Annotated in this window: 49 protein-coding genes (1 of these 49 only partly in view); 22 read left to right on the plus strand and 27 right to left on the minus strand. The window is 64.6% G+C overall.

The annotated features are described in order from the left end of the window. The 5 genes from GR138_RS21885 to GR138_RS21905 form a co-directional block, all read left to right on the plus strand. Window positions 1-406, plus strand: partial view of an ABC transporter permease gene (locus GR138_RS21885; RefSeq protein WP_160861384.1) — the final stretch only. 569 nt of this gene lie to the left of the window's left edge; only the last 406 of its 975 coding nucleotides appear in the window; its start codon lies off the left edge, out of view; its stop codon occupies window positions 404-406. A gap of 1 nt (window position 407) precedes the next feature. Beyond that, a complete protein-coding gene (locus tag GR138_RS21890) occupies window positions 408-1,424 on the plus strand; it encodes a zinc-binding alcohol dehydrogenase family protein (protein WP_160861385.1) in 1,017 nt (338 codons plus the stop codon). Window positions 1,425-1,604: 180 nt separating this feature from the next. After that, complete coding sequence (gene phaZ, locus GR138_RS21895) at window positions 1,605-2,894, plus strand: polyhydroxyalkanoate depolymerase (RefSeq protein ID WP_160861386.1); 1,290 nt, start codon at window positions 1,605-1,607, stop codon at window positions 2,892-2,894. A 128-nt stretch (window positions 2,895-3,022) separates the two neighbouring features. Continuing rightward, window positions 3,023-3,460: a DUF2852 domain-containing protein gene (locus GR138_RS21900; protein WP_160861387.1), complete on the plus strand. Its 438-nt coding sequence runs from the start codon at window positions 3,023-3,025 to the stop codon at window positions 3,458-3,460. A gap of 178 nt (window positions 3,461-3,638) precedes the next feature. Continuing rightward, entirely contained in the window at window positions 3,639-4,400 is a 762-nt protein-coding gene (locus GR138_RS21905) for a M48 family metallopeptidase (protein ID WP_160861388.1), read from the plus strand. A 3-nt stretch (window positions 4,401-4,403) separates the two neighbouring features. On the opposite strand, the gene GR138_RS21910 is transcribed toward GR138_RS21905, so the two are convergent. Beyond that, on the minus strand, window positions 4,404-4,598 hold the full coding sequence (locus GR138_RS21910; RefSeq protein ID WP_160861389.1) for a YqaE/Pmp3 family membrane protein: 195 nt from the start codon (window positions 4,596-4,598) through the stop codon (window positions 4,404-4,406). 184 nt (window positions 4,599-4,782) lie between these two features. Between GR138_RS21910 and GR138_RS21915 the strand changes: the two genes are divergently transcribed. From GR138_RS21915 to GR138_RS21935, 5 genes are read left to right on the plus strand one after another with little or no spacing between them, the layout of a single operon-like run. Next, window positions 4,783-5,469, plus strand: coding sequence for a phosphoribosylanthranilate isomerase (locus tag GR138_RS21915; RefSeq protein WP_160861390.1), 687 nt, complete (start codon window positions 4,783-4,785; stop codon window positions 5,467-5,469). Further along, window positions 5,466-6,686 carry a tryptophan synthase subunit beta gene (trpB, locus tag GR138_RS21920; protein WP_160861391.1) on the plus strand — a complete coding sequence of 407 codons (1,221 nt, stop codon included), beginning with the start codon at window positions 5,466-5,468 and terminating at the stop codon, window positions 6,684-6,686. Before GR138_RS21915 ends, trpB begins: the two co-directional genes overlap by 4 nt. A gap of 1 nt (window position 6,687) precedes the next feature. Next, complete coding sequence (gene trpA, locus GR138_RS21925; RefSeq protein ID WP_160861392.1) at window positions 6,688-7,527, plus strand: tryptophan synthase subunit alpha; 840 nt, start codon at window positions 6,688-6,690, stop codon at window positions 7,525-7,527. Window positions 7,528-7,569: 42 nt separating this feature from the next. Next, window positions 7,570-8,478: an acetyl-CoA carboxylase, carboxyltransferase subunit beta gene (accD, locus tag GR138_RS21930; RefSeq protein WP_160861393.1), complete on the plus strand. Its 909-nt coding sequence runs from the start codon at window positions 7,570-7,572 to the stop codon at window positions 8,476-8,478. A gap of 21 nt (window positions 8,479-8,499) precedes the next feature. Continuing rightward, complete coding sequence (locus tag GR138_RS21935) at window positions 8,500-9,843, plus strand: bifunctional folylpolyglutamate synthase/dihydrofolate synthase (RefSeq protein WP_160861394.1); 1,344 nt, start codon at window positions 8,500-8,502, stop codon at window positions 9,841-9,843. Between the two features lie 78 nt (window positions 9,844-9,921). Here GR138_RS21935 and trxA read toward each other — a convergent pair whose 3' ends face one another. The 12 genes from trxA to GR138_RS21995 form a co-directional block, all read right to left on the minus strand. Then, window positions 9,922-10,242, minus strand: coding sequence for a thioredoxin (trxA, locus tag GR138_RS21940; RefSeq protein WP_160861395.1), 321 nt, complete (start codon window positions 10,240-10,242; stop codon window positions 9,922-9,924). Window positions 10,243-10,337: 95 nt separating this feature from the next. Next, window positions 10,338-13,913, minus strand: coding sequence for a double-strand break repair helicase AddA (gene addA / locus GR138_RS21945; RefSeq protein WP_160861396.1), 3,576 nt, complete (start codon window positions 13,911-13,913; stop codon window positions 10,338-10,340). Next, window positions 13,906-17,079 (minus strand): double-strand break repair protein AddB, encoded by a 3,174-nt coding sequence (gene addB, locus GR138_RS21950; RefSeq protein WP_160861397.1) that lies wholly within the window; start codon window positions 17,077-17,079, stop codon window positions 13,906-13,908. Before addB ends, addA begins: the two co-directional genes overlap by 8 nt. A gap of 181 nt (window positions 17,080-17,260) precedes the next feature. Next, window positions 17,261-17,995 (minus strand): nucleotidyltransferase family protein, encoded by a 735-nt coding sequence (locus GR138_RS21955; protein ID WP_160861398.1) that lies wholly within the window; start codon window positions 17,993-17,995, stop codon window positions 17,261-17,263. Between the two features lie 13 nt (window positions 17,996-18,008). Next, the gene (gene tsaE, locus GR138_RS21960) at window positions 18,009-19,508 is read right to left on the minus strand and encodes a tRNA (adenosine(37)-N6)-threonylcarbamoyltransferase complex ATPase subunit type 1 TsaE (protein ID WP_338091138.1); all 1,500 of its coding nucleotides are present in this window, start codon (window positions 19,506-19,508) and stop codon (window positions 18,009-18,011) included. 6 nt (window positions 19,509-19,514) lie between these two features. Continuing rightward, window positions 19,515-21,968 carry a PAS domain-containing sensor histidine kinase gene (locus GR138_RS21965; protein ID WP_202402762.1) on the minus strand — a complete coding sequence of 818 codons (2,454 nt, stop codon included), beginning with the start codon at window positions 21,966-21,968 and terminating at the stop codon, window positions 19,515-19,517. A 288-nt stretch (window positions 21,969-22,256) separates the two neighbouring features. Next, window positions 22,257-23,657: an adenosylhomocysteinase gene (gene ahcY, locus GR138_RS21970; protein ID WP_160861401.1), complete on the minus strand. Its 1,401-nt coding sequence runs from the start codon at window positions 23,655-23,657 to the stop codon at window positions 22,257-22,259. Between the two features lie 108 nt (window positions 23,658-23,765). Then, a complete protein-coding gene (locus GR138_RS21975) occupies window positions 23,766-24,038 on the minus strand; it encodes an HPr family phosphocarrier protein (protein WP_069060506.1) in 273 nt (90 codons plus the stop codon). A gap of 15 nt (window positions 24,039-24,053) precedes the next feature. Further along, on the minus strand, window positions 24,054-24,455 hold the full coding sequence (locus GR138_RS21980; RefSeq protein ID WP_160861402.1) for a PTS sugar transporter subunit IIA: 402 nt from the start codon (window positions 24,453-24,455) through the stop codon (window positions 24,054-24,056). A gap of 150 nt (window positions 24,456-24,605) precedes the next feature. Further along, complete coding sequence (locus GR138_RS21985) at window positions 24,606-25,061, minus strand: HPr kinase/phosphorylase (protein WP_160861403.1); 456 nt, start codon at window positions 25,059-25,061, stop codon at window positions 24,606-24,608. Next, window positions 25,058-26,839: a stimulus-sensing domain-containing protein gene (locus GR138_RS21990; protein ID WP_160861440.1), complete on the minus strand. Its 1,782-nt coding sequence runs from the start codon at window positions 26,837-26,839 to the stop codon at window positions 25,058-25,060. Before GR138_RS21990 ends, GR138_RS21985 begins: the two co-directional genes overlap by 4 nt. A gap of 120 nt (window positions 26,840-26,959) precedes the next feature. After that, window positions 26,960-27,688, minus strand: a complete 729-nt coding sequence (locus GR138_RS21995; protein ID WP_202402763.1) for a response regulator transcription factor — start codon at window positions 27,686-27,688, stop codon at window positions 26,960-26,962. A gap of 315 nt (window positions 27,689-28,003) precedes the next feature. Between GR138_RS21995 and GR138_RS22000 the strand changes: the two genes are divergently transcribed. The 4 genes from GR138_RS22000 to GR138_RS22015 all read left to right on the plus strand — a co-directional run bounded on the left by GR138_RS22000 (window position 28,004) and on the right by GR138_RS22015 (window position 31,399). After that, window positions 28,004-29,614, plus strand: coding sequence for a phosphoenolpyruvate carboxykinase (locus GR138_RS22000; RefSeq protein WP_160861405.1), 1,611 nt, complete (start codon window positions 28,004-28,006; stop codon window positions 29,612-29,614). A 113-nt stretch (window positions 29,615-29,727) separates the two neighbouring features. Beyond that, window positions 29,728-30,162, plus strand: coding sequence for an alternative ribosome rescue aminoacyl-tRNA hydrolase ArfB (arfB, locus tag GR138_RS22005; RefSeq protein WP_160861406.1), 435 nt, complete (start codon window positions 29,728-29,730; stop codon window positions 30,160-30,162). Between the two features lie 100 nt (window positions 30,163-30,262). Next, window positions 30,263-30,775, plus strand: coding sequence for a peptidoglycan-binding protein LysM (gene lysM, locus GR138_RS22010; protein WP_160861407.1), 513 nt, complete (start codon window positions 30,263-30,265; stop codon window positions 30,773-30,775). 6 nt (window positions 30,776-30,781) lie between these two features. After that, complete coding sequence (locus GR138_RS22015) at window positions 30,782-31,399, plus strand: alpha-ketoglutarate-dependent dioxygenase AlkB family protein (protein ID WP_160861408.1); 618 nt, start codon at window positions 30,782-30,784, stop codon at window positions 31,397-31,399. Window positions 31,400-31,403: 4 nt separating this feature from the next. Here GR138_RS22015 and coaA read toward each other — a convergent pair whose 3' ends face one another. The 8 genes from coaA to GR138_RS30850 form a co-directional block, all read right to left on the minus strand. After that, window positions 31,404-32,399, minus strand: a complete 996-nt coding sequence (gene coaA / locus GR138_RS22020) for a type I pantothenate kinase (RefSeq protein WP_160861409.1) — start codon at window positions 32,397-32,399, stop codon at window positions 31,404-31,406. Beyond that, complete coding sequence (locus tag GR138_RS22025) at window positions 32,399-32,719, minus strand: phosphoribosyl-ATP diphosphatase (protein ID WP_160861410.1); 321 nt, start codon at window positions 32,717-32,719, stop codon at window positions 32,399-32,401. Before GR138_RS22025 ends, coaA begins: the two co-directional genes overlap by 1 nt. Before the next feature lie 10 nt (window positions 32,720-32,729). Continuing rightward, window positions 32,730-33,506: an imidazole glycerol phosphate synthase subunit HisF gene (gene hisF / locus GR138_RS22030; RefSeq protein ID WP_160861411.1), complete on the minus strand. Its 777-nt coding sequence runs from the start codon at window positions 33,504-33,506 to the stop codon at window positions 32,730-32,732. Further along, window positions 33,503-34,246, minus strand: coding sequence for a 1-(5-phosphoribosyl)-5-[(5-phosphoribosylamino)methylideneamino]imidazole-4-carboxamide isomerase (hisA, locus tag GR138_RS22035; RefSeq protein WP_160861412.1), 744 nt, complete (start codon window positions 34,244-34,246; stop codon window positions 33,503-33,505). Before hisA ends, hisF begins: the two co-directional genes overlap by 4 nt. A gap of 1 nt (window position 34,247) precedes the next feature. Next, window positions 34,248-34,889 carry an imidazole glycerol phosphate synthase subunit HisH gene (gene hisH, locus GR138_RS22040; RefSeq protein WP_160861413.1) on the minus strand — a complete coding sequence of 214 codons (642 nt, stop codon included), beginning with the start codon at window positions 34,887-34,889 and terminating at the stop codon, window positions 34,248-34,250. Window position 34,890: 1 nt separating this feature from the next. Further along, complete coding sequence (locus GR138_RS22045) at window positions 34,891-35,367, minus strand: DUF2628 domain-containing protein (protein WP_160861414.1); 477 nt, start codon at window positions 35,365-35,367, stop codon at window positions 34,891-34,893. Between the two features lie 26 nt (window positions 35,368-35,393). Then, entirely contained in the window at window positions 35,394-35,987 is a 594-nt protein-coding gene (hisB, locus tag GR138_RS22050; RefSeq protein ID WP_160861415.1) for an imidazoleglycerol-phosphate dehydratase HisB, read from the minus strand. Between the two features lie 730 nt (window positions 35,988-36,717). Continuing rightward, a complete protein-coding gene (locus tag GR138_RS30850; protein WP_261005391.1) occupies window positions 36,718-36,846 on the minus strand; it encodes a hypothetical protein in 129 nt (42 codons plus the stop codon). A gap of 234 nt (window positions 36,847-37,080) precedes the next feature. Between GR138_RS30850 and hslV the strand changes: the two genes are divergently transcribed. From hslV to GR138_RS22075, 5 genes are all read left to right on the plus strand, one after another. Further along, a complete protein-coding gene (gene hslV, locus GR138_RS22055) occupies window positions 37,081-37,641 on the plus strand; it encodes an ATP-dependent protease subunit HslV (RefSeq protein ID WP_160861416.1) in 561 nt (186 codons plus the stop codon). Beyond that, complete coding sequence (locus tag GR138_RS22060; RefSeq protein ID WP_202402764.1) at window positions 37,628-38,122, plus strand: GNAT family N-acetyltransferase; 495 nt, start codon at window positions 37,628-37,630, stop codon at window positions 38,120-38,122. Before hslV ends, GR138_RS22060 begins: the two co-directional genes overlap by 14 nt. 9 nt (window positions 38,123-38,131) lie before the next feature. After that, complete coding sequence (hslU, locus tag GR138_RS22065) at window positions 38,132-39,436, plus strand: ATP-dependent protease ATPase subunit HslU (RefSeq protein WP_160861417.1); 1,305 nt, start codon at window positions 38,132-38,134, stop codon at window positions 39,434-39,436. Between the two features lie 243 nt (window positions 39,437-39,679). Continuing rightward, complete coding sequence (locus GR138_RS22070; RefSeq protein WP_160861442.1) at window positions 39,680-40,561, plus strand: DUF1402 family protein; 882 nt, start codon at window positions 39,680-39,682, stop codon at window positions 40,559-40,561. A gap of 56 nt (window positions 40,562-40,617) precedes the next feature. Then, the gene (locus tag GR138_RS22075) at window positions 40,618-42,027 is read left to right on the plus strand and encodes a cytochrome P450 (RefSeq protein ID WP_160861418.1); all 1,410 of its coding nucleotides are present in this window, start codon (window positions 40,618-40,620) and stop codon (window positions 42,025-42,027) included. On the opposite strand, the gene GR138_RS22080 is transcribed toward GR138_RS22075, so the two are convergent. Beyond that, a complete protein-coding gene (locus tag GR138_RS22080; protein ID WP_160861419.1) occupies window positions 41,972-42,523 on the minus strand; it encodes a hypothetical protein in 552 nt (183 codons plus the stop codon). The two genes, GR138_RS22075 and GR138_RS22080, sit on opposite strands and share 56 nt — an antisense overlap. A gap of 144 nt (window positions 42,524-42,667) precedes the next feature. Between GR138_RS22080 and GR138_RS22085 the strand changes: the two genes are divergently transcribed. Then, window positions 42,668-44,674: a hydantoinase/oxoprolinase N-terminal domain-containing protein gene (locus GR138_RS22085; RefSeq protein ID WP_160861420.1), complete on the plus strand. Its 2,007-nt coding sequence runs from the start codon at window positions 42,668-42,670 to the stop codon at window positions 44,672-44,674. A gap of 125 nt (window positions 44,675-44,799) precedes the next feature. Next, window positions 44,800-46,959, plus strand: coding sequence for a malate synthase G (locus GR138_RS22090; protein WP_160861421.1), 2,160 nt, complete (start codon window positions 44,800-44,802; stop codon window positions 46,957-46,959). A 248-nt stretch (window positions 46,960-47,207) separates the two neighbouring features. Here the strand turns inward: GR138_RS22090 and GR138_RS22095 are convergent, their stop codons facing one another. Further along, complete coding sequence (locus tag GR138_RS22095) at window positions 47,208-47,870, minus strand: L,D-transpeptidase (RefSeq protein ID WP_160861422.1); 663 nt, start codon at window positions 47,868-47,870, stop codon at window positions 47,208-47,210. Window positions 47,871-48,248: 378 nt separating this feature from the next. Between GR138_RS22095 and GR138_RS22100 the strand changes: the two genes are divergently transcribed. Beyond that, window positions 48,249-48,779, plus strand: a complete 531-nt coding sequence (locus tag GR138_RS22100) for an MmcB family DNA repair protein (protein WP_160861423.1) — start codon at window positions 48,249-48,251, stop codon at window positions 48,777-48,779. 17 nt (window positions 48,780-48,796) lie between these two features. Here GR138_RS22100 and GR138_RS22105 read toward each other — a convergent pair whose 3' ends face one another. The 4 genes from GR138_RS22105 to hrpB form a co-directional block, all read right to left on the minus strand. Then, the gene (locus GR138_RS22105) at window positions 48,797-49,360 is read right to left on the minus strand and encodes a hypothetical protein (RefSeq protein ID WP_160861424.1); all 564 of its coding nucleotides are present in this window, start codon (window positions 49,358-49,360) and stop codon (window positions 48,797-48,799) included. 147 nt (window positions 49,361-49,507) lie between these two features. Beyond that, complete coding sequence (locus GR138_RS22110; protein ID WP_160861425.1) at window positions 49,508-50,080, minus strand: ActR/PrrA/RegA family redox response regulator transcription factor; 573 nt, start codon at window positions 50,078-50,080, stop codon at window positions 49,508-49,510. 77 nt (window positions 50,081-50,157) lie between these two features. Then, window positions 50,158-51,459 carry an ActS/PrrB/RegB family redox-sensitive histidine kinase gene (locus GR138_RS22115; protein WP_160861426.1) on the minus strand — a complete coding sequence of 434 codons (1,302 nt, stop codon included), beginning with the start codon at window positions 51,457-51,459 and terminating at the stop codon, window positions 50,158-50,160. 76 nt (window positions 51,460-51,535) lie between these two features. Beyond that, on the minus strand, window positions 51,536-54,004 hold the full coding sequence (hrpB, locus tag GR138_RS22120) for an ATP-dependent helicase HrpB (RefSeq protein ID WP_160861427.1): 2,469 nt from the start codon (window positions 54,002-54,004) through the stop codon (window positions 51,536-51,538). Window positions 54,005-54,306: the final 302 nt, after the last annotated feature.

Genomic DNA, 54,306 nt, shown 5'->3' on the forward strand with positions numbered 1-54,306 from the left:
TCTCTCGCGCTTCGGCCGCTATCTGTTCGCGGTCGGCTCGAACAGCGAGGCGGCGCGGTTGTCCGGCGTCAATGTAAACCGCACGATCTATCTCGCCTATATCCTCTCGGCCACCTGTGCCGCCTTCGTCGGCCTGCTGCTCGCCTCTCGCATCGGCATCGGCAATGCCACGCAGGCGGAAGGCTGGGAGCTTCAGGCGATCGCTTCCTCCGTCATCGGCGGCACCAGCCTGTTCGGCGCGGTCGGCTCGGTGCACGGACCCCTGCTCGGCGCCTTCATCCTGGCGACCATCAACAATGGTGCGAACCTCCTGAACGTCAATTCGTTCTGGCAGCGCATCATCACCGGCCTGCTGATCATCGTCATCGTCTATTTCGACCAGTTGCGCCGCCGCGGAAGCCGTTGAGATGAAAGCCATCGTCTGCATCGAACCCGGCCGGCTGGAAATGACCGACCGTGAAAACCCCGGCGCGCCGCCGGACGGCTGGGTGCGCGTCGCCGTCAGCCATGTCGGCATCTGCGGCACCGATTACCACATCTTCGAAGGCAAACACCCGTTCCTCGACTATCCCCGGGTGATGGGCCACGAGGTCTCCGCCATCGTCACCGACCCGGGCGGAAGCGGACTGGCCGCCGGCACATCGGTTGTCGTAAACCCCTACATTTCCTGTGGCATCTGCATCGCCTGCCAGAAGGACAAGCCGAATTGCTGCACGGCGATCCGCGTGCTCGGCGTGCATACCGATGGCGCGCTCTGCGAGGAAATCCTCGTTCCTGCCGATAATCTTTACCCGGCTGACGGTCTTTCCCTGGAGGCGGCAGCGACCGTGGAATTTCTGGCGATCGGCGCCCATGCCGTGCGTCGCTCGCTGGCGCCGGCAGGATCCCGCGCGCTGGTCATCGGTGCCGGGCCGATCGGCCTGGGCACCGCGCTGTTCTCCCGTATCGCCGGGCACGCCGTGACGCTGATGGACACGTCCACGGAACGTCTCGCCATGGCCAGCGAGCGGTTCGGATTCGACGACGGCATCCTCGCAGGCGCGACGGCGGCCGAGATGGTGCTTGATGCAACCGGCGGCGATGGTTTCGATGTCGTGTTCGATGCGACCGGCTACGCGGCGTCGATGCAGGCTGCCTTCGCCTATGTCGCCCATGGCGGCGCGCTCGTGCTGGTCAGCGTGGTGAAGGACGACATCCGCTTCTCCGACCCGGAGTTCCACAAGCGTGAAATGATGCTGGTCGGCAGCCGCAACGCGACGCGCGTGGATTTCGAGCATGTGATGGCGGCGATCCGCGCCGGGCAGGTCCCGGTGGACAGGCTCGTCACCCACCGCACCACGCTGGAGCGCGTTCCCCTCGACCTTGCCCGCTGGGCGGCGGAAAAGGCCGGCCTCATCAAGGCCATCGTGCAGGTTGCCGCCTGAACCGGGCGGAAAACGCTGCGGAAGAGTAAATTGCGTTCATGCCCGCGAAAGGTTCGCGGGCTTAGGATGGCCATGCGGCGTGTTGCCACGCAGCGAAAACATGTTAGTCTTTTCGCATCTGCGGAAACCGGTGGTGCAGCGGGCTTGGGCCTTGCACCGGGAAATGGGATAACGCGTCCGATGTATTATCAGCTCTACGAACTCAATCATGCGATGATGGCGCCCTGGCGCGTCGTTGCCGACCAGATGCGCATCGCCTTCCGCAACCCGCTCAATCCGCTGACGCACACCACGTTCGGCCGCACCATGGCCGCAGGCTTCGAGGTTCTCGAACGCACCACCCGCCGCTACGGCAAGCCCGAATTCGGTCTCCCCACCACCGTTGTCGACGGCCAGACCATTTCGGTCCACGAAAAGGTCGTCTGGAAGCAGCCCTTCTGCAACCTCATCCATTTTGAGCGTTGTCTGCCGGCCGGCCACCGCAAGGACCCGAAAATCCTGATCGTCGCGCCGATGTCCGGCCACTATGCGACGCTCTTGCGCGGCACGGTCGAAGCGCTGCTGCCTCATGCGGAAGTGCACATCACCGACTGGGTGGATGCGCGCATGGTGCCGCTTTCCGACGGTGCCTTCGACCTCGACGACTATATCGACTACGTCATCCAGATGCTGCATGCGCTGGGGCCGGATACGCATGTGATCGCCGTCTGCCAACCGGCCGTGCCGGTGCTGGCCGCCGTTGCCGTCATGGAGGCCGACAACGACCCGCTGTCTCCGTCCACCATGACCTTGATGGGCGGGCCTATCGACACGCGCATCAACCCGACCGCGGTCAACAAGCTTGCGGAAGAAAAGCCGATCGACTGGTTCCGCGACAATGTCATCATGCCGGTGCCGTGGCCGCAGCCCGGCGTCATGCGCATGGTCTATCCGGGCTTCCTGCAGCTCTCCGGCTTCATGTCGATGAACCTCGACCGCCACGTCGTGGCCCACAAGGAGTTCTTTGCGCATCTCGTGAAGAACGATGGCGATGCAGCGGAAAAGCACCGGGATTTCTACGACGAATATCTGGCGGTCATGGACCTGACGGCGGAGTTCTATCTCCAGACGGTCGAAACGGTCTTCATGAAACACGCTCTGCCGAAGGGCGAGATGATGCACCGCGCCCGACCCGTGGATACGACGGCGATCCGCAACGTGGCGCTCCTGACCGTCGAAGGCGAGAACGACGACATTTCCGGCGTCGGCCAGACCAAGGCGGCGCAGACCATCTGCACCAACATTCCGGAGCATATGCGCATGCACTACATGCAGCCGGATGTCGGCCATTACGGCGTCTTCAACGGCTCGCGCTTCCGCAAGGAGATCGCGCCGCGCATCCTGTCCTTCATCGGCGAGCATGGTAAGGGCCAGAGGGCAAAGCCGGTGCCGCGCGTCATCAAGGGTGGCAAGGCGGGCGCCGCGTCCTGATTTTTAGGGCTGCTTTCAGGCACTTGTCGGAATTAACGACGCATCGTCTTGAACGCGATGGGCGGTCTAACCACATCGGAATCACCGGAAACCGAGGTGGTTTCCGCCGATCGTGAGGAAGATTGCACATGAACCAGTCAGCCCTGATCCGTCCCGACTGGACGCCTGCGACCATCGCCCTGATGGTGCTCGGCTTCGTGGTGTTTTGGCCGCTCGGCCTCGCCATGCTCGCCTACATCATCTTCGGCGACCGCCTAAAATCCTTCAAGAAAGACGCCAACGACAATCTCGATGGCATGTTCGCCTCCTGCCGCAGCAAGTTCGGCCGTGGTCGCGGTCCTTCCGCTTTCCGCGCCGCGACCGGCAACGTCGCCTTCGACGACTGGCGTGATGCCGAGCTCGCCCGCCTCGACGAGGAGCGCCGCAAGCTCGACGAGATGCGCGAGGAGTTCGATGCCTATAGCCGCGAGCTGCGCCGTGCCAAGGACCAGGAGGAGTTCGACCGTTTTATGCGCGAACGTCGCGCCAGCGGCCAGAGTGACGTCCCGGGCTTCCCGGCCACGTAACCGCCTCACCCCGTCATCCTCGGGCTTGCCCGAGGATCCACGCAGCACCCGCGACATGGATGGTCGGGTCGAGCCCGACCATGACGAAAGAGAGGGCGTGAATTCCCGACCGGCGCCCAGGCGCCGGTTTTTTCGTTGGGACGTTTCAGCCCGGGCCGAATCGGCTATGAAAGGCAGCATGTTTTCCTCGCTTCGCAAGCCGCGCAAGGCCCTGAAGACGCCGCCCCCGCCGGAAAGGCGCGAGGTCGATGTCAACGGCCGGCGCCTGCCGCTCACCATCCGGCGGGATTTTCGCGCAACGCGCCTGACGCTGCGCATCGAACCTGGCGGCCGGGCGCTGCGCATGACGGTGCCATCAGGCGTGCCGGAGCGCGATATCCGCGATTTCCTCGATCGTCATCAGGGCTGGCTGATGACCAAGCTGGCAAAGTTCCGCACCACTAACGAACTGGCGGACGGCGGTTATGTGATGATCCGCGGCGTGTCCCACCGCATCGAGGCGACCGGCCGGCTGCGTGGCCTCACGGAATCCGTGATCGTCGATGACGAGGCGGTGCTGCGCGTCGGCGGCATGGAAGAGAGCATCCCGCGCCGCATCAGCGATTTCCTGAAGAAGGAGGCGCGGCTGGAGCTGGACAGGCTGGTTGCCGTGCACGCCGGCCGCATTGGCAGGAAAGTGAAGTCGCTGACGCTGCGCGATACCCGCAGCCGCTGGGGCTCCTGCTCGGCCGATGGCGCGCTCAGCTTTTCCTGGCGCATCGCCATGGCGCCACCCGGTGTCATCGATTATCTCGCGGCCCATGAAGTGGCGCATCTGCGCGAGATGAACCACAGCCCGGCCTTCTGGGCGCTGTGCGAACAGCTCTGCCCGACGACGGAAGAGTCGAAACGCTGGCTGAAGCGTAATGGCAGCCTGCTGCACGCCCTGGATTTCGGCTGATACCTAGCGGCGGTCACCCAGCGCATCACGGATTTTCCTGTCCGTATTATACTGCCCCAGCGCATAGACGGCCCAGATGGCGGCAGGCAGCCAGCCGATCAGCGTGATCTGCAAGATGAGGCAAATAATGCCGGCAATCGGCCGCCCGATGGTGAAAAACACGAGAAAGGGCAGGAGGATGGCAATGATGAGCCGCATGGAGGTCTCCGGTCCAAAGCAATTCCAGGAAAAGTGTGAAGCGGTTTTCCGTCGGAATTGCGCAATACAATAATCTCCATTCCATATGGGCGCATTCCGCTGTCATGCAAGGGTGCCGGTTCCGGACGATTCGTCGCCGTCTTTCGGCTCGACTCTTCGGGAAAATCGTGCGACTTCCCTGCCCATGACACGCGACAAGCCACTCGACATCAAGATCTGCGGGCTGAAGACCGAGGAAGCCGTCGACAAGGCCGTTTCACTCGGCGCCACGCATATCGGCTTCATCTTCTTTCCGAAAAGCCCGCGCAACATCGAGCCCACGGATGCCGGGCGTCTGGCGGATCGCGTGCGCGGCCGGGTGAAGATCGTCGCCGTCACGGTGAATGCCGACAATGACGAGCTCGACGAGATCGTCGACCAGCTTTCCCCCGACATTCTCCAGCTGCATGGCAGCGAAAGCCCGGAACGCGTGCTGAACGTCAAGGCGGTCTATGGCCTGCCTGTCATGAAGGCCTTTTCGGTGCGCGAGGCGGACGACCTCAAGAAGATCGAGCCCTATATCGGCATTGCCGACCGGTTCCTGTTCGATGCCAAGCCGCCGGCCGGCTCCGAACTTCCGGGTGGCAATGGCGTGTCCTTTGACTGGACGCTCATGCATTTGCTTGACGACGGCGTCGATTACATGCTTTCCGGTGGGCTGAACAAGGATAATCTCGCCGAGGCCATCCGGCTGACCGGCGCACCGGGCATCGATACCAGTTCCGGCGTCGAAAGCGCGCCGGGCGTCAAGGATCTCGGCCTGATCGAAGCGTTTTTTGAAGCGGCACGAAAAGCGGAACACGAGACCGCCGTCGCAGGGAGAGGCAAGTGAACCAGTCACCCAACCTGAATTCGTACCGCGAAGGTCCGGACGAGGACGGCCGTTTCGGCATTTTCGGGGGGCGCTTCGTTGCCGAAACCCTGATGCCGCTGATCCTCGAGCTTCAGGACGAGTGGGACAAGGCGAAGACCGATCCTGCCTTCCAGGCGGAACTGAAGGATCTCGGCGCCCATTATATCGGCCGGCCGAGCCCGCTCTATTATGCCGAACGCCTGACGCAGCATCTCGGCGGCGCAAAGATCTATTTCAAGCGCGAGGAGCTGAACCACACCGGTTCGCACAAGATCAACAACTGCATTGGCCAGATCCTGCTCGCCAAGCGCATGGGCAAGACGCGCATCATCGCCGAAACCGGTGCGGGTCAGCATGGCGTGGCGTCCGCCACCGTCGCCGCACGCTTCGGTTTCCCCTGCGTCGTCTATATGGGCGCGACGGATGTCGAGCGGCAGGCGCCGAACGTCTTTCGCATGAAGCTGCTTGGCGCCGAGGTGAAGCCGGTGACGGCGGGCAGCGGCACGCTGAAGGATGCCATGAACGAGGCGCTGCGTGACTGGGTCACCAATGTCGACGATACCTATTACCTGATCGGCACGGCCGCAGGCCCCCATCCCTATCCGGAGATGGTGCGCGACTTCCAGGCCGTCATCGGCGCGGAAGCCCGCGAGCAGCTTCTGGCCGCCGAAGGCCGCCTGCCGGACATGGTGATCGCGGCCGTCGGCGGCGGTTCGAACGCCATCGGCATCTTCCATCCCTTCCTCGACGACAAGAACGTCCAGATCGTCGGCGTCGAAGCCGGCGGCAAGGGCCTCGACGGCGACCTGCACTGTGCCTCGCTGACCGCCGGCTCGCCGGGCGTATTGCATGGCAACCGCACCTACCTGCTGCAGGACGCGGACGGCCAGATCAAGGAAGGCCATTCGATTTCCGCCGGCCTCGACTATCCCGGCATCGGCCCGGAACACGCCTGGCTGCACCAGATCGGCCGCGCTGAATATGTGCCGATCATGGACGATGAGGCGCTGGAAGCCTTCCAGCTGCTGACGAAACTTGAGGGCATCATCCCGGCGCTGGAGCCGAGCCACGCGATTGCCGAAGTCATCAAGCGCGCGCCCAAGATGGGCAAGGACCAGATCATCCTGATGAACCTCTCCGGCCGCGGCGACAAGGATATCTTCACCGTCGGCAAGATCCTCGGCATGGAGCTCTAAGATGACCGCACGCATGGACAAACGTTTTGCGGATATCGCCGCCGAAGGCCGCCCGGCTCTCGTCACCTATTTCATGGCCGGCGATCCGGATTATGCGAGTTCCCTGGAGATCATGAAGGCGCTACCCAAGGCAGGCTCCGACGTCATCGAGCTCGGCATGCCCTTTTCCGACCCGATGGCCGACGGTCCGGCGATCCAGCTGGCCGGCCAGCGTGCGCTCGCCGGTGGCCAGACGCTTGCCAAGACGATCCAGATGGCCCGCGACTTCCGCAGGCACGACGATGCAACGCCGATCGTGCTGATGGGCTATTACAACCCGATCTACATCTACGGCGTCGACCGTTTCCTCGATGAGGCGCTCGAAGCCGGCATCGATGGCCTGATCGTCGTCGACCTGCCGCCGGAAATGGATGACGAGCTGTGCATTCCGGCATTGGCCAAGGGCATCAACTTCATCCGCCTGGCAACGCCGACCACCGACGAGAAGCGCCTGCCGACCGTGCTGAAGAACACGTCCGGCTTCGTCTATTACGTCTCGATGAACGGCATCACCGGCTCGGCCCTGCCGGATCCGTCGCTGATCGGCGGCGCTGTCGGCCGCATCAAGGCGCACACGACGCTGCCGGTCTGCGTCGGCTTCGGCGTCAAGACGGCGGAACATGCCCGCGCGATCGGCGCGTCGGCGGACGGCGTCGTCGTCGGCACGGCCATCGTCAACCAGATCGCCTCCAGCCTGACGGCGGACGGCAAGGCCAGTGCCGCCACCGTTGCCGGCGTCGAGACGCTGGTCATGAGCCTCGCATCGGGCGTGCGTGCGTCGCGCCTTGCGGCGGCGGAGTAAAGTTCCCACATGGGAACCACCATTATAACGGGAGTCTAGACCGTGAACTGGATCACGAATTACGTTCGGCCGAAGATCAACTCGATGCTTGGCCGCCCTGACCGGGATGTTCCGGAAAACCTCTGGATCAAGTGCCCGGAAACCGGCGAGATGGTGTTTCACCGCGATCTCGAGGAAAACAAGTGGGTCATCCCCGCTTCCGGCTACCACATGAAGATGCCGGCCAAGGCGCGCCTCAAGGATCTCTTCGATGACGGCGTCTACGAGGCCCTGCAGCAGCCGAAGGTGGCGCAGGACCCGTTGAAGTTCCGCGATTCGAAGAAGTACACGGATCGCCTGAAGGACAGCCGCACCAAGACCGACCTGGAAGACACGATTGTCGCCGGCGTCGGCAAGTCGCGCGGCGTCAAGCTCGTCGCGGTCGTGCATGAGTTCAACTTCATGGGCGGCTCGCTCGGCATTGCCGCTGGCGAGGCGATCATCAAGGCCTTCGAGCGGGCGATTGCCGAAAAATGCCCGCTTATCATGTTCCCCGCCTCGGGCGGCGCGCGCATGCAGGAAGGCATCCTGTCGCTGATGCAGCTGCCGCGCACCACGGTGGCCGTGGAAATGCTGAAGGAAGCTGGTCTGCCTTACATCGTCGTGCTCACCAACCCGACGACCGGCGGTGTCACGGCCTCCTACGCCATGCTGGGTGACATCCACCTTGCTGAGCCGGGTGCCGAAATCTGCTTCGCCGGCAAGCGCGTCATCGAGCAGACGATCCGCGAAAAGCTGCCCGAAGGCTTCCAGACGTCGGAATACCTGCTGGAACACGGCATGATCGACCTGGTCGTCAAGCGCCACGATATTCCCGATACGCTGGCCCGCCTTCTGAAGATCCTGATGAAGAAGCCGGCGGCGGCATCCCCTGTCGTGACGAACGGCGCTGTCGCCATCGCGGCGCAGTAAGAACCTCATCGCGAGGGCGGCATGACGATGGTAACGGCCAGCGAAGCGGCAGCGGAGATCGAGAAGCTTCTCGGTCTCCATCCCAAGGGATTCGATCTTTCGCTGGACCGCATCACGCGGCTTCTCACAGCCTTGGGCGACCCCCATTTGAAACTGCCGCCGGTCATCCATGTGGCGGGCACCAATGGCAAGGGCTCGGTCACGGCCTTTTGCCGTTCGATCCTCGAGGCCCAGGGCCTCAGTGTCCACGTCCATACCTCGCCCCATCTCGTCAACTGGCACGAGCGCTACCGGCTTGGTGTTGCGGGCGGTCGCGGCCAGTTTGTCGAGGACGCTGTTCTCGCCGATGCCGTGCGCCGCGTGGCGGACGCCAATGGCGGGGAAAAAATCACCGTTTTCGAAATCCTCACCGCCGTCACCTTCGTCCTGTTTTCCGAACATCCCGCGGATGTGGCGATCATCGAGGTCGGTCTGGGCGGGCGTTTTGATGCGACGAATGTCATGCCGCATCCGGCGGTCAGCGTCATCATGCCGATCTCGCTCGACCATCAGGCCTATCTGGGCGACCGCGTCGAACTGATCGCCGCGGAAAAGGCTGGCATCATGAAACGCGGCACGCCGGTCGTCATCGGCTACCAGTCGGAAGAGGCCGCCCGCGACGTGCTGATCGAGACCGCCGAACGGCTCGGCTGCCCCTATGCCGCCTACGGCCAGGATTTCATGGCTCATGAGGAATACGGCCGGCTCGTCTATCAGGACGAGTTCGGTCTGGCCGATCTGCCCTTGCCGCGCCTGCCGGGCCGCCACCAATATGGCAACGCAGCTGCTGCGATCCGCACCGTCAAGGCAGCCGGTTTCACCATCTCCGACCATGCCTTGGAAATGGGCCTCGTCCGCGTCGAATGGCCGGGCCGCCTGCAACGGTTGACGGACGGCGCGCTCCTGCGGCTTGCGCCGCGCGGCAGCGAGATTTGGGTCGATGGCGGGCACAATCCCGGCGCCGGCCAGGTCATCGCCGAGACCATGGCGAATTTCGAGGAACGCGAGGCGCGCCCGCTTTTCCTCATCACCGGCATGATCAATACGAAGGATCCGATCGGCTATTTCGAGCCGTTCGGCGGCCTTGCCGAACGGGTGTTCACGGTGCCGATCCGCGGCTCGGATGCCGGGCTCGATCCGGTGGCGCTTGCCGAGGATGCGGCGCGTGCCGGCCTTGAAGCAGCCCCCCTTCTGACGGTCGCCGATGCGCTGGCCGAAATCGGCAACATCACGGCGGAGGATTCCGTGCCGCCGCGCATCCTGATCGGCGGCTCGCTCTACCTTGTCGGCGATGTGCTCGCCGACAACGGCACGCCGCCCACCTGAAGAAATCCCGGCAACGCTCCGGCAACAAAAAAGCCCGGCGGAAAGCCGGGCTTTTTTGTCAAAACAGGCGTCAGCCGATCAGGCCGCGCTGGAAATCCACGAGGAGAGCGCCGTCTTCGGGGCTGCACCGACCTTGATGTCGGCCACTTCACCGCCCTTGAACATGGCGAGCGTCGGGATCGAGCGTACGCCGAACTGGGCGGCCAGTTCCGGGTTCTCGTCGATGTTGAGCTTGGCGACCTTCACCTTGCCGGCGAGTTCGGTGGCGATTTCTTCGAGCGCCGGGGCGATCATCTTGCACGGACCGCACCATTCAGCCCAGAAATCGACAACGACCGGCTCTGCGGAATTCAGAACTTCGGCCTGGAAATTGGACTGATCGACTTTAACGGTAGCCATGAGGCTCTCCTTGAACGGTGATTGTTGGTGAAGATGTGATGCTTCCGGCCCACGGTTTCAACCCCGGCCGATGATGGATCGTTCCGCCCGGTATCTCACTTTGCCGTGAGTTCGGCAAGGCTCGCCTCCATGACCCCGGCCTCCAGCCAATAGGTTTTCGCCGCTTCGGTATAGATCAGCCCGCAGCGGATTTCCCGGCCGGGATAGAGCGGTCCAAGGATTGCCCTATAGATCGCCAACTGCGCGCGATGTTCGAAGGGAATGGCCTCCGCCGAGGCCGGCGGCACCCGGTTCGTCTTGAAATCGACGATCTCCACCGCCGTTTCGCTGACGGCCATGCGGTCGATGCGGCCCGACACCGCATAGTCGCGGCTGCCCAGCGCCAATGTGCCCATGATCGACACTTCCGCCCGCGCCGCAGGGGAAAAGATCGTCGCAAGGCTCGCGTCGCCGATCACCGCCAGCGCTGCCGTCACAAGCGAGGCCTGTGCTGCCGCCGGCCAGTTGGCAGCGGCCCGTTCGAGATAGCGCCGCGCCGCCGCCGGCCGTTCGTTTGGGTCGAAGGACGGCAGGACCTGCAGGAACCGGTGCAGGATGCGCCCGCGTTCCAGCGCAATCCCGGCATCCGGACCGCTGCCGCCCCGCCGGCCAAACAGCGCCGAGGGCACCAGCAGATCCGCAGTATCCGTCTCGATCACCGCCGCTGCCCCGGATGGGCTCAGCGGTCGCGGCAGGGCTTTCTGCACCGGCAAGGGTTTGCCGAGCGCCTCGGGCAGGGCAATCCTGGTCTTCTCCTCAATGGAGGCCGCGATGACGTCGCCGACAGCCGCCGCGCCGGCCTCGCGCCAGGCGAGACCCTGCCAACTCTCGCCCGAAGTCGAAAACGTCGTTTCGACCGCCCGGTCGCTATCGGACTGCAGTGCCGCGGCGATCATCGGGTGCCAGGTGTCCTTGTTCTCCTGCCGCCCGCGGTAACCGCAGACCACCAGCCGGTCCGCCGCGCGCGTCATCGCAACATAGAGCAGCCGGCGGTATTCCTCTTCCGCGCCGGCCTTTATGCGCTCGGCATCGGCCGCGGTCAGCGCATTGCCGAAATCCTTCAGCGGCAGCCAGGCCGGCAGGCCACCGGCAAGGTTTTCCGCCGAAAGGAAGCGCAAGGTCGGCATGTGGCTGTGGCTGAAGGCCTTTGCCCCGCCATCGACGAGGAAAACGACCGGCGCCTCCAGTCCCTTGGCGGCATGCACGGTCATGATACGGATTTCGCCGCGCGCCTTGTCCTGCTCGCGCTTGACCGTCGGCGCCTCCAGTTCCAGCGTGGAAACAAAGGCTTGCAGACCCGGGAGGCCGTTCTCCTCCTGCTCCAGCGCGAAGGTGAGGAATTCGTCGATGATCTCGCCGGCTTCCGTGCCGAGCCGGGCAAGAAACGCCCGCCGCCCGCCGCCGGCACCGAGAATGCGGGCGTAAAAATCATGCACCGACTGGCCACGCGCGTCCCGGATAAGGTTTTCCAGCCGGCGAACGATCGGAAAGAGCAGGACATCGGCTTCGCCCACGGCGCGCAACCGCGCCCACAGGCCTTCCGTTTCGCCGCGTCGCGCCGCGAGCTCAAATAGCGCGTCCTCACCGAGCCCAAACAGCGGGCTTTTCAAGAGCGCCGCCAGCGAAAGATCGTCCTCCGGCAGCACGGCGAAGCGGCCGAGCGCCATCAGGTCCTGCACGGCGATATGTTTCGTCAGCACCAGCCGGTCGGCGCCGGCGACGGGCAGGTTGTGCCGCTGCTTCAGGGTGCGGGTGAGCGCATTGACGAAGGCGTCACGCTTGCGCACCAGCACGATGACGTCGCCGGCAGCCATCAGCCGCGCATTGCCCTTTTCCGTTACGGTCTCGCGGCCGATCCAGCCCGCCAGCGTGTCGGCGATGCGCCGCGCCAGCACGTTGATCGGCGCCTCTTCGGCCACGGCGTCGAAGGGTGCGGTCCAGTCTTCCTCGTCCAGGCCGGGCGGGGCGGCGATCACCTCCCAGATATCGACGGCCCCCGGTTCGAGCCCGCGATTGGAGGCATGCACGATCTCTCCACCATCCGGCGACAGTCCGCGTGCATTGCCAACGTCGAGAAAGACCCGGTCGACGGCCGACAGCACATCCCGCGTCGAACGGAAGGAAAGCAGCAGGCGAATCGGGCTGAAGGCGGTGTCCGCCGCCCGCGTGCGTCGCGAAACCTCGCGGCCCTCCTCGGCAAACCGCTCCGGCCGCGCGCCCTGGAAGGAATAGATCGACTGTTTCTCGTCGCCCACGGCGAAGATCGTGCGCCCTGCGATGCGCGCCGTTTCGCCGGCAAAGAAATCGTCGGTCAGGGCCTTCACGATCTGCCATTGCCGCGGGCTGGTGTCCTGCGCTTCGTCGACGAGGATATGGTCGATGCCCTGGTCGAGCTTGTAGTGCACCCAGGCGCTGACGCGCTCGCGGGTCAACAGCGCCGCCGTGCGGTCGATGAGGTCGTCGAAGTCGAGCAGGCTGCGCGCCCGCTTCAAATCCTCATAGTCGCCGATCAGCCGTTCGGCGATGACAAGGGCGGCCAGCGTCGCCTCAACCATGCGAAAGCGCCGCAACCGGTCGTCGCAGGCCGTGATATGCGCCTGCGCGGCCAGCAGCGCCTCTTCCAGATAGGGGGCGCTGTCACGCACCTTCTTGGAGAAGAATGAACGATCGAGGCTGCGCGGTGTGCCGGTGCCGGTGAAGAACAGATCGTAGAGCGCCGCTCGCCGTGCTTCGGCATCCGTCAGCTTTGTCAGGCCGCGCAAACCGGCAGCGGACGCTTTTACCGTTTCGCTGCCGAGGTTTTCAGCGGCGACGAGGTAGGATTCGAGCGTGACACCCTGCAGGCCATCGAGCGGCCAGAACGACGCCAGAATATCCTCCGCCGTCTCGTGCGGGTCCAGCCCGCTTTCCCGGCGCAGCACAGTCTCGATGCCACCGGCTTTCTCGGCAGTTTCGAGAAACTCGCGGATCGGCCCGCGGCGCGCGACGATGTCGGAGATCAGCCGTTCGAGCCCGGTATCGTCGGCAATGTCGAGCACGGTGGCGAAGGCGTCGGTCAGCGCCTCGTCGTCCTCGCTCGTCGTCGCCGTCAGCAGCGTGCGGCGGGCATCGGCCAGAAGCACCGCCGCCGCCCGGTCGTCGAGCACGGAAAAATGACCGGCCACATTGGCTTCCAGCGGAAACTGGTGCAGCAGCGCCTCGCAGAAGGCGTGGATGGTCTGGATCTTCAGGCCGCCCGGCGTTTCGAGCGCCCGGGCAAAGAGGCGGCGCGCCTCGGCGAGCTTGATAGCATCCGGCCGCCTGCCCTCGACGGCGGCGACACGCTCGGACAAGTCCGCGTCGGAGAGTGTCGCCCAATCGGCAAGCCGCTCGAAAACGCGGTTCGACATTTCGGAAGCCGCCGCCTTCGTATAGGTCAGGCAGAGGATGGCCGAGGGCCGGCAGCCGGCGAGCAGCAGCCGGATGACGCGCTGGGTCAGGACGTGTGTCTTGCCCGAGCCGGCATTGGCCGAGACCCAGGCCGAGCGGTCGGGATCCGACGCCGTCGCCTGTTTCTGCGATGTCCAGCTCAGCCAGGTGGCGGGATCGGCCGAGGCGGGCCGATCGTCCTTGGGAACACCGTCCTCAAGCATCCTCGGTCTCCCCGCCGTTTTCCGCCGACGACCATTCCGCGACCCGCGCCAGATGGTCGTATTCACCGCCATAGTCGCGTTCCTGCTCGGGAATGAGCCGGGAGGCGAAGCCGTAGCGTCCCTCGATCAGCCCGGTGAGCAGCTTTTCCAGCTCCGTCAGGGAATCCTCGGCGAGGTCGGCCGCCGATTTCGGTATCGTGCCGGCGGACTTGGCATGTTCGTTGTTGACCTGCTCGGCCTTGAACCGCTCGCCGGGCTTGAGCCGCACATAGAGAAGGTTTGCCGGCTCACGGATGCCCGGCCCGCGGAAGGCACCGCGCTTCAGCGCCGCTGCCTCCAGTGCCAGCTGCGGATCGAGCAGCGCCCGCGCCACCTTGAGCGAGGGCGTGCTGCCGGTCTTGTAGTCGAGAATATCGGCGCTGCCATCCGGCAGGATGTCAATCCGGTCGGCGATGCCGGTCAGCCGTATTCCGGCGACGCCGAGATCCAGTGAGGCCGGAACTTCCGTCAGGCTTTCGCGCACGCCGCCGGCCCGTTCGAGATGCCATGTCACGAAGGCGCGGGCGACGGCGGCAAAACGTGGGCGCCAGACCGCGTCGATGTGCGGCGGCAGCGCCACGGCATCGAATTCCTCGTTCAGGATGCGGGTGACGAGGGTGTGGGGCTCGCCCGTCGCCTCTTCCCGCACGAAACGATCGACGATGCGGTGGTAGAGCGAGCCGCGCTCGGCCGGCCCCGGATCGAGGTTGAACGGCGCGATCGGATCGAGGCGCAGGATATGCCGGGCATAAATCGCGTATGGGTCGCGCCGCAGACGGCCGATCTGGCTGAAGGAGTATTTTCTCGGCTGCAGCTCGGCGGGTGGTCGCGGTGCCGGGCGTGTGGCATTCGCCACATTGGGTCCCTTGTCGATCTGGTTTGCCCAGTCGATGACGTCCTTGCCGCGCAGGCGCAGATCGGCCGCCAGAACCGGCCCGCCGACGGCGATGAGCCGTTGCAGCCAGCGCGAGGCGACGGTCGGTGCCGTACCGTTGCGCAGCGCCCGGGTCAGGATCAGCTTGGGGGTCGCGGCCGCCATCTGCAAGTCATGGCCGAGCTGGCCGATCCGCCGTTCCGGCGGCTCCAGGCCGATTTCAACCTTCATGACGCGCGACAGGAAGGCATCGTTCGTCGCCTGCCCCGGCCAGGTGCCCTCGTTCAGGCCGCCGATCACCACGGTATCGACGCTCTGGAGGCGCGATTCGAGCGCGCCGAAAATGAAGACGCGCGGATGGCGCATGGAGCGCGGCTTGACGCTTTCGCTCGCCGCCAGCGCCTCGATGATGTCGCACCATTGCGGCCCGTCCGCCTCGATCTGCCCGTCGGTTTCCATCACGCTTTTCAACAGGTTGGCAAGGGCATCGCCCGCCTCGCCGGACCAGAGCGCGGCAAGGTCGCCACGCTCGTCCACCGCCACGGCTTCCAGCGCGCGGCCGGTGCGCTCCGACCAGTCGGAAACGGTGAGTTTCGAGGAGAAGCGCCGCCCGGTGCGGCTCTGCTGCACAAGCACGCCGGCCAGCGGCTCGACGGCGTCTGCGACGCGCCGCGCAAGGTCGCGGGCAAGCGGGATCGCCTGCTCCGGCAGCGCCGTGCGCCAGACGGGCGGATGGCGGTCGTCGGCCTGGCGCTCCAGAGCGGCATCAAGCAGGGGTTCGAGCGTGGAAATGTCGATCTCGGCCGTGCCCCCGCGCAACGCCGTCAGCTCCAGCGCGGTGACCGCGACACCGAGATCCCCGGCAGGCAGGCCGAAACGCGCGAGCGGATGTTTCAGAAGGGCGACGAGCGGCACCGGATCGCCGGGGCGCAGCGCCGCCTCCACCAGCAGCCGCAGAAGCGTGCCCTGCGGTGTCGACAGGAGCGGCGTGCCGGCCGAATCGTCCGCCTCGATGCCGAAGCGTGCAAGTTCCGCCGCCACGCGCCGGCCGAGCTTGCGGTCGGGCGTGATCAGCGCGGCCTGGGCATCCTCGCCGTCCTCCAGCGCAAGACGCAGCGCAATGGCGATCGCCAGCGCCTCTTCCCGCTCATTGGCGGCCTCGACGAGCGAGACGTCACGAAAGGCGTCCGCCAGCTGATCGGCGTCGAGCGTGCCGCGAACATCGCCCCAGCTCGCCGTCGCCTGCGTCGGCAGGAAGGCGCTGGAGAGGATTTGTGCGCGGTACTCCAGCGCTTCAGGGGGCGTGCCGAGCGGCTCGACATCGCCGCGGGTGCAGCCCATGCGGGCGAGCAGGCGGTGGAGACCGTATTGCGGATGGCTGCGGGCGGCCGCATCCGGTTTCTGCGCGCCCGCGCCCTGATGGCCGACAAGCAGCCATTCGGCATCGGACATGAAACGGTCGAGCCCCGGCAGGATGACGACGCCGTTCGGCAGTTTTGCCACGGCGGCGATGAGGCTCGCCGTCGCGGGAATGGAGCCGGTCGAGCCGGCGATGATGACGGGGCCTGCGGGCGGCGCGTGTCTGTAGCGCTCGGTTTCGGCATGCAGCGTCGCATTGCGCCGGAGCGATGGCGAGGAGCGGTTGAGTTCGGTCAGCCGCGCCGGCCAGTATTCGCTGGCGATCTTCAAAAACGCGGCGGTAAGCTGCCACCAGAGCGCATGGTTGGACACGTCGAGATTGTCGAGCGCCAGCCAGTCGAGCTCTTCCGTCTCCATCGCGTCGATGATGTCGGCGAGGTTGCGGGCAAGCCAGACGGCATCCGCCGGGCTTGCCGGCGCCACCAGCGGGCTTTCGGCATGCACGGCGGTGACGGCGGCCGGCAGGCGGTTGCGCCAGGCGAGCACGAGGCGGGCGAGTTCGAGGAGCCGCGTCGGCCCGGAAAGCGGTTCCGCCATGTCGAGCAGCGCGGGCGTCACCTCGTCGAAGAAGCCGCTGTCGTCGTCGGTCTCGCCCAGCGCCCGGATGACCGGCAGGATTGCTGAGCGCCCGCCGAGAAGATCGACGAATTCCGAGCGCAGCACGCGGGCCGAACGCCGCGTTGGCACATAGACCGTTACGTCGGCCAGTGCCAGCGGATCGGCCGGATCATAGGTGAAGCCGGGCACCAGCTGCCCGTCGATCAGGGTCGAGGCCACCGTCTTCAAAAAGGGCAGGCTCGCCGGAATGGAATAGATACGGCCGCGTCCTGTCATGGCAGGTCTCCGGGGAGGGTAATCGCATGGCGAGGCGCCCCCTTATCGGCCTGCCGGCACCGTCTCCCCGCGGGGGAGAAGGACAAAACCGCAGCCGTCTCGTGTCGCCTTCTCCCCCGGGGGGAGAAGGTGGCCCGCACGGCCGGATGAGGGGGAAGCCCCTCATGCCTTTCGGCGAATGTCACGCCGCCGCCTCGCGGAAAGCGCCGATCACGGCCTCCGCGGCACCGATCGCGTCGGGCGTGCCGACGGTGATCCAGTGACCGTCCAGCGTGATGCCGTACAGTCGGCCTTTTTCGATCGCCCGGTCGAAATAGATGTTGAGGTTGAAGGCATCGTCGGGCGCGTCGTCCAGCAGCGCCGGCATCATGGCGATGGCGCCGGCATAGACGTACGGCGTGCCGTCACCGTCCTTGTAGCGCTTCAGCCGCCCCGCCGCGTCCATGGAAAAATCCTTCTTGCCGTTGTGACCGGTGGTCTCTTCCAGCGTCACGCAGAGCATGAGCATGTCCATGCTCGCGGGATCGAAGGTCTCCGCCAGCCGGGTGAGATTGCTCGGCCGTCCCGGCGTCTCGCCGATCCAGAACAGGTCGGCATTCATCACGAGCACAGGATCCCGGCCAAGCAGCTTCAGGCCCTTTGCGAGCCCACCGCCCGAATTCATCAGGCCATCGGTTTCGTCGGAGAGAATGATCTGCGGCTCGGTGCGGTTTGCGAGATGTGCCGTCATCTGGTCGGCGAAATGGTGCACATTGACGACGGCGCGCTTCACGCCGGCTTCGGCCAGCGCGTCGAGCCCATAGTCGATCATCGCCTTCCCGGCGATCGGCACCAGCGGTTTCGGCATGGTGTCGGTGATGGGGCGCAGGCGCGTTCCAAGGCCGGCGGCCAGCACCATGGCGTCTTCGATTGTCATCGCATACTCGCGCTTATGATTCGGTCGCGAGGATTCCAGCCTTTTCGCACCAGTCGCGCAAGGGGGCGAGGTCGGGATGACCAAGCGCGCGCGTGAGATTGCGGAAGGTGCGCGGCATGTGGCGCATATAGGCCGGCTTGCCGTCGCGCTGCATCAGCCGCACCCAGAGGCCGATGAGCTTGCAGTTGCGCTGTGCGGCCATGACATGCCAGTCGCGCAGGAAGCGCGTCCTGTCGAAGCCGGCGTCTTTTTCGCGTAGCGCAAGGTAGTGCTCAAGCACCTCGTCCGCCACACCGTCCGGCATGTCGACACGGGCATCCTGCACCAGCGAGGCGACGTCATAGGCGGAGGGACCGATCATCGCATCCTGGAAATCGATGATGCCGACCCGGTCGGTGCCGGTCGCCTCCGGACGCCAGATGATGTTCGGCGAATGGAAGTCGCGCAGCAGCAGATTGTGTTCGGCGTCGGCAAGGCTTTCGATCAGCCCATCCCAGATCGCGATATAGTCGCGCCGCTCCTCATCGCTTGCAGGCCGGCCGCGTTTCCACGGCAGATACCAGTCGGTGAGCAGGCTCACCTCGATCTGCATGGCGTCGCGGTCGAAATCCGGCACATGATGGACGATACCGTCGGCCACCGGCAGATCGCGTTCGAAGGCTTGCCCGTGCATGCGCGCAAGGCAGGCGGCGCTTTCGCGGTAGCGTTCGGCGATTGGCACGCCATCGGCGTCGAGCACACCCTCGGTGCCGAGGTCCTCGATCAGCAGGATGCCCTGCGCGATGTCGATGTCGTAGATCGCCGGCGCGCGAAGACCGCGGGAGACGAGATATCTGCCGATCGCGATGAACGGCTGCACGTCTTCGGCGATATGCGCGATCTGCTGATAATATTTGCCCTTGGCAAGGATCGGCCCCGGTGTGTGTCGCGGCGCATCCATCAGGACGAGGCGTTTTTCACCCGCGTAGATATGCTCATAGGCGCGAACGGACGCATCGCCCGTCAGGTGGCGCCGTGTGGCGTTGTCATAGCCGGCCTTGTCGAGGAAGGCACGGATCGCCAGCGAGCGTCGAATCCGGCTAAGTGCCGCCGCCGGCCCGTCGATCGCGACGCGACGACCATCCCCCTCATGCACGAAGCGCAGCGTGATCCCGTCCGTCGGCAACGCGCCAAAACCCTTTTCCGGCCATTCGACAAGGCAGATGCCGTCGGCGAGCGCTTCGTCGAAGCCGAGTTCGTCGATCTCGGCGGCGTCGGCGATGCGGTAGAGGTCGAAATGGGCGACCGGGATGCGCAGATCGTAGCTCTGCACCAGCGTGAAGGTCGGGCTCGGCACTTCCAGCAGGGCATCGTCCGCGATGGCGCGGATCACGGCCCGGGCGAAGGTCGACTTGCCGGCACCGAGATCGCCATGCAGCGCAACATAGTCGCCGCGCTTCAGCGCCAGCGCCATATCCTCGCCGAAGCGGATGGTTGCGGCGTCGTCGGCGAGAAAGATCTCGAGCGACATGATGACTTCCTATTCCGCCGCCGCAAACGACGTCATCGTCGCGGAAGGCAGGCGCACGGCGACATCCGTGCCGCGACCCTCGTGGCTGTCGATCGTGACAGTGCCGTGATGCAGGCTGACGAAGCTTTCGACGATGGAAAGGCCAAGCCCCGCGCCGCCGTGGCGGCCGTGGCTCTCGAAGCGATCGAACACCGTCTTCAGCACATCCTGCGGAATGCCCGGCCCGCGATCGGACACGGTGAAGACGAGATCGCTGCCCTCGCGCCAGCATTTGAGCCCGATGGCGCTGCCTTCCGGCGCAAAGTTCGCGGCATTGCTGAGCAGCTTGATGAGGATCTGCTTCAGGCGCTGCTGGTCGGCGACGATGGTGCCGAGATTGTCGGGCGCTACGATCTCCAGCGTCACCTGGGCGTCATGCAGGCGGTCGGCGAACTGCATCGACACGTCGTCGAGCAGGTCCGTCAGGTTGATCTCGCTATAGTCGAGTTCCATGATGCCGGCGTCGACGGTGGCGAGGTCGAGAATGTCGTTGACGATGGTCAGCAGCACGGCCGAGGAGGTCGCGATGTGGTCGACATATTCCGATTGCCGGTCGTTCAGCTCGCCCATGGTCGGCGTCTTCAGAAGGTCCGCAAAGCCGATGATGTTGGTCAGCGGCGAGCGCAGCTCATAGGAGACGTGCTGGACGAAGTCGTTCTTCAACGCGTCCGCCTTGCGCAACGCCTCGTTCTTTTCCGTCAGGGCGCGGCTGACGCGCACGCTGTCGGTGACGTTGACGAAGGTCAGCATCGTCTGGGCGTTGGAAAGCGGAATGACGGCGAAATCGAGGATCAGGCCGGTGCGCAGCTCCAGCACGCCCTGACAGGACGGGCGTTCGTCGTCGAAGCTGGTGATGATATGCGCAAAGCGCTTCCAGCCGTCCGGCTTGTCGTAGGAGACCGCACAGGCCTGTTCGATGGCGCGGATATGCGTGCCGGATTTCACCTCGGCCTCGCTGATGCCCCAGAGCGCGCGGAAGGCCGGGTTGGACAGCCGGATGCGCCCGTCCGGGCTGAACACCGCGACCCCTTCGGCGAGATGATCGATCGTCTCGTCCTGCACCTGCACCAGCGTGTTGTAGCGGGTTTCGAGATCGACCTTTTCGGTCAGGTTTTCGAACACCCAAGTGGCGCCGCCCTGCGGGCGCGCGGTCGCGAAGACGCGCAGCGTCTGGCCGTTGGGCAGATGCCAGAGGTCGGTCTGGGTCTCGATCGCGCGGTAGACGGAAAGGGCCGCGTCCTTCCACTGTTTCCAGTTCAGCTGCTCGGGCAGCTTGCCGCCGGCGCGCAGCTTGTCGAGCAGCTCGCCATTGCCCGGCTTGCTTTCGAGGAAAGCCGTCTCGATCTCCCACATGCGCTGGAAGGCCTGGTTGTAGAATTGCAGGCGCTGTTCACCGTCGAAGATCGCCACCGGCGTCGCCAGATGGTCGAGCGTCTCGGCATGGCTCTTCAGCGTGCGCACGAGTTCCTCACGCACGGCCTCGATATCGGAAATGTTGACGGCGATGCCGGCCGAACCCGTCGCACTCTTCGCATCGACGACGTCGAAGAAGCTGCGGTTGCCGTGCACGACGGTCGAGACCTTGTCGCGGAACGGCGCATCATAGGTGCTGGCGGCGCGGATTTTTTCGCGCGCGATGGTCGGCAGCAGTTCGCGTCCCTCGTGGACGGCGCTGGCCGCGTCCTTCGCCTCAACGGCCTCGGCATAGGCCTCGTTGACCCAGGCAAGCGATCCATCGCCGGCGCGCTGCCAGACGGGCAGGTCGATCTGGTCGAGCAGGCCCTGCAACGTGGTGAGCGCCTGAACCAGCCGGTCGCGCTCGAGCTTCAGCTCGGCAGCTTCCGCACGAAGGTTGTTGAGGGCGACGAAGCGCACGAAGGCCTGTCCGCCGGAGACGCGGCCCTGTGCCTCGACCACCTCGTCCCGCGTGGTCTCGATGATGAGGTCGAAACTCTGCGCCTGCGAGCGCAGCCGCTCCACGGCGCGCTCGATATCGGCGGCCGAATTGGGCTTCAGCCAGCGGCCGAAGGCCAGGAAATCACGGTCGGCCTGCGGCGCGCCGGTTTCTGCCGGCAACTGGCCGAGGAATTCCGGCTTGTCGGAAAGGCCGTCCCACACGACGATGCGCCGGTCCTTGTCGCCGATCAGCGCCTGAAGGCGCGAGACGTTGTGGCGGGCGTCGGCAAGGCTGGCCTTCAGCGCGCGGCTTTCCGTTTCCATGCGACCGCGCTGGCGGATCATCCAGATGGCGGAAACCATCGCCGCCGACATCACGCCGAGCAGCATGGAAATGGTGACGATTTCGGCGGTGGCAAGATAGGGGCCAGCGGCATGGGCCGGGCTGGCAACAGACGCCAGCGCCGAGCCGGCCGTCAGTATCGAAACGAGACGGCGCCTGCCGCTCGTAAACCATCCGTTAACCATAAATTTTTGTTGCGCAAGCGAATGCGCCGTATCCCGCTCCTGCATGGCGAAAGCCTGCCTGGAACGGCCTCGTTTCAATTCCGACATCATCCCCGGTATGTCTCCGTCCGTTTGCCGCCTGATCGACAAGACATCCCATCCGGCGCGTAAGGTCCGCATCTCAACGCCGAATCAACTGCTTAACGATACTTGTTTACCGAATCGTCGGGAAGGGACGGGCCCAAAAAAGAGGCGGCACGCCTTGTCAAGCGCACCGCCTCTAGATGTTGTGGATAATCCGGGTAAGGATCAGTACCTGTAGTGCTCAGCCTTGAACGGACCCGTCGTCGTCACGCCGATATAGCCGGCCTGTTCGTCGGAAAGTTCGGTCAGCTTGGCGCCGAGCTTGGCGAGGTGCAGGCGCGCGACCTTCTCGTCGAGCTGCTTGGGCAGGACATAGACCTCGTTCTTGTAGGCATCACCCTTGGTGAAGAGTTCGATCTGCGCCAGAACCTGGTTCGAGAACGAGGCGGACATCACGAAGGACGGGTGGCCGGTGGCGTTGCCGAGGTTGAGCAGGCGGCCTTCCGACAGCAGGATCATGCGGTTGCCCTTCGGGAACTCGATCATGTCGACCTGCGGCTTGATGTTGGTCCACTTGAAATTGCGCAGCGACGCGACCTGGATCTCGTTGTCGAAGTGGCCGATATTGCCGACGATCGCCATGTCCTTCATCTCGCGCATATGGTCGACGCGGATGACGTCCTTGTTGCCGGTCGTCGTGATGAAGATGTCGGCCGACGAGACGACGTCTTCGAGCTGCACGACTTCAAAACCGTCCATGGCGGCCTGGAGGGCGCAGATCGGATCGATTTCCGTGACTTTTACGCGGGCGCCGGCACCTTTGAGCGATGCGGCCGAACCCTTGCCGACGTCACCGTAACCGCAGACGACGGCGACCTTGCCGGCCATCATCACGTCGGTGCCGCGACGGATGCCGTCGACCAGCGATTCCTTGCAGCCGTACTTGTTGTCGAATTTCGACTTGGTGACCGAATCGTTGACATTGATCGCCGGGAAGGGCAGCAGGCCCTTCTGCTGCAGCTGGTAGAGACGGTTGACGCCGGTCGTCGTCTCTTCGGTGACACCCTGGATGGCGTCGCGCTGCTTGGTGAACCAGCCGGGCGTTGCGGCGAGGCGCTTCTTGATCTGTGCGAAGAGGATTTCCTCTTCTTCCGAACCGGGGTTCGACAGCACGTTCTCGCCGGCTTCGGCGCGGGCGCCGAGCAGGATGTACATGGTGGCGTCGCCGCCATCGTCGAGGATCATGTTGGAGAGGCCGCCATCGGCCCACTGGAAGATCTTGTCGGTGTAGTCCCAGTATTCCGTCAGCGTCTCGCCCTTCACGGCATAGACCGGGATGCCGGCGGCGGCGATCGCGGCGGCTGCGTGGTCCTGCGTGGAGAAGATGTTGCACGAGGCCCAGCGCACGTCGGCGCCGAGTGCGACCAGCGTCTCGATGAGGACGGCGGTCTGGATGGTCATGTGCAGCGAGCCGGTGATGCGTGCGCCCTTGAGCGGCTTGGATGCGCCGAACTCTTCGCGGCAGGCCATCAGGCCCGGCATTTCGGTTTCGGCGATCTGAATTTCCTTGCGGCCGAAATCGGCAAGCGCGATATCGGCGACGTGGTAGTCCTTCGTGGTGGTCATGGAGGTCTCCAGCCTTCTGGCTTTTGGTGATGGCGCTTCCTATCAGGAAACGCCAGCTGGAGCAACCGGATATAAAGAAGTCTTTATATCCTTATATCAATGGTTGGTTTACATTTCTTCGCCGAAACGATCGGCAATCAGTGCGTCCAGCGCATCGAGCACCTGCTGCGCCTGGGCGCCCGTCGCGGTGACGAAGACGCTGCATCCGGGGCTCGCGGCCAGCATCATCAGGCCCATGATCGAGGTGCCGCCCACTGTCATGCCGTCCTTGGAAACGGTCACTTCCGCGTCGTAGCCATCCACCGTCTGGACGAATTTTGCCGAGGCGCGGGCATGAAGACCGCGTTTGTTGATGATGAGAAGCTCTTTCGAGACGGTCATGGACGGCGGGGAACCCTATTTGCCGCTGAGCACGCGGCTGGCCACGTTGATATATTTGCGGCCTGCCTCGGAGGCATCGATCAGCGCCTTTTCCATGTTGTTCTCGCCGCGGATGCCGGCGAGCTTGATCAGCATGGGCAGGTTGACGCCGGCGATCACCTCGATGCCGTTGCCGGTCATGACGGAAATCGCAAGGTTCGAAGGCGTGCCGCCGAACATGTCGGTGAGGATGATGACGCCATGGCCCTGATCGGCTTTCTGGACGGCTTCCAGGATGTCCTGGCGGCGCTGGTCCATGTCGTCCTCGGGGCCGATGCAGACGGTCTCGATCGCCTTTTGCGGACCGACCACATGTTCAAGGGCGTGCCGGAATTCCTCCGCCAGCTTGCCATGGGTGACAAGCACCAGTCCGATCATCAGCAGTCGCTCCAGTTTCCCAACTCAAAACGAACGGCGAATACCGCAATGCAGCAATTCCGTCCACCGTTGGGGTGGCCATCATGTCAATGAAAAGGCCAAGTGCAAGCCCAAAATGGCCGATTTCGTGTTTTCCCGGGGCTTTTGACGTCAACTTTTCAGGATTTCCGGGTGGAGTATGGTCAATGTCGAAAAGGCCGAGCAACCCGGAAAGAGCGGCAGCCGGGTCAAGGGCAGAAAGAGCGACGGCAGGACCTCGATGGTTTCGCCTTCCGGCGGCAGGCGCTCGGCAAAAGGCGGCTCGATCGGCCGGATCGCCCGCTCCAACACGGCGCTGTCGATCGTCTCCATCTTGACGATGCCGGCGCCACGCAGTTCGGCGAGCCCGGCGATGCTGGCTGGTGCGCGGGAGACCAGGTGGCCATCCACGGGCGACAGCAGAACCTGATCGTCGCTGACCAGCGCGGCAGACAGGCCACGGGCGCGCGCCTCGACAATGCAATGCAGCGCGATGGCGCTTTTGCCCGCTCCGGACGGGCCGACGAACAGATACCCCCTTGTGCCGATCACGATCGCCGTCCCGTGCACATTGGAGCCCGTGGTCATTTCTGCGTGCCTGTCGGGAGCGAGAGGGTGAAGCGGGCGCCCATCACGTTGCCGGTCGCCTTGTCGGTGATGTTTTCGGCCTTCAGCGTGCCGCCATGGGCTTCGGCGATCTGCCGCGAGATGGAGAGGCCAAGGCCGGAGTTCTGGCCAAAATCTTCGGTCGCTGGGCGGTCCGTGTAGAAGCGCTCGAAGATGCGGTCGACGTCCTCGGCCTGGATGCCCGGGCCATTGTCCTCGATCTGGATGATGCAGCGGTCGTTGCGGCCGCGCGACAGCCGCGCGACGATGCGCCCGCCCGGATCCGGCACGAAGGAGCGCGCATTCTCGATGAGGTTGGTGACGATCTGGCCGATGCGCAGCTCGTAGCCGCTGATCTCGAACTTGGCCTTCGGATTGTCCTTGCGGTCGACCACGAAATCGAGCGTGACCGGCTTCTTGCGCGTGTTGACCTGGCGCGAAATGTCGATGAGGTCGCCGAGCAGCTTTTCGAGGTCGACGGTGCGCGCATCGCTGCGGGCGAGTTCCGCATCGAGCCGCGAGGCATCGGAAATGTCGCTGATCAGGCGGTCGAGGCGACGCACGTCGTGCTGGATGATGTCGAGAAGCCGCTTCTTCGATTCGTCCGTGCGGGCGAGCGGCAGGGTCTCGACGGCGCTGCGCAGCGAGGTCAGCGGGTTCTTCAGCTCGTGGCTGACATCGGCGGCAAAGCTCTCGATCGCGTCGATACGGTCGTACAGCGCCGTGGTCATCTGGCGCAGCGCAATGGAAAGGTTGCCGATTTCGTCCTGGCGTACGGAAAAGTCCGGGATTTCCTCACGCTCCTTGGCGCCGCGCCGCACGCGGATCGCTGCCGCCGCAAGCCGGCGCAGCGGGTTGGCAATGGTGCTGGACAGCAGCAGCGACAGCGCGATGTTGACGAGGCCGGCAACGCCCGCGACGCGCATGATGGCAAGCCGCTCGGCATGCACGATCTTGTCGATATCGCCCGCCTGGGTGGAGAGTAGCAGCACGCCGAGCACCGCGCGAAAACGCTGGACGGGCACGGCGACCGAGACGATCAGCTCGCCCTTGTCGTTGACGCGCACCACCGCACCGCGCACCCCGGTCAGGGCGTTCATCACTTCCGGATAGATCGAGCCGTCACCGCCGGGCGCTTCCTTGTATTGCGGCAGGTTGCTCGGCTGGAGAATGCGGTTGAACCAGACATTCATGCGCTCGATGAGGCTGGTGCTCTCCGGCTCCACCGGTGGCAGGTCGAAGCGCAGCACCTGGCCCTGCGTGTAGAGATGACGCGAATCGAGCAGCAGGTTGGCGTCGGTGTCGTAGATGCGGGCACGGGTCCGGGTCGGCGAGATCAGCCGTCGCAGAACGGGCGCGACACGCTCCGGATTGATCGGGAATTCCAGATCCTCGTCGTTCGGCAGCGGCGTGATGCTCTGGCCGGCCTGCAGTTCCAGTAGCTTTTCCGGGTCGATGGTGATCGAGTTGGTATCGACCGAGGCGGAGGCGGAAATCGCGCCGGCAATGATCTCGCCCTGGGTCAGCAGGCTTTCGACGCGCGCGTCGATCAGGCCCTCGCGGAACTGGTTGAGGTAGAGGATACCCGCGACGAGCACGACCAGCGCCACGAGGTTGAAGAACAGGATGCGGCGCGTAAGGCTGGAAAAGACGGCATTGCCGAAGATGCGGCGGGCGAGCGTGAAGGGATGGGTCCAGCGGCGGCGGAACGAGCGTGGTGCGGGCCGGCCCTCGGTTTCTCCTCCATCCCTGTCGAGCACGTTCTGCGGCACGCGGTCCTATCCTTGAATGCGGGCGGCAGCGTCACGCCGCCGGGACTGCGGCATGCCATCGCCGCCGCAGTCGATGCAAGCGAAATCGCTTCGGATGCGCAGCTTTGCTCAGGCGCTCTCGCGGAAGCGGTAGCCGACGCCATAGAGCGTTTCGATCATGTCGAAGTCGTCATCGACCATCTTGAACTTCTTGCGAAGCCGCTTGATGTGGCTGTCGATGGTGCGGTCGTCGACATAGACCTGTTCGTCATAGGCCGCATCCATCAGCGAATCGCGGCTCTTCACCACGCCCGGGCGCTGGGCCAACGAATGCAGGATGAGGAATTCCGTGACGGTCAGCGTCACCGGCTCGCCCTTCCAGGTGCAGGTGTGGCGCTCCTGGTCCATGACGAGCTGGCCACGCTCCAGCGAGCGGGCGGCGACTTCGCCGGCCTTCGGTGTACCGGCGACACCGGCCGTTGCGGCCGCCTCGCGGCTCGAGGCACGGCGCAGGATGGCCTTGACGCGCTCGACCAGCAGGCGCTGGGAGAACGGTTTTGTGATGAAGTCGTCGGCACCCATCTTCAGGCCGAACAGCTCGTCGATCTCTTCGTCCTTCGAGGTGAGGAAGATCACGGGGATGTCCGACTTCTGGCGCAGCCGGCGCAGAAGCTCCATGCCGTCCATGCGTGGCATCTTGATATCGAAGATCGCCAGTTGCGGGGGGCGGGCAAGCAGACCATCGAGCGCCGAGGCGCCGTCCGTATAGGTTTCGACCTTGTAGCCTTCCGCCTCAAGGGCGATCGATACGGATGTGAGGATATTCCGGTCGTCGTCTACGAGTGCGATCGTCTGCATCCTGCTAATCTCCATAGTCATCGGCGCCTTTCCCGACCTCGGATCGAGTTCCTGTCCTGGATGTGATGCGCCTCCTTGGGGATAAAGGTGGAACAAATTGTGGCAAAGATAAAGGATGGCGTTTTGCGGGCCGGTGGCGAGTCCCTTTTTAAATCGATTATTCAAACGATTAAAAAAGTAACACAATTCTTTAAATCGATTAAATAATTGATATTATTGCCTAATTTCGAATACCCTCTTGTTTTTGTGACAGTGCCAGATTAGTTTCCCCGAAAATCCACACCAGTCTTGTCGCCCACGGAGGAAAACTGGACCATGCAGGAACTTGGCGTTCGCAACCCCGCTCAGGGGCTTACCGCGATGGGTATCCACACCAACGGCACGGTCCGGTACAACTTTGCAGCAGAGGCTCTTTACGAAGAAGCGCTCGGTCGCGGCGAAGCTGTCAAGACGGCGCATGGCGCGCTGCGCGCCCTGACCGGCCAGCACACCGGCCGCTCCCCGAAGGACAAGTTCGTCGTGCGCGACGAAAACACCGATGGCGCCATCTGGTGGGACAACAACAAGGCCGTGTCGCGTGCGCATTTCGATGTGCTGCATGCCGACATGCTGGCCCACGCTTCCGACCGTGATCTTTTCGTGCAGGACCTCATCGGCGGTGCCGATGCCGAATATGCGCTGCCGACCCGCGTCGTCACGGAACTCGCCTGGCACTCGCTGTTCATCCGCAACCTGCTCATCCGCCCGGACGAGAAGACCCTTGCGACCTTCGCGCCGAAACTCACCATCATCGACCTGCCGACCTTCAAGGCCGATCCGGAGCGCCATGGTGCGCGCACGGAAACCATGATCGCCTGCGACCTGACCCGCGGCATCGTGCTGATTGCCGGCACCTTCTATGCCGGCGAAATGAAGAAGTCGGTCTTCACCGTTCTGAACTGGCTGCTGCCGTCGGAAAAGGTCATGCCGATGCACTGCTCGGCCAATGTCGGCCCGGCGGGCGATGCGGCCGTGTTCTTCGGCCTCTCCGGCACCGGCAAGACGACGCTGTCGGCCGATCCGAACCGCACGCTGATCGGCGACGATGAGCACGGCTGGGGCGAAAACGGCATCTTCAACTTCGAAGGCGGCTGCTACGCCAAGACCATCCGCCTGTCGGCCGAAGCCGAGCCGGAAATCTATGCCACGACGCAGCGTTTCGGCACCGTGCTGGAAAACGTCGTGCTGGATGCGAACGGCGTTCCGGACTTCAATGACGGTTCGCTGACGGAAAACACCCGTTGCGCCTATCCGCTCGACTTCATTCCGAATGCCAGCGAGACCGGCAATGCGCCGCATCCGAAGACGATCATCATGCTGACCGCCGATGCCTTCGGCGTGATGCCGCCGATCGCCAAGCTGACGCCCGACCAGGCCATGTACCACTTCCTTTCCGGCTACACCGCCAAGGTCGCCGGCACGGAGCGTGGCGTGACCGAGCCGGAAGCGACCTTCTCGACCTGCTTCGGCGCCCCCTTCATGCCGCGCCATCCGACGGTCTACGGCAACCTGCTCAAGGAACTGATCGCCGAGCACGGCGTCGACTGCTGGCTGGTCAACACCGGCTGGACCGGTGGCGCTTACGGTGAAGGCCGCCGCATGCCGATCAAGGCGACCCGTACGCTGCTCGCTGCGGCACTCGACGGTTCGCTGAAGGATGCGCTCTTCCGCCGCGACGACAATTTCGGCTTCCAGGTGCCGGTTTCGGTGCCGGATGTCGACACCAAGATCCTCGACCCGCGCTCGACCTGGGCCAACGGTGCCGCTTACGACAAGCAGGCCGAAAAGCTGGTCGACATGTTCATCACCAACTTCGAGAAGTTCGAGGGTCAGGTGGATGGCAGCGTGCGCGACGCGGCACCGGGCCTCAAGGCTGCTGCCGAGTAAGATTTTGCCAATGATTCACGTGAAACCCGGCTCGAAAGGCCGGGTTTTTCGTCTCGGCAAGCGGCTTCCCGTTTCCCCGTCTGCCCGTTACAACGGCCTGGAAAGGAACCTCCATGGCCAGCGACCCTCTTTACATCAAGGATACCATCACCATCGCGGGGTGGGAGCTTACGGAGCAATTCGTGCTGGCCGGCGGGCCGGGGGGGCAGAACGTCAACAAGGTGTCGACCGCGGTCCAGCTTTTCTTCGACCTGCGCAACTCTCCGTCGCTGAACGAGCGGGTCAAGGCGAATGCCGAAAAGCTCGCCGGACGCAAGGTCTCCAAGGACGGCGTGCTGATGATCGAGGCGAACCGCTTCCGCAGCCAGGAGCGCAACCGCGAGGATGCGCGCGAGCGGTTGAAGGAACTGATCCTCAAGGCCGCTGAACCGCCACCGCCGCCGCGCAGGAAGACCAAGCCGACGAAAGGCTCTGTGGAACGCCGGCTCAAGGAGAAATCGGGCCGATCGGACGTGAAACGCATGCGGGCGAAGCCCGGCGGCGAATGATTGCCGCAACTTGACCGTTTATAAGTGTAAGTGAAACGAAACCTTCCCTTCGAAGGAAGGGTCTGCTTAAGTCCAAGAAAACAAAACACGGGAGGTAACCATGGGTCTGTTCAGCTTCATCAAGAGTGCCGGCAAGAAGCTCGGCATCGGCGACGACGAAGCGCCGGCCGCCGACGCGGTCAAGAAGGAGCTCGATTCCTTCGATCTCGGCACGCAGAAGGTCGAGGTCTCCGTCGAAGGTGACAAATGTGTGCTGAAGGGCGTCGTGGCCGACCAGACGGCCTTTGAGAAGGCGGTCATCGCCGTCGGCAACACGCTGGGCATTTCGAAGGTCGAAGCGGCCGATCTCAAGGTCGCCGCACCCGATTCCGGCCTGAAGCTCGACAAGATCGACCTGACGGAACTGCTGAAAACCTCGACACCGGCCCATGAGCCGAAGCTGCACACGGTCAAGAAGGGCGACAATCTCTGGAAGATCGCCGAGACCTATTTCGGCAAGGGCAAGGGCGCCAAACACACCGTGATCTTCGACGCCAACCGGCCGATGCTGTCCCACCCGGACAAGATCTATCCCGGCCAGGTGCTGCGCATTCCGGACCTGTCGGAAGCGTGAGCGGCCATGGCTGAGCGCGGCCTCGCCCCGGGGCTGCGCTATTTCCCCGACCATTTCGACCGCGCGGCGCAGGAAGCGCTTGTCGCCGCTATCCGGCAGGTCGTGGCCGAGGCGCCGCTTTTCGTGCCGCGCATGCCGAAGACCGGCAAGCCGATGTCGGTGCGCATGACCAATTGCGGGCCGCTCGGCTGGGTGACGGACAAGGACAACGGCTACCGCTACCAGCCGACCCATCCCGAGACCGGCCGCCCCTGGCCGGCCATTCCCGATGCGCTGCTGGCCTTATGGAAGACGGTTGCCGGCTTCGAAAAACCGCCGGAAGCCTGCCTTGTCAATTTCTATGAGCCCGAGGCGAAGATGGGGCTGCATCAGGACCGCGACGAAACGGAGTTCGGCGCACCGGTCGTATCCGTGTCGCTCGGCGATCAGTGCCTGTTTCGTGTTGGCGGCGTGTCCCGCAACGATCCCACCCGTTCCTTCCGGCTATCGAGCGGTGATGTCTTTGTCTTCGGCGGCGAAAGTCGGCTGATCTTTCATGGGGTTGACCGGATCTATCCGGGAACTTCGACGCTCCTGAAAAATCCCGGGCGCATCAATCTCACGCTGCGCCGGGTCAACCCATAGCCGACTACAGTTTACGCAAAGCCACCGTCTCGATCAAGTGGTTCTGCCCCTTCTGCAGGATCAGGTCGGCGCGCGGGCGGGTCGGCAGGATGTTCTGGTGCAGGTTTTTCAGGTTGATATTGCTCCAGAGGCCTTCGGCAATCGCCAGTGCCGCCGTCTCGCTGATCGTCGCATAACGGTGGAAATAGGAATCGGGATCCTTGAAGGCGGTGTCGCGCAGCCGCATGAAGCGCTCGACATACCAGTTGTGGATCAGCGCCTCTTCCGCGTCGATATAGATCGAGAAGTCGAAGAAGTCTGACACCATCGGCACGACCTTGCCGTCGGCCGGCAGGTTGCGCGACTGGAGAACATTGATTCCCTCGAAGATCAGGATGTCCGGCCGGTCGATGGTGCGATAGGAATTCGGCAGCACGTCATAGGTCAGGTGCGAATACATCGGCGCCTTGACGTCCGCCTTGCCGGCCTTGATCGCCGAGAGGAAGCGCAGGAGCGCGCCGATATCGTAGCTCTCCGGAAAACCCTTGCGGTCCATCAGGTTTTCACGGCTCAGCACGGCGTTGGGGTAGAGGAAGCCGTCGGTCGTCACGAGATCGACCTTGGGGCTGGAAGGCCAGCGGGCCAGCAATTCGGCGAGGATACGCGCGGTGGTCGACTTGCCGACGGCGACCGAGCCGGCGATGCCGATGACATAGGGCGTCTTCGCCTCGTCGGACAGGCTGAGGAACTGCTTGCGCTGGCGAAACAGCATCTGCGAGGATTCGACATGGGCCGACAGCAGGCGCGACAGCGACAGATAGATGCGTCTGACTTCGTCGAGGTCGATCGGGTCGTTGAGCGAGCGCAGCCGCTGGACCTCGTCGGCGGTCAGCGTCAGCGGCGTATCGGCCCGGAAATGCGCCCATTCCTCTGCCGAGAAGAAGCGGTAGGGAGAATAGTCGCGGTTGCCGAAGTCGTCCGGAATATCCGCCTGGTCCTTGTCGAGCGCTGCCTGGATCATCAACTCTGCCGGCTGGCCTTCTCTGCTAGGCCGGACTGGCCCGTACGCCGGGCCAGTTCCGCCATGACATCTTGTAACGGTACGCCACCGATTTTCAATACGACCATCAGATGATAGAGCAAATCGGCCGTTTCGCTCGTCAGAGCGGCCTTTTCGCCTTCGATCGCCGCAATAACGGTCTCGACAGCCTCTTCGCCAAGCTTTTTTGCCGCTTTCTGCTGTCCGGCCGCGACGAGCTTGGCCGTCCAGCTTTCCGACGGATCGGCCTTGGCGCGGGCATCGACGATCTGTTCCAGATCGGCAAGGGTGAAGGTGCTCATGCGTCCCTCCTCAGTCGAGCCGCATGGCAATGCCATGCTCGGCCATATAGCGCTTGGCTTCGCCGACCGTATAGGTGCCGAAGTGGAAGATCGAGGCGGCGAGCACCGCCGTCGCGTGCCCATCGCGCACACCCTCGACCAGGTGGTCGAGATTGCCGACACCGCCCGAGGCGATGACCGGCACCGAGACGCGGTCGGCGATCGTGCGGGTCAGTGCGATGTCGTAGCCGCCCTTCTGGCCGTCGCGGTCCATCGAGGTGAGCAGCAACTCGCCGGCACCGCGCTCCACCATCTTTTCGGCGAAGGTAACGGCGTCGATGCCGGTCGGCTTGCGGCCGCCATGGGTGAAGATTTCCCAGCGGTCCTCTTCGCCTTCCGCCGAGACCTTCTTCGAATCGATCGACACGACGATGCACTGGTTGCCGAACTTGTCGGCGGCTTCCGCGACGAAATCCGGGTTCGAGACGGCGGCCGAATTGATCGACACCTTGTCGGCGCCGGCCAGCAGCAGCTTGCGGATATCGGCAACGGTGCGCACGCCGCCGCCGACCGTCAACGGCATGAAGCAATGGTCTGCCGTGCGCGCCACGACGTCGAAGATCGTTTCGCGGTTGTCGGAGGAGGCGGTGATGTCGAGGAAGCAGAGTTCGTCGGCACCGGCGGCATCATAGACTTTCGCCGATTCGACGGGATCACCCGCATCGACGAGATTGAGAAAGCTGACGCCCTTGACGACGCGGCCGTCCTTGACGTCGAGGCAGGGGATGACGCGAGCTTTTAGGGTCATGCGGCTTCTCCCCGCGCTGCGCGGATCACGGCGAGCGCTTCCGCGGGATCGATCCGGCCATCATAGAGCGCGCGGCCGGAGATCGCGCCCGCCAGCTTGCGGGCCTCCGGGGCGACGAGGTGGCGGATGTCGTCCATCGAGGCAAGACCGCCCGAGGCGATGACGGGAATGGAGACCGCATCGGCGAGGTCCAGCGTGGACTCCCAGTTGATGCCGGTCAGGATTCCGTCGCGGTCGATATCCGTATAGATGATCGCGGCGACACCGGCGCCCTCGAACTTTTTCGCAAGCTCGATCACGCCGAGTTCGGAGGCTTCCGCCCAGCCCTCGACGGCAACCTTGCCGCCCTTGGCATCGATGCCGACGGCGACCTTGCCGGGAAACGTTTTGCAGGCCTCGATGACGAGCGCCGGGTCGCGCACCGCGATCGTGCCGAGAATGACGCGCGAGAGACCGCGCGACAGCCAGCGTTCGATATGCTCCAGCGTGCGGATGCCGCCGCCGAGCTGCACCGGGTTCTTCGTCGCCTTCAGGATGGCATCGACGGCCGCGCCGTTGACGCTCTCGCCGGCGAAGGCGCCGTTGAGATCGACGACATGCAGCCACTCAAAGCCCTGGTCCTCGAAGGCTTTCGCCTGCGCGGCCGGATCGGGATTGTAGACGGTGGCCTGATCCATGTCGCCGAGCTTGAGGCGCACGCACTGGCCGTCTTTCAGGTCGATGGCGGGAAAGAGGATCATGTCAGGGTTTCCAGCGCAGGAAATTGGTGATGAGGGCGAGGCCGAGCGTCTGGCTCTTTTCCGGATGGAACTGCGCGCCGGCCTTGTTGCCGCTGGCGACGAAGGCGGTCATCGCGCCGCCGTAATCGACGGTCGCGACCACATCGTCCGGCTTTTCGGCGGCAAGGTGGTAGGAGTGCACGAAATAGGCGTGCAAGGTCTCCGGAATGTCCGCGAAGAGCGGGTGCGTGTATCGGCGGTTGAGCGTGTTCCAGCCGATCTGCGGGATCTTCAACTCCGGATCGTCGGGCGTCATTCTGACGACATCGCCCTTGATCCAGCCGAGGCCCTCGGTGGTGGTCTTTTCCAGCCCGCGCGACGACATGAGCTGCATGCCGACGCAGACGCCGAGGAAGGGGCGGGCCTTGGCTTCGACGGCATCGCGCAGCGCCTCGACCATGCCGGGCACGGCATCGAGGCCACGGCGACAATCGGCATAGGCGCCCACGCCGGGCAGCACGATGCGGTCTGCGCTGGCGACGCGCTCGGCCTTGTCTGTCAGGTCGATTTCGGCGGCAATGCCGGCCTCGCGGGCGGCGCGTTCGAACGCCTTGGTGGCCGAGCGCAGGTTGCCCGAGCCGTAGTCGATGATGGCGACACGCATGTCAGCGTCCTTCCTGGAAACCGACGAGGCCGAGCATGGGAGCGTGCCGGCGTGCGGAGGTTTCGGATGCCGGCAGGACGGGGCGGGCGCTTTCCGGCGCCGGCGCGTCGCCGGTCTGGTTTTCCATGTAGTAAATCTCTTCCGCCGTTGCACGGTCGTCAGCCGATATCAGCGCATCGACCGTCCAGCCTTTGCGTTCCAGCGAGGAGACGACCATCGACGGGCCTTCGAGCGCGACGATGAGGCCGGTGGCAAGCGAGACGCCGAAGCCGGCAAGGCCGAAGACCGGATGTTCGCCGATCACCGAGCCGAGCGACTGCACGGCGAAGGCAAGCACGGCGGCAAGCCAGGCGCGATGCCAGAGCAGCCAGACGACGGGAAGGATGAAGGCGAGCCAGGAAAAACGGTCGCGGATGATCCGGGCCTTTTCGTCCTGGGATTTTGCGCCCGGCGGTATCAGAACGAGGAATGTGGCCATGAACAGGCCTCCAGCTGTGCCCTTGCTCAGGCCAGCGAACCCTTCGTCGAGGGAACGCGGCCCGCCTGGCGGGGGTCAATCTCGGTCGCGGTGCGCAGCACGCGCGCGACAGCCTTGAAGCAGGTCTCCGAGATATGATGGTTGTTGGCGCCGTAGATGTTCTGGATATGCAGCGTGATGCCGGCATGCTGGGCGAGCGCGTTGAAGAATTCGCGCACCAGTTCGGTGTCGAAGGTGCCGATCTTCGGGGCCGAGAAATCGACGTTCCAGACGAGGAAGGGGCGGCCGGAGACATCCACGGCAGCGCGCGTCATCGTCTCGTCCATGGCGAGATCCAGCGAGGCATACCGCGTGATGCCGCGACGGTCGCCAAGCGCCTTGGCGATGGCCTGGCCGATGGCGATGCCGGTGTCTTCTACCGTGTGGTGATCGTCGACATGCAGGTCGCCCTCGGTCTTGATCTGCATGTCGATCAGCGAATGGCGCGACAGCTGGTCGAGCATATGATCGAAGAAGCCAACGCCCGTCGAAATGCTCGACGCGCCGGTGCCGTCGATGTCGACGGTGACCGAAACGGAGGTCTCGTTCGTCTTGCGCGAAACGCTGGCTGTGCGGGTCATTGCAGTCTCCGGTAATGTATCGCCGCTCCTTAACAGGGCTCTTTATAAAAGACCAGTCTTTCGAGGGTTTTCAGCGCAGGCGGATGCGGCCCGCACGGGCGCCGCCGGGGTGAAAGCATGGTCCGGAAAGCCGCGCGAAAGCGTTGCCTCTGGAAAGGGGTATAGGGTGGCTTCGCTTTCGCGCGGCCCAGGCGTTCTTCGGAGGCGGTCTAATCCTCCTTCAGGCATGGCAAGGCTTCGCTGCGCATCGTCTTCGCATCGCCTTGTCCGAAAACCGCTTTCGCAGGTTTCGGGGGCATGCGCGGCGATGCTTGCATGGCGGACCCAAGCCGACCCCGTGACCCGGGGAAGGGGGAAGCCTCGCCCGCCGGGGACGTCACGCCCCGGCGCTCCACGCCTCTCTCGCCCCTGCCGTACGTTTCGGCAGGATACGAAAGCGCCTCCTCCCGCCCGCATCGACACGTTACGCGATCCGTCCGGCGGCGGAAGGACGGTCAGGATACGGCAGGTTTGGGGGGTGGGGAAAATCGAGGACGGAAAAAAGCGAAAACAGGTCGGGATCGACGCCGATTGTTTTAGAAAACCCTCGCCATGCTCTCCTCGTCATCCTCGGGCTCGACCCGAGGATGCAACTGTTGCGGTGAGGAGGCATGGATCCTCGGGCAAGCCCGAGGATGACGGAGGGAAGGGGTTGCGGGACTTTGTTCAGCAATCCCGCGGTCGCCGCCTCTTATTTCTTCTTCGTCGCGCTCTCGCTGTTCTTTACCTGCGACCCCAGTGTCGGCGGCGCCTTGGCGGCCACCTTGTCCTTCTTGGGTTTGCGCGTTTCCTTGTTGCTTCGAACCTGACCTTTAGCCATTGCCGTCTCCCTCGGGTTGATGGGAGACAATAACCCGCTTATCGCGCGGCGAAAGCAAGGTTTATTTTTGCAGCGGATAGGGTTGCCGTTTCGGTGCGGGGCGTGTGCCGGCGCCGGGCGAGGTCGTGCCCGCTTGACGTTTGCAATTGTCGAAACGCCGCTTACATAGGAGACAACGAGGCCGCCTCGCTGGCGGTGCCATGCCCGGGATGCCGGGCTTTCGAAGGTACGCTTATGAGTGAACACAATCCCTACGCTTCCATGCACGCCACGACGATCATCACCGTTCGCAAGGACGGCAAGGTGGTGATGGCGGGCGACGGCCAGGTAAGCCTTGGCCAGACGGTCATGAAGGGCAATGCGCGCAAGGTGCGCCGGCTTGCCAAGGGCGACGTCATTGCCGGATTTGCCGGCGCGACCGCCGATGCCTTCACTCTGCTCGAACGGCTGGAAGCCAAGCTCGAGCAATATCCCGACCAGCTGATGCGCGCCGCCGTCGAGCTTGCCAAGGACTGGCGCACCGACCGCTACCTGCGCCGGCTCGAGGCGATGATGCTGGTGGCCGACAAGTCCGTCACGCTGGCGCTGACCGGCAATGGCGACGTGCTGGAGCCGGAACACGGCACCATGGCGATCGGCTCGGGCGGCAACTACGCCTATGCGGCGGCCCGCGCACTGATGGACACCGACAAGTCTGCCGAAGACATCGCCCGTCGCGCCATGCAGATCGCCGGCGATATCTGCGTCTACACCAACCACAATGTCGTGGTGGAGACGCTGGATGCCGATCGCTGAGGCCTATGCCTTCCGGCCGGTGACGGCGGCCGACCTGCCGATGCTGGAACGCTGGCTGAATGCGCCGCATGTCCGGCGCTGGTGGGGCGAGCCGGCGGACGAGGTCGCCGGCATCGCGGCGGATTTCGACGAGCCGGGCATGGAGTCCTTCGTCGTGCTGCATGACGGCGTGCCCTTCGCCTATCTGCAGGCCTACCGCATCGCTTCGGACGACCTGTCCTTCGGCGAGAGGCCGGAGCGCACCGTCGGCATCGACCAGTTCATCGGCCCGGCCGACATGGTCGGTATCGGCCACGGGCCGGCGATGATCGAGGCCTTCGTGCAAAAAGTCTTCGCCAAGGATATCGAACGGGTCGTGCTCGATCCGCATCCCGACAATGCGCATGCCATCCGGGCCTATGAAAAGGCCGGATTCCATGCTTTCGATCAACGCATGACTGAGGACGGCCCGGCGCTGATGATGGCCCGGGACCGTTGCTAGAGGAAACCCATGACCAATTTTTCCCCCCGCGAGATCGTCTCCGAACTCGACCGCTACATTATCGGCCAGCATGACGCCAAGCGCGCCGTGGCGATTGCGCTACGCAACCGCTGGCGCCGCCACCAGCTCGAGCCGGACCTGCGCGACGAGGTGATGCCGAAGAACATCCTGATGATCGGCCCGACCGGCGTCGGCAAGACCGAGATCTCGCGGCGTCTGGCGAAACTCGCCGGTGCGCCCTTCGTCAAGGTCGAGGCGACCAAGTTCACCGAGGTCGGTTATGTCGGCCGCGATGTCGAGCAGATCGTGCGTGACCTCGTCGAGGTCGGCATCGGCCTGGTGCGCGAGAAGAAGCGCGCCGAAGTGACGGCCAAGGCGCATGCCAATGCCGAGGAACGGGTGCTCGACGCGCTGGTCGGCGCCACCGCCTCGCCGGCGACGCGCGATAGTTTCCGCAAGAAGCTGCGCAACAACGAGCTGGACGACAAGGACATCGAGGTCGACGTGGCCGATACCGGCACGCCCGGCGGTTTCGAGATCCCCGGCATGCCGGGCGCCAATATCGGCGTGCTGAACCTGTCGGAAATGTTCGGCAAGGCGATGGGCGGGCGCACGAAGAAGGTGAAGACGACGGTCAAGGATTCGTACAAGATCCTGGTCGACGACGAATCCGACAAGCTGCTCGACATGGAGCAGATCCAGCGCGAGGCGGTCCGCTCGGCCGAAAACGACGGCATCGTCTTCATCGACGAGATCGACAAGATCGCCGCGCGTGATGGCGGCATGGGTGCCGGCGTGTCGCGCGAGGGCGTGCAGCGCGACTTGCTGCCGCTCGTCGAAGGCACGACGGTTGCCACCAAATACGGGCCGGTGAAGACGGACCACATCCTGTTCATCGCCTCGGGTGCCTTCCACGTCTCGAAACCGTCCGACCTTCTGCCGGAGCTTCAGGGTCGCCTGCCGATCCGCGTCGAGCTGAAGGCGCTGACCAAGGAGGACTTCCGCCGCATCCTCACGGAGACCGAGGCGAGCCTCATCCGCCAGTACAAGGCGCTGATGCAGACGGAAAGCGTCGAGCTGGAATTCACCGAGGATGCGCTCGATGCGCTGGCCGACGTGGCCGTCCAGCTCAATTCGAGCGTCGAGAATATCGGCGCGCGGCGCTTGCAGACGGTGATGGAGCGCGTGCTCGACGAAATTTCCTTCGAGGCGCCGGACAAGGGCGGCAACCGGCTCGTCATCGATGCCGACTATGTGAAGAAACATGTCGGCACGCTCGCGGCCAACACGGACCTGTCGCGCTACATCCTGTGACGTTTCCGCACCGGTGGTCGCCTTCGCGACCGCCGGTGCCGGGTTTTTGACGGCAAGGGGCCTCGACAGCAGGGGCATCGCGGCCTAGGTCATGGCCACGTCTGGCATCATTCCGACATGTTTCTCTTCCATCGGTCTCGCCATTCGCCGACATCACCAGAAGACGGAACCGCAACCGTGCGACAGCTGATCCCTGTGCTTGCCCTCGCAGCCGCCCTTTTTGTCCAGAGCCAGACCGTGGCGATGGCCATCGACGTGGTGCCGGCCGGCAACCGCAATGCCGAGCAGCCGAACATCCCGGGTGCCTCCGTGCGCCGCACCAAGGCGGGCAAGACCTCCTTCGACGCGAAATACGAGAAGGTGCGCGATCTTCTCGCCAATGACCGCGACCTGACCGGCAAGATCAAGTCGGTTGCCGGCAAATACGGCATCGACCCGATCCACATGGTCGGCGCGATCGTCGGCGAGCACACCTACAATGTCGACGCCTACGACCGGCTGCAGAGCTATTATGTCAAGGCAGCGTCCTATACCGGCAGCTTCCGCTTCGCCTATGAGGGCGAGCAGGTCGCGGATTTTGTCGATCGGCCGGAATTTGCGCAATGCGCGAGCAAAAAAGGCTCCTACGGGCTGTGGACCTGCCGCGAGGCGGTCTGGAACCGCTCGTTCAAGGGCCGCACGGTCGGCGGCACGTCCTTCCCGAACAACCGCTTCAGCGCGGTGTTCTTCCAGCCCTTCTATGCCGGCCAGACTTTTGGCCTCGGCCAGATCAACCCGCTGACGGCGCTGACGCTGACCGACGACGTGGCGCGCATTTCCGGCTATGACCGGCTCGACGAAACGGATGCGGCCGGCGTCTACAAGGCGATCATGGACCCTGACATTTCGCTCGCCTATATGGCAGCCTCGATCCGCCGCTCGATCGACGCCTACAAGAAGATCGCCGGCGTCGACATCTCGAAAAACCCGGGCGTGACGGCGACCCTCTACAACATCGGCAATCCCGACGCCCGCGCGAGCGCCTTCGCCGCCCGCCGCGCCACCGGCGAGGTGACCTGGCCGGAAGAGAACTATTACGGCTGGCTGGTCAACGACAAGCTGGCCGAACTGCGGTCTCTCCTCTAACTTCCGCCTCTATATCGGTTCACTCTTGACGTGAGCCGATCACAAGGAGGCAGATGATGGACATGCGTCCCGAGCCGTTCGAACCGCCGGCGCCGATCCCGCGCACGGTGCCGCCGTCGAAGCTCGAGATCATCCGCACGGTGTTCCGCAATCCGCTGGAGCTGTGGGGCGAGCCGTCCTATACGTTGCCCTGGATCATGACGAGTTTCTTCGGCGAGAAGACGCTGATCGTCAACGATCCCGGCCTCATCAAATACCTGCTCGTCGACAATGCCGCCAACTACAAGATGGCCGTGGTGCGCCAGCTCGTGCTGCGGCCGATCCTGCGCGACGGGCTGCTGACGGCGGAGGGTGCCGTGTGGCGCCGCTCACGCAAGGCCGTCGCGCCGATCTTCACGCCGCGCCACGCCAAGGGCTTTGCCAGCCAGATGCTGGCGCAGTCGGAACTTTATGCGCGGAAATACGACGGTGCCGAGGGCAAGGTCTTCGATATCGGCAACGACATGACGGAACTCGCCTTCGCCATCCTGTCCGAGACGCTGTTTTCCGGCGAGATCGTCACATCGTCGGCCAATTTCGCCGACGACGTGGACGACCTGCTGCACTCGATGGGCCGCGTCGATCCGATGGATCTGTTGAGGGCACCCGCCTGGGTGCCGCGCGTCACGCGGATCGGCGGGCTGAAGGTTTTGGGAAAATTCCGCAAGATCGTGCGCGATACGATGGCGCAGCGTCAGAAACGCATGGCAAGCGATGCGGGCGAGGCGCCGAACGATTTCCTGACCCTGCTGCTGCGCGCCGCCGGGCCGGAAGGGCTGACCATGGAGGAGGTGGAGGACAATATCCTCACCTTCATCGGCGCCGGGCACGAGACGACGGCGCGCGCGCTTGCCTGGACGCTCTATTGCGTGGCCAACAGCCCCCATGTGCGCGAGGCGATGGAAGCGGAAATCGACCTTGTGCTGGCAGGCGGTGCCGATCCGGTCGAATGGCTCGACCTGATGCCGTGGACGCGCGCCGCCTTCGAGGAGGCGATGCGGCTGTATCCGCCGGCGCCGTCGATCAACCGTGAGGCGATCGCCGATGACGTCTGGACGAGCCCCTCGGGCGAGCGCGTGGAAATCCCGAAGGACGTGACCATCCTCGTCATGCCCTGGACGCTCCATCGCCATGCGCTGCTCTGGCAGAAGCCGCGCGCCTATATGCCGGAACGTTTTTTGCCGGAGAACCGGGAGGCGATCCACCGTTTCCAGTACCTACCCTTCGGGGCCGGCCCGCGCATCTGCATCGGCGCGACCTTCGCCATGCAGGAGGCGATCATCGCGCTCGGGGTGCTCATGCATCGCTTCCGCTTCGACATGACTGAAGAAACCAAGCCCTGGCCGGTGCAGCGCCTGACGACGCAGCCGGCTAACGGACTGGCGTTGCGGGTGACGGCTCGTCGGCCCGCTTCTTCGATTTCTTGATCGTCTTGATCGAGGCGCAGGTCGCTTCCGGGTTCTTGCAGGGCTGATAGACGACGATCTCGCTGCCGCTGCCGTCATCCCAGATGGCCTGCACGGCGATCGTCTGCGCCTCGCCCGGCTTCAGGTTGAGATAGAGCCAGTTCTGGCTGTCGTCCGACGGCAGGTTGAAGGGCAGTTCCGGGTCGCATGCCGCCATCGGAAACGTCTTGTCGAGCGCGTCGGTGTTGATCGAGTAGCGGACTTCCTTCAGCCGGCAATGCATGGTCTGGAGCGCGGTGAAATAGATGAGTTGCTGGTCGGCGAATTCGCGGAACTGCACCCAGCCGGTCTGCTTGTTGGCGTCCAGCATCGCCTTGTAGATCGCCACGTCCGGGATCTGCGCCTTGTACTCCTCTTCCCCCTCTTCCTGCGCATGGGCGGGCAGGCTGCCGGCAAGGAGCGCCGTGCCGAGAAGAAGGGCCGCCAGAAGCGGCTTTCGGATGGAGAGATCGATCACTGGGTGGACTCCTCGTTCTTTCATCTGATGTCGCCGGCGGGATGGTGGCAATCGGCTTGGACATGCAATAACACCATCCCAGACCCGCTTTGAAAAGAGCCGGACTCTTTTGAAAGAGACGGCAGGCAGTCCGGAAGAATTCTCGTGGCAGAACAGTTATTACTCGGCATCGATACCGGCGGCACCTATACGGACGCCGTGCTCTACAGCGAAACCCACGGCGTGGTGGCCCGCGCCAAGGCCCTCACCACCCGCCACGATCTTTCCGTCGGCATTTCGGGGGCGGTCGAAGCGGTGCTGGAGCAGGCGAAAGCCGCGGTTTCCGCGATCGGCCTGGTGTCCCTGTCGACGACGCTCGCCACCAATGCGCTGGTCGAGGGGCAGGGCGGCCGCGCCGGACTGGTGATGATCGGTTTCGGCCCGGACGACCTGAAGCGCGACGGGCTTGCCGATGCGCTCGGCAACGATCCGGTGCTGTTTTTGCCCGGCGGCCACAATGTGCATGGCAACGAGACGCCGCTCGACATGACGGCACTGGACGAGGCGCTGCCGACGCTGTCGCAAACCGTCTCCTCCTTCGCCGTCGCCGGTTATTTCGCCGTGCGCAACCCGGCGCATGAGCAGCGCGTGCGTGACCGCATCCGCGAGGTCTCGCATCTGCCCGTCACCTGCAGCCACGAACTGTCCTCCAAGCTCGGCGGCCCGCGCCGCGCGCTGACGACGCTGCTCAATGCCCGCCTCGTCTCGATGATCGACCGGCTGATCGGCGCCTGCGAGGATTATCTCACGCGCCGCGGCATTCATGTGCCGATGATGGTGGTACGCGGCGACGGCGCCTTGATCTCGGCGGCCGAGGCGCGGCTTCGGCCGATCGAAACGATTCTCTCCGGCCCGGCGGCAAGCCTTGTCGGCGCGCGTCACCTGACGGGGCTCGACAATGCGGTCGTCTCCGATATCGGCGGCACGACGACGGATGTCGCGGTGCTCGATGGCGGCCGGCCGAAGCTCGATGCGGAAGGCGCCGTGGTTGGCGGCTACCGCACCATGGTCGAGGCTGTCGCCATGCGGACCTTCGGGCTCGGCGGCGATTCGGAGGTGCGCATCAACGATCGCGGCCTGAAGGCGAAGATCGATCTCGGGCCGCGCCGCTTCCTGCCGCTCAGCCTTGCCTCCGCGCTGCATCCCGATGCCATCCTGCCCGTGCTGGAACGCCAGATCCGCACGCCGCATGTCGGGCGCCACGACGGGCGTTTTGCCGTGCGCACCGGTGTGCCGGAGCGGCTGGCGAGCGGGCTTCAGCCGCAGGAACAGGCGCTCTACGACAAGATCGGTGCGGCGCCGCTGCCGCTCGACGGGCTGCTCGTCACCACGCTGCAGAAGGCGACGCTCGACCGGCTGGTTGCCCGTGGCCTCGTGCATCTCTGCGGCATCACGCCGTCGGACGCCATGCATGTGCTCGGCGGGCAGGGCCAGTGGGATGCCGCCGCCGCCCGCCTCGGGCTGGAACTCGCCGCGCGCACCAAGGACGGCACCGGCCGGCCGATCGCCGAAAGCCCGGACGTCCTGGCGCGGCTCATCGTCGACCGGCTGACCCGCCAGTCGGCGGATGTCATTCTCTCTGCCTGCCTTGCCGATGACGGGGTGGGCACGCTCGATCCGGCCAATTCCATTTCCATCGACCGTGCGCTTCACCGCGTGCCGGGCATCGTGACATTCCGCGTGGCACTCGACCGGCCGCTTGTCGGCCTCGGCGCATCGGCGCCGGTCTATTATCCCGATATCGCTGAAATGCTGGGCGCCGAATCGTCCATTCCGGCCGATGCCGGCGTTGCCAATGCCGTCGGCGCGGTCGTCGGCCAGGTGCGGGCCATAGTGACGGTCTTCGTAACCATGCCGGAGGACGGCGTCTTCATCGTCAATGGTGCGGGTGACAGTGTGCGCCTGATCGACGAGGCCGCGGCCTTCTCGCTCGCCAAGGAACGGGCGGTGACGGCGGCGCTGCATTCCGCCCGCACCAATGGTGCGGATGAACCGGTCGTGACGCTGTCGGAAGAAATCGACGCGCCGGAGGTGGAGGGCAGCCGCAAGCTCGTCGAGGCGCGTTTCACCGCCACAGCCAGCGGCCGGCCGCGCATCGCCGACGAGGCATAAGTACGATTTTTTCCGTCAGGGAATAAATTCTTTATGCCTTTGCCGAATTGACTATGAATGAAAGCTCCGGAAAGTGGGACCATTCGGGATACTCCCCCTTGTCCCGCCATTCGGAGCCTTTTCAGATGACTTTTACCGAAAAAGCCGGTCTTTCGATCGACAGTGCCCTTTATGACTTTATCGTCACGGAGGCCCTTCCCGGCACGGGCGTGGACGCCGAGCGCTTCTTTGCCGATTTCTCCGCCATCGTGCACGACCTTGCGCCGGAAAACCGTGCGCTGCTCGCCAAGCGCGACGCGTTGCAGGAAAAGATCGATATCTGGTATCGCGCAAACGGCGCGCCATCGGACATGGCGGCCTATGAGGCGTTCCTGCGCGAGATCGGCTATCTGCTGCCGGAGGGCGGTGACTTCACGGTGACGACCGACAATGTCGATCCCGAGATCGCCAGCCTCGCCGGCCCGCAGCTCGTCGTGCCGGTCATGAACGCCCGCTACGCGCTGAATGCCGCCAATGCGCGCTGGGGTTCGCTCTATGATGCGCTCTACGGCACCGATGTCATTGCGGAAACGGACGGCGCGGAAAAGGGCAAGGGCTACAACCCGAAGCGCGGCGAGAAGGTGGTTGCCTGGGCCAAGGCTTTCCTTGATGAAGCTGCGCCGCTTGTCGACGCCCGCTGGGCTGACCTGACGGACATCGCGGCCGGCGCGGAACTGCGCCTGATGGCGGGCGACCGTGCCGTTTCGCTGAAGCGGCCGGAACAATATGCTGGCCATGCGGAACATGACGACTGGCGCCACGTCCTGCTCAAGAACAACGGGCTCGGCATCGAGATCATCCTCAACCGCGACTGGGAGATCGGCAACACCGATCCGGCCGGCATTGCCGGCGTCAATATCGAGGCCGCGCTGACGACGATCATGGACTGCGAGGATTCGGTTGCCGCCGTCGATGCCGAGGACAAGATCCTCGTCTATCGCAACTGGCTCGGCCTGATGAAGGGCGACCTGAAGGAGAGCTTCCAGAAGGGCGGCGAGACGGTCGAACGCAAGCTCTACAGCGACTTCACCTATACGGCGCCCGATGGCGCGCCCTTCGAGGTCAAGTGCCGCTCGCTGATGCTGGTGCGCAATGTCGGTCACCTCATGACCAACCCGGCGATCCGCGACCGCGACGGCAACGAGGTGCCGGAAGGCATCATGGATGCGATGGTCACCGCGCTGATCGCGCTGCACGACATCGGCGTCAACGGCCGGCGCAAGAATTCGCGCGAAGGCTCGATGTATGTCGTCAAGCCGAAGATGCACGGACCGGAAGAGGTGGCGTTCGCGTCAAAGCTGTTCGGCCGCGTCGAGGCGGCGGTCGGCATGGCGCCGAACACCATGAAGATGGGCATCATGGACGAGGAGCGCCGCACGACGGTAAACCTCAAGGAATGCATTCGCGCCGCCAAGGAACGCGTGGTCTTCATCAATACCGGCTTCCTCGACCGCACCGGCGACGAGATCCACACCTCCATGGAAGCCGGCCCGATGATCCGCAAGGGCGACATGAAGCAGGCCGCCTGGATTGCGGCTTATGAGAACTGGAACGTCGATATCGGCCTGGAATGCGGCCTGTCCGGCCATGCGCAGATCGGCAAGGGCATGTGGGCCATGCCCGACCTGATGGCCGCCATGCTGGAGCAGAAGATCGCCCATCCGAAGGCCGGCGCCAACACCGCCTGGGTGCCGTCGCCGACCGCCGCGACGCTGCATGCCACGCATTACCACAAGGTCAATGTCGCAGAAGTGCAGGCGATGCTGCGCTCGCGCCCGCGGGCCAAGCTGTCCGACATCCTGTCGGTGCCGGTCGCCGTGCGGCCGAACTGGACGCCGGAGGAAATCCAGCGCGAGCTCGACAACAATGCGCAGGGCATTCTCGGTTACGTCGTGCGCTGGGTCGACCAGGGTGTGGGCTGCTCCAAGGTGCCTGACATCAACGATGTCGGCCTGATGGAAGACCGCGCGACGCTGCGCATCTCCGCGCAGCACATGGCGAACTGGCTGCACCACGGCGTGGTGACGGACGTGCAGATCATCGAGACGATGCAGCGCATGGCGGCCGTCGTCGACGGGCAGAATGCTGGTGATCCGCTCTACCAGAAGATGGCCGGCAATTTCGACGGCTCGATCGCTTATCAGGCGGCCCTCGACCTCGTGCTCAAGGGCCGCGAGCAGCCGAACGGTTACACCGAGCCGGTCCTGCACCGCCGTCGTCTGGAGCTGAAGGCGGCGAACGGCTGATAGCGAGAGGCTGCCGAAGCAATCCGGCGGCGCGGCCTGCCGACAAGGGCCGCGCACCTTTCCGCCGTCATGGTCGGGCTTGACCCGACCATCCACGCTCCGGGTGCGGCGGTGGATCCTCGGCTCAAGGCTGAGGATGACGTTGGTGGGGAGGTGAGCGTGGTACCCATCAGGGGCCATGCAAAGTACAAACGAAAGAAGCCGCCGGATCGCTCCGGCGGCTTCTTTCGTTTGTAGATGACGTCCGCTTACTGCTGGACGACGACGCGGGCGCCCTTGCCGGGGCGGACGCGCTTGTAGAGATCGATGATGTCCTGGTTCATCAGGCGGATGCAGCCCGACGATGCGGCCGTGCCGATGGACGCCCATTCCGGCGTGCCATGCAGGCGGAACAGCGTGTCCTGACCCTTGTCATTGAAGAGGTAGAGCGCGCGCGCGCCGAGCGGGTTCTTCAGGCCCGGGCCCATGCCGTCCTTGACGTAGCGGGCGACTTCCGGCTTGCGGTCCGCCATTTCCTGCGGCGGATGCCAGTTCGGCCATTCCTGCTTCCAGGCAATGTAGGCCTCGCCCTGCCAGGCAAAGCCCGACTTGCCGACGCCGATGCCGTAGCGCACGGCCTTGCCGCCGGGAAGCACGTAGTAGAGGAAGCGGTTCGGCGTGTTGACGACGATCGTGCCGGGCTTTTCCTTGGTGGTGTAGTCGACGATCTGGCGGTGGAACTTCTCGTTCACCTTGCTGATCGGGATTGCCGGCAGGGCATAGCCGTTGTCCTCAACAGGGCCATATTCCGATGTAAAGATAGCATTCGTCGCCACCTTTTGGCCCGGAAGGGACACGGGGGAAGAAGAGCAACCGGCGAGCGTGACGGCCGCTGCGAGGCCGCACAGGAGGAGGGCATTGCGGAAGCGCATGTGATTCTCTTGGAAAAAGGAATTAAGAAGTTCCGGGACGCGGAGCTTTCATCGACTATGGTTTATTTTCGATTAAACCAGTCAATGCAAGTCTGCGCGCCGACGCGCGGGCTCTAGCCAAAGCAAAAAGCCGGCGGATTGTTTTTTTGCAACAACAATGCCCGGTAACCTGCCGCTTTCGCCACACCCCAGCCATGCCAAGCATGCCTTGGCGCGTCGTTCAATGGTCAAGCTTCATGCCTGCATCGAAGCCGCACAGGTACCGCGGCATGCGGTTAACGAAGTCTTTTCCCGATTGCCCATCAGCCTGCCACCTTAACTTTTTCCCGGCCGGAAAACCGTTTCGCGGTAAAATGCGATTCGCCGAGGTTTCCAGACATGACGATCGTATCGCTTCACAACGACAATCCGCTGCTCGATGGCCGCCAGTCGGAGCGTGCCATGACGGTGCGCCGCGGCGTGCAGCGCATGCTGGCGGAGATGCGCCATGCCGTGCTGCCCGAACTGACGCTGGCGAGCGGCCGGCGTGCCGATCTGATCAGCCTGTCCGACAAGGGCGAGATCTGGATCGTCGAGATCAAAACCTCGATCGAGGACTTCAAGGTGGACCGCAAGTGGCCGGACTATCGTCGCCATTGCGACCGGCTGTTCTTCGCCACCCATAAAGAGGTGCCGCTCGACATCTTCCCGGAAGACTGCGGCCTCATTCTCTCCGACGCCTATGGCGCGCACATCATCCGTGAGGCGCCGGAACACAAGCTGACGCCGCCGACGCGCAAATCGGTGACCTTCGCCTTTGCCCGCGTTGCCGCCGGGCGGCTGCTGCTGGCCGAGTTTTCGATGGATGCCCGCAATGACGGGCCGGATATCTCGGCCATCGTCTCCGGCCGGCGCGACGAGCCGGCTTAGGCCAGCTGATCGCCAGCCTAGGAAAAAATCGTCGTTGCGCCGGTGACATACAGAATGGCCACGGTAACGACGACGCAGACCACCCTTTTGCTCTTCGCCAGTGCCGCCGTGCCAAGCAGCACATAATAGATCATGTTGAGGCCCGCCCAGAGCGCGATATCCGACGGCGACCATTGTCCGGTGACGGCGGAGATCACGTTCGGGATCTGGGTGATGAGGTTGCTGGCCAGCACGCAGAACACCACAACGGGCCGGTGCTCCATGATGTGGTTGTCCAGCGTGTCCTTCTCCGTGGCCTTCGGAAAGACCTGGGTGGCGGCGAAATAGTAGAGCAGGGCGACCAGCGCCACGGCGAGCGCGGTGAGATAGCGCACGTCGGGCAGATCGCGATAGGCCCAGGCATTCATCCAGAAGGTGATGAGATCGACGAGGAGCAGCGTGCCGAACAGCGGCGCGACGATGCCGATCCGGCGCGTGCTGCGCTCGTCATAGGCGCGCGAAAAGCCGGAGACGACCTCGGCGACGGCGAGACCGAGCAGCAGGCCGTAGAAACCGAACATGAAGCCGAATGCGTCGCTCACGGAAGTCTCCGGACAGGTTGGAAGCCGCGTCGACGATCGTCGTCCCGGCGATCGTCGTGGTGCTCAAGCGTGCATAGCAGCCGACGCGCCGAAGAAATCGACTATTTTAGGGTTGGTTTCGCCTGGGCGCCGACTGATCCCAGGGGACTATTTGGGCGCGCGCTTGGCGAGGATGCGCTGGAGCGTGCGGCGGTGCATGTTGAGGCGGCGGGCCGTCTCGGAAACATTGCGGTCGCACATTTCATAGACGCGCTGGATATGCTCCCAGCGCACGCGATCCGCCGACATCGGATTTTCCGGCAGCTCCACGCGTTCGCCCGGGCGCTGCGTCAGCGCGGCAAAGATGTCGTCGGCATCGGCCGGCTTGGCCAGATAGTCGACGGCGCCCAGTTTTACGGCGTTCACGGCGGTGGCGATGTTGCCATAGCCGGTCAGCATGATGATGCGCGTGTCGTCGCGGCGCTGGCGGATGGCGGCGATCACGTCGAGGCCGCTGCCGTCGCCGAGGCGCAGGTCGACCACCGCGTATTTCGGCGGGTTGGTCTTGGCCTTGGCAATGCCTTCCGCCACCGATTCAGCCGTATCGACGGCAAAACCGCGCGTTTCCATGGCGCGCGCAAGACGGCGCAGGAAGGGGGCATCGTCATCAACCAGGAGAAGCGACGGATCCGGGCCGATATCGTCTGCTGCGATGCTGTGCGTGTCGGTGTTTTCTGCCATTTTTGGTCTTCCGCGGCCGATTTTTGTCCATTCTTGATGGAGATCAGCTTATCGCCCGTAAGTGGGGGCGGGTAAAGTCATTTTGCACCCTTTGCCTCCATGCGGGCCCGCGGCCAATCGACCGAGACACGCGCGCCCGGCCGGTCGCCCGTGCGGTTGCCGAAGGTCAGCTTGGCGCCGGAGCGCTCCAGCAGGGTCTTGGCGATGAACAGCCCGAGACCCAGCCCGCCCGCCCGTTCGTCGCGCTGGCGCTTGGTGACATAGGGGTCGCCGATGCGCTGGAGAATGTCTGCGGCATAACCGTCGCCGTCGTCCTCGATGACGATGGTCACACGCTCCGGCGTGTGGTCGACGGTGACGGTGACCTCCTCGCGGGCGTGGTCCACGGCGTTTTCCAGCAGGTTGCCGAGCCCGTAGAGAATGCCGGGATTGCGGTTGCCGACCGGCTCGCCGACGCGGTCGCTGTTTTCCACCAGGTTGAGCCGGATGCCGAATTCGCGGTGCGGCGCCAGCACCTCCTCCAGGAGCGAGGAGAGCGGCAGCACCCGCATATGCGCCTCGTCCTCCGTCGACAGCGTCGTCAGCCGGCGCAGGATGTCGCGGCAGCGCTCGCTCTGGCTGCGCAGCAACTGCACGTCTTCCCTGAAGCGCTCGTCGCTGCCGAGTTCGCGCTCCATCTCGCGCGCCACGACGCTGATCGTGGCCAGCGGCGTGCCGAGTTCATGGGCGGCGGCGGCGGCAAGGCCATCGAGCTGCGACAGGTGTTTTTCCCGCTGGAGAATGAGCTCGGTCGCCTGCAGCGCATTGGACAGTTCGGCCGCCTCCTGCGACACGCGATAGGAATAGAAGGCGGCGAAGGCGGTGGTCGACACGATGGCGAACCAAAAGCCGGCCGTCAGGATGGGCGGGACGACGAGCAGGGTGCCGGGAAACCACGGCAGCGGGAAGGGCGTGAAGGCGAGCGCCGTGATGCCGAGGAAGGACAGGAAGCCGAGCGGCAGGCTGAAGCGGATCGGCTGCAGCGACGACGAGATGATGACGGGCACGCAGACGAGCGGCGCGAACGGATTGGCAAGGCCGCCGGTAATGAAGAGCAGCGCCGTCAGCTGGCAGAGGTCGAAGGCGAGCAGCAGGAAGGCGGAGGCGGGCGTCAGCCGGTGCGCCGGCGGAAAGCGCACGGCAAGGAAGAAGTTCACCGCCGCCAGCAGCGCGATCAGCACGGCGGCCGGCAGCAATGGCAGCGGAAATTCCAGCCACAGGCCGACGACGATGACGCTGATCGTCTGGCCCGCCACCGCCAGCCAGCGCAGGCGAATGAGCGTTTCGAGGCGCAACCGCCGGCCCGCACCCTCGAACTCGATGTCCTGATATCCTGCCATGTCTTTTCCTCTAGGCTCCAGAGCATTTGCGCAATTCCGGCCGCAAGACCGCTTCACGCTTTCGCTGGATTTGCTTCTATGTACCGCGCGGTTTGACGCGTGTCGTCGGCATGGCCTCGGCCGGGTCTTCCGGCCAGGGATGTTTCGGATAGCGCCCGCGCATGTCGGCCCTGACGTCGCGCCACGAGCCGGCCCAGAAACCGGGCAGGTCGCGCGTCGTCTGGATGACGCGGTGCGCCGGCGATTGCAGCTCCAGCAATAGCGGCAGCCGCCCGCCGGCAATGGCCGGATGCTGCTTCAGCCCGAAGAGTTCCTGCACGCGGATTTCCAGCACCGGTTCGTCGCCATCGTAGCGGATCGGATGGCGCTGGCCGGTCGGCGCCTCGAAATGGGTGGGCGCCAGACGCGCAAGATCGCGCTGGATGTCGTAGGGCACCAGTGCCATCAGCCCCTCCTGCAGGCTGCCTGCCCTGATGTCGTCGATGCCGCGCGTCGCCTCCTGGAAGGGCACGAACCAGGTGTCGAGCGACGCCAGCAGCGCCGCGTCGCTGGTATCCGGCCAGGGGTCGCCGATCGAGCGATGAAGAAAGCCGATCCGGTCGCGCAACTGCGCCGCCTCGCGGGAAAACGGCAGGACCTGAAGGCCGAGCTGGCGAATGCCGTCGGCGAGCGCCGCCGCCGCCTTCGCGCCGGTCGGGCGCGGCAGCGGCGCCTCCTCCAGGTTCATCGCACCGAGGCGAACGACCCGGCGCGCGCGGACCTGCCGGCTGGCGCGGTCGAAGACGCATTGGTCCTCGCGCACAATTGTCCCGGCGAGGGCGGCCTCCACCGTGGCGCGGTCGATTTCGGCGGCGGCGAGAATGCGCTGGCGGCCGGCCTGACCCGTCAGGTCGGCGACGACGATCATGTCGCAGCCGGCAAGCCGCTCGGTCTCCAGCAGTTCCGCGCCGCGCCCGTTCGCCATGACGAACCGCCCGCGGCCGCCCCGTTGCAGGGCAACCCGGTCGGGAAAGGCATGCAGCAGCAGGGCGCCCGGCGTGCTCGCCCCAGCCGCCTTTGTCTTGCCGAACCCCTCGGCCATGCGGCTCGCCAGCCGGCGGGCGGCGTCTGCGCGCTCGCCGCGTTCGTTGGAAAAACGCCGCAGACGCTCCTCGATATCCACGGCCGGGCCGCCGAGCCCCTGTTCCGTCAGCAGTACGGCGAGGCGCGCGGCCGCCGCCTGCTCGCCGTCGTCCGCGGCATGCAGGATCATGGCGGCGAGCCGCGGTGGAAGGGCGAGGTCGCGGATGCGTTTCCCCGCCGGCGTCAAGGCACCGGTCGCGTCGAGCGCGCCGATGAGGCGCAGCAGGCTGCGTGCCTCCTCAAGTGCTGCGGCCGGTGGCTGGTCGACGAGGCGGAGCGTTGCGGGATCTGCAACACCCCAATGGGCGAGGTCGAGCACGAAGCCGGACAGGTCGCTGGACAGGATCTGCGGCGGCGTGAAGGCGGGCAGCGCCGCCGTCTGGCCGGCATGCCAGAGCCGGATGGCGATGCCGGGCTCGGTTCGCCCGGCGCGGCCGGCGCGCTGGTCGGCGGAGGCGCGCGACACGCGCACCGTCTCCAGCCGCGTGATCCCGGTCGCCGCCTCGAAGACCGGCAGGCGTTGCAGGCCGCTGTCTATGACGATGCGCACGCCGTCGATGGTGATCGACGTTTCGGCAATCGACGTCGCCAGCACGATTTTGCGCGTGCCGGCCGCTGCGGGCTTGATGGCCGCGTCTTGTTCCTTCTGGCCGAGATTGCCGTAGAGCGGCACGACCATGGTCTCCGGCCCGAACCGGCCGTCAAGGCGTTCAGCGGTGCGGGTGATCTCGGCCTGTCCGGGCAGGAAAGCGAGGATCGAGCCGCTGTCGTCACGATGCGCCGCGACGATGGCGCGCGTGACGCTATCTTCGATGCGCTCGCCCGCCGGCCGGTCCTGGTGGCGGATCTCGACGGGAAAGCTGCGTCCCTCGCTGAGGATGACCGGTGGATCGTCGAGCAGCGCCGCGACCCGCGCGACATCGAGCGTCGCCGACATGACGAGGATGCGCAGGTCCTCGCGCAGCGCCGCCTGCACGTCGAGCGCCAGCGCCAGGCCGAAATCCGCATCGAGCGAGCGCTCGTGGAATTCGTCGAACAGCACGGCCGCGATACCGGGCAGTTCCGGATCGTCGAGGATCATCCGGGCAAAGACGCCCTCCGTCACCACCTCGATGCGCGTCCTTGCCGAGACTTTGTTGTCGAGCCGCATGCGATAGCCGACGGTGTCGCCCACCCGTTCGCCGAGCAGGGAGGCCATCCGCCCCGCGGCCGCGCGCGCCGCCAGCCGCCGTGGCTCGAGCAGGATGATCCTGCCATCGCCGCGCCAGGCCTGGTCCAGCAGGAAGAGCGGCACCAGCGTCGTCTTGCCGGCGCCGGGCGGCGCAGACAGCACGGCGCGCGGGCCGGCGGAAAGTGCGGCGCCAAGATCGGCCAGGACGTCCGTCACCGGGAGTTTCGGGAGTGTATCGGAGAGAGACGCCATTATCGTGCCTGCGCATGGATGGGAGATGCCGCTGCCCTCTATAGAGCCGCAGGTCTGTCCCCTGTCTGAATAGCCCGCGGGATGGCGCGGTAAAAGGGCGAAAGGCCACGATGGCGCCCTGAAGGCACGTTAAACGGTGGCCGGAAGAAATTTTACCACCTGGACAAGATTTTTGGCGCCGAGATCCCCATCAGAGAGGACGTTTTGAGTCTGCCGGAAAGAATACATGTTTAAAATCAATATCTTGCTGGTTTTCTCATTTTTTATGAAATCCCCTGTTGACGTGTCTGCATGGGTGGGCT

It is taken from the genome of Shinella kummerowiae (assembly GCF_009827055.1).
GTDB classification, from domain to species: Bacteria; Pseudomonadota; Alphaproteobacteria; order Rhizobiales; family Rhizobiaceae; genus Shinella; species Shinella kummerowiae.

Bases quoted from the DNA above. Each gene is read 5' to 3' on its own strand.
- ahcY (WP_160861401.1), bottom strand. From the start codon at position 23,657: ATGACCACCACGAAGGACTACCACGTCGCCGATATCGCGCTTGCCGAT.
- GR138_RS22000 (WP_160861405.1), top strand. From the start codon at position 28,004: ATGCAGGAACTTGGCGTTCGCAACCCCGCTCAGGGGCTTACCGCGATG.
- GR138_RS22115 (WP_160861426.1), bottom strand. From the start codon at position 51,459: ATGGCAGGATATCAGGACATCGAGTTCGAGGGTGCGGGCCGGCGGTTG.
- arfB (WP_160861406.1), top strand. From the start codon at position 29,728: ATGGCCAGCGACCCTCTTTACATCAAGGATACCATCACCATCGCGGGG.
- lysM (WP_160861407.1), top strand. From the start codon at position 30,263: ATGGGTCTGTTCAGCTTCATCAAGAGTGCCGGCAAGAAGCTCGGCATC.
- trpA (WP_160861392.1), top strand. From the start codon at position 6,688: ATGACCGCACGCATGGACAAACGTTTTGCGGATATCGCCGCCGAAGGC.
- hslV (WP_160861416.1), top strand. From the start codon at position 37,081: ATGAGTGAACACAATCCCTACGCTTCCATGCACGCCACGACGATCATC.
- hslU (WP_160861417.1), top strand. From the start codon at position 38,132: ATGACCAATTTTTCCCCCCGCGAGATCGTCTCCGAACTCGACCGCTAC.
- coaA (WP_160861409.1), bottom strand. From the start codon at position 32,399: ATGATCCAGGCAGCGCTCGACAAGGACCAGGCGGATATTCCGGACGAC.
- GR138_RS21975 (WP_069060506.1), bottom strand. From the start codon at position 24,038: ATGACCGTCTCGAAAGAGCTTCTCATCATCAACAAACGCGGTCTTCAT.
- addB (WP_160861397.1), bottom strand. From the start codon at position 17,079: ATGACAGGACGCGGCCGTATCTATTCCATTCCGGCGAGCCTGCCCTTT.
- GR138_RS22075 (WP_160861418.1), top strand. From the start codon at position 40,618: ATGGACATGCGTCCCGAGCCGTTCGAACCGCCGGCGCCGATCCCGCGC.
- GR138_RS21900 (WP_160861387.1), top strand. From the start codon at position 3,023: ATGAACCAGTCAGCCCTGATCCGTCCCGACTGGACGCCTGCGACCATC.
- GR138_RS22100 (WP_160861423.1), top strand. From the start codon at position 48,249: ATGACGATCGTATCGCTTCACAACGACAATCCGCTGCTCGATGGCCGC.
- GR138_RS21985 (WP_160861403.1), bottom strand. From the start codon at position 25,061: ATGACCACGGGCTCCAATGTGCACGGGACGGCGATCGTGATCGGCACA.
- GR138_RS22015 (WP_160861408.1), top strand. From the start codon at position 30,782: ATGGCTGAGCGCGGCCTCGCCCCGGGGCTGCGCTATTTCCCCGACCAT.
- GR138_RS22070 (WP_160861442.1), top strand. From the start codon at position 39,680: ATGGCCATCGACGTGGTGCCGGCCGGCAACCGCAATGCCGAGCAGCCG.
- GR138_RS21935 (WP_160861394.1), top strand. From the start codon at position 8,500: ATGACGATGGTAACGGCCAGCGAAGCGGCAGCGGAGATCGAGAAGCTT.
- hisB (WP_160861415.1), bottom strand. From the start codon at position 35,987: ATGACCCGCACAGCCAGCGTTTCGCGCAAGACGAACGAGACCTCCGTT.
- hisH (WP_160861413.1), bottom strand. From the start codon at position 34,889: ATGCGTGTCGCCATCATCGACTACGGCTCGGGCAACCTGCGCTCGGCC.
- GR138_RS21955 (WP_160861398.1), bottom strand. From the start codon at position 17,995: ATGACAATCGAAGACGCCATGGTGCTGGCCGCCGGCCTTGGAACGCGC.
- GR138_RS21995 (WP_202402763.1), bottom strand. From the start codon at position 27,688: ATGCAGACGATCGCACTCGTAGACGACGACCGGAATATCCTCACATCC.
- trxA (WP_160861395.1), bottom strand. From the start codon at position 10,242: ATGGCTACCGTTAAAGTCGATCAGTCCAATTTCCAGGCCGAAGTTCTG.
- phaZ (WP_160861386.1), top strand. From the start codon at position 1,605: ATGTATTATCAGCTCTACGAACTCAATCATGCGATGATGGCGCCCTGG.
- GR138_RS21965 (WP_202402762.1), bottom strand. From the start codon at position 21,968: ATGGTTAACGGATGGTTTACGAGCGGCAGGCGCCGTCTCGTTTCGATA.
- GR138_RS22025 (WP_160861410.1), bottom strand. From the start codon at position 32,719: ATGAGCACCTTCACCCTTGCCGATCTGGAACAGATCGTCGATGCCCGC.
- GR138_RS30850 (WP_261005391.1), bottom strand. From the start codon at position 36,846: ATGGCTAAAGGTCAGGTTCGAAGCAACAAGGAAACGCGCAAACCCAAG.
- GR138_RS21910 (WP_160861389.1), bottom strand. From the start codon at position 4,598: ATGCGGCTCATCATTGCCATCCTCCTGCCCTTTCTCGTGTTTTTCACC.
- hisA (WP_160861412.1), bottom strand. From the start codon at position 34,246: ATGATCCTCTTTCCCGCCATCGACCTGAAAGACGGCCAGTGCGTGCGC.
- GR138_RS21890 (WP_160861385.1), top strand. From the start codon at position 408: ATGAAAGCCATCGTCTGCATCGAACCCGGCCGGCTGGAAATGACCGAC.
- GR138_RS22045 (WP_160861414.1), bottom strand. From the start codon at position 35,367: ATGGCCACATTCCTCGTTCTGATACCGCCGGGCGCAAAATCCCAGGAC.
- GR138_RS22060 (WP_202402764.1), top strand. From the start codon at position 37,628: ATGCCGATCGCTGAGGCCTATGCCTTCCGGCCGGTGACGGCGGCCGAC.
- hisF (WP_160861411.1), bottom strand. From the start codon at position 33,506: ATGACCCTAAAAGCTCGCGTCATCCCCTGCCTCGACGTCAAGGACGGC.
- GR138_RS22090 (WP_160861421.1), top strand. From the start codon at position 44,800: ATGACTTTTACCGAAAAAGCCGGTCTTTCGATCGACAGTGCCCTTTAT.
- GR138_RS22110 (WP_160861425.1), bottom strand. From the start codon at position 50,080: ATGGCAGAAAACACCGACACGCACAGCATCGCAGCAGACGATATCGGC.
- GR138_RS22095 (WP_160861422.1), bottom strand. From the start codon at position 47,870: ATGCGCTTCCGCAATGCCCTCCTCCTGTGCGGCCTCGCAGCGGCCGTC.
- hrpB (WP_160861427.1), bottom strand. From the start codon at position 54,004: ATGGCGTCTCTCTCCGATACACTCCCGAAACTCCCGGTGACGGACGTC.
- GR138_RS21905 (WP_160861388.1), top strand. From the start codon at position 3,639: ATGTTTTCCTCGCTTCGCAAGCCGCGCAAGGCCCTGAAGACGCCGCCC.
- GR138_RS21980 (WP_160861402.1), bottom strand. From the start codon at position 24,455: ATGATCGGACTGGTGCTTGTCACCCATGGCAAGCTGGCGGAGGAATTC.
- addA (WP_160861396.1), bottom strand. From the start codon at position 13,913: ATGCTTGAGGACGGTGTTCCCAAGGACGATCGGCCCGCCTCGGCCGAT.
- GR138_RS21915 (WP_160861390.1), top strand. From the start codon at position 4,783: ATGACACGCGACAAGCCACTCGACATCAAGATCTGCGGGCTGAAGACC.